This is a genomic window from Micromonospora sp. NPDC005298 (genome assembly GCF_040607375.1).
Classification (GTDB): domain Bacteria; phylum Actinomycetota; class Actinomycetes; order Mycobacteriales; family Micromonosporaceae; genus Micromonospora.
This window is the reverse complement of the sequence record NZ_JBEXGP010000019.1, coordinates 1-57,086: the sequence shown is the minus strand read 5'-3', so window position 1 is coordinate 57,086 and position 57,086 is coordinate 1. Positions and strand designations below refer to the sequence as shown.

The 57,086-nt window shown below is 71.6% G+C and carries 49 protein-coding genes and 1 tRNA gene (1 of these 50 running past the window's edge); 36 read left to right on the top strand and 14 right to left on the bottom strand.

Annotation, left to right across the window (positions count from 1 at the left end; translation table 11 throughout):
- A protein-coding gene (locus ABZS77_RS22890) for an MFS transporter (RefSeq protein ID WP_354826168.1) crosses the window boundary here: on the top strand, positions 1-290 show its end. 1,228 nt of this gene lie to the left of the window's left edge; 290 of the gene's 1,518 nt are visible here — the last part of the coding sequence; its start codon lies beyond the left edge, outside the window; its stop codon occupies positions 288-290.
- Complete coding sequence (locus ABZS77_RS22885) at positions 287-1,246, top strand: ATP-dependent DNA ligase (protein WP_354826166.1); 960 nt, start codon at positions 287-289, stop codon at positions 1,244-1,246. The genes ABZS77_RS22890 and ABZS77_RS22885 overlap by 4 nt, the downstream gene beginning before the upstream one ends.
- A 39-nt stretch (positions 1,247-1,285) precedes the next feature.
- Here ABZS77_RS22885 and ABZS77_RS22880 read toward each other — a convergent pair whose 3' ends face one another.
- Positions 1,286-1,912, bottom strand: coding sequence for a TetR family transcriptional regulator (locus ABZS77_RS22880; protein WP_354826163.1), 627 nt, complete (start codon positions 1,910-1,912; stop codon positions 1,286-1,288).
- A gap of 122 nt (positions 1,913-2,034) precedes the next feature.
- On the opposite strand from ABZS77_RS22880, the gene ABZS77_RS22875 reads away from it, so the two are divergent.
- Positions 2,035-4,179, top strand: coding sequence for an ABC transporter permease (locus tag ABZS77_RS22875; protein ID WP_354826160.1), 2,145 nt, complete (start codon positions 2,035-2,037; stop codon positions 4,177-4,179).
- 52 nt (positions 4,180-4,231) lie between these two features.
- Here ABZS77_RS22875 and ABZS77_RS22870 read toward each other — a convergent pair whose 3' ends face one another.
- Positions 4,232-5,575, bottom strand: coding sequence for a glycosyl hydrolase family 18 protein (locus ABZS77_RS22870; protein ID WP_354826157.1), 1,344 nt, complete (start codon positions 5,573-5,575; stop codon positions 4,232-4,234).
- A gap of 179 nt (positions 5,576-5,754) precedes the next feature.
- Between ABZS77_RS22870 and ABZS77_RS22865 the strand changes: the two genes are divergently transcribed.
- Positions 5,755-6,150 carry a VOC family protein gene (locus tag ABZS77_RS22865; protein WP_354826334.1) on the top strand — a complete coding sequence of 132 codons (396 nt, stop codon included), beginning with the start codon at positions 5,755-5,757 and terminating at the stop codon, positions 6,148-6,150.
- 181 nt (positions 6,151-6,331) lie between these two features.
- Here ABZS77_RS22865 and ABZS77_RS22860 read toward each other — a convergent pair.
- The 4 genes from ABZS77_RS22860 to ABZS77_RS22845 all read right to left on the bottom strand — a co-directional run bounded on the left by ABZS77_RS22860 (position 6,332) and on the right by ABZS77_RS22845 (position 8,861).
- Positions 6,332-6,403, bottom strand: a tRNA-Arg gene (locus tag ABZS77_RS22860).
- Positions 6,404-6,483: 80 nt separating this feature from the next.
- Positions 6,484-7,179, bottom strand: coding sequence for a winged helix-turn-helix domain-containing protein (locus ABZS77_RS22855; RefSeq protein WP_139586631.1), 696 nt, complete (start codon positions 7,177-7,179; stop codon positions 6,484-6,486).
- Between the two features lie 188 nt (positions 7,180-7,367).
- Positions 7,368-8,036: a DUF305 domain-containing protein gene (locus ABZS77_RS22850; RefSeq protein WP_354826154.1), complete on the bottom strand. Its 669-nt coding sequence runs from the start codon at positions 8,034-8,036 to the stop codon at positions 7,368-7,370.
- A gap of 12 nt (positions 8,037-8,048) precedes the next feature.
- Positions 8,049-8,861, bottom strand: a complete 813-nt coding sequence (locus ABZS77_RS22845; RefSeq protein WP_354826151.1) for a DUF3105 domain-containing protein — start codon at positions 8,859-8,861, stop codon at positions 8,049-8,051.
- Positions 8,862-8,959: 98 nt separating this feature from the next.
- Between ABZS77_RS22845 and argS the strand changes: the two genes are divergently transcribed.
- The 10 genes from argS (at position 8,960) to ABZS77_RS22795 (ending at position 27,366) form a co-directional block, all read left to right on the top strand.
- Positions 8,960-10,627: an arginine--tRNA ligase gene (argS, locus tag ABZS77_RS22840; protein WP_354826148.1), complete on the top strand. Its 1,668-nt coding sequence runs from the start codon at positions 8,960-8,962 to the stop codon at positions 10,625-10,627.
- Between the two features lies 1 nt (position 10,628).
- On the top strand, positions 10,629-12,014 hold the full coding sequence (gene lysA, locus ABZS77_RS22835) for a diaminopimelate decarboxylase (RefSeq protein WP_354826145.1): 1,386 nt from the start codon (positions 10,629-10,631) through the stop codon (positions 12,012-12,014).
- An 8-nt stretch (positions 12,015-12,022) separates the two neighbouring features.
- Entirely contained in the window at positions 12,023-13,333 is a 1,311-nt protein-coding gene (locus ABZS77_RS22830) for a homoserine dehydrogenase (protein WP_354826330.1), read from the top strand.
- A 138-nt stretch (positions 13,334-13,471) separates the two neighbouring features.
- The gene (gene thrC / locus ABZS77_RS22825; protein WP_354826142.1) at positions 13,472-14,521 is read left to right on the top strand and encodes a threonine synthase; all 1,050 of its coding nucleotides are present in this window, start codon (positions 13,472-13,474) and stop codon (positions 14,519-14,521) included.
- A gap of 142 nt (positions 14,522-14,663) precedes the next feature.
- On the top strand, positions 14,664-17,969 hold the full coding sequence (locus tag ABZS77_RS22820; RefSeq protein ID WP_354826140.1) for an efflux RND transporter permease subunit: 3,306 nt from the start codon (positions 14,664-14,666) through the stop codon (positions 17,967-17,969).
- A gap of 161 nt (positions 17,970-18,130) precedes the next feature.
- Positions 18,131-18,946 carry a polysaccharide deacetylase family protein gene (locus tag ABZS77_RS22815; protein WP_354826137.1) on the top strand — a complete coding sequence of 272 codons (816 nt, stop codon included), beginning with the start codon at positions 18,131-18,133 and terminating at the stop codon, positions 18,944-18,946.
- 11 nt (positions 18,947-18,957) lie between these two features.
- Complete coding sequence (locus ABZS77_RS22810) at positions 18,958-20,202, top strand: MFS transporter (RefSeq protein WP_354826135.1); 1,245 nt, start codon at positions 18,958-18,960, stop codon at positions 20,200-20,202.
- Between the two features lie 64 nt (positions 20,203-20,266).
- The gene (thrB, locus tag ABZS77_RS22805) at positions 20,267-21,211 is read left to right on the top strand and encodes a homoserine kinase (RefSeq protein ID WP_354826132.1); all 945 of its coding nucleotides are present in this window, start codon (positions 20,267-20,269) and stop codon (positions 21,209-21,211) included.
- A gap of 296 nt (positions 21,212-21,507) precedes the next feature.
- A complete protein-coding gene (gene rho, locus ABZS77_RS22800; protein ID WP_354826129.1) occupies positions 21,508-23,733 on the top strand; it encodes a transcription termination factor Rho in 2,226 nt (741 codons plus the stop codon).
- A gap of 144 nt (positions 23,734-23,877) precedes the next feature.
- Complete coding sequence (locus ABZS77_RS22795; protein WP_354826127.1) at positions 23,878-27,366, top strand: phosphodiester glycosidase family protein; 3,489 nt, start codon at positions 23,878-23,880, stop codon at positions 27,364-27,366.
- Between the two features lie 46 nt (positions 27,367-27,412).
- Here the strand turns inward: ABZS77_RS22795 and ABZS77_RS22790 are convergent, their stop codons facing one another.
- Entirely contained in the window at positions 27,413-28,309 is an 897-nt protein-coding gene (locus tag ABZS77_RS22790; protein ID WP_354826125.1) for an AAA family ATPase, read from the bottom strand.
- Between the two features lie 275 nt (positions 28,310-28,584).
- Here ABZS77_RS22790 and rpmE point away from each other — a divergent pair, with 275 nt between their 5' ends.
- Together rpmE and prfA are read left to right on the top strand one after the other, a co-directional pair.
- Complete coding sequence (rpmE, locus tag ABZS77_RS22785; RefSeq protein ID WP_007464546.1) at positions 28,585-28,809, top strand: 50S ribosomal protein L31; 225 nt, start codon at positions 28,585-28,587, stop codon at positions 28,807-28,809.
- Positions 28,810-28,924: 115 nt separating this feature from the next.
- Entirely contained in the window at positions 28,925-30,013 is a 1,089-nt protein-coding gene (prfA, locus tag ABZS77_RS22780; protein WP_354826122.1) for a peptide chain release factor 1, read from the top strand.
- A 24-nt stretch (positions 30,014-30,037) separates the two neighbouring features.
- Here prfA and ABZS77_RS22775 read toward each other — a convergent pair whose 3' ends face one another.
- Positions 30,038-31,585, bottom strand: coding sequence for a GGDEF domain-containing protein (locus tag ABZS77_RS22775; protein ID WP_354826119.1), 1,548 nt, complete (start codon positions 31,583-31,585; stop codon positions 30,038-30,040).
- Between the two features lie 73 nt (positions 31,586-31,658).
- Here ABZS77_RS22775 and prmC point away from each other — a divergent pair, with 73 nt between their 5' ends.
- From prmC to ABZS77_RS22755, 4 genes are all read left to right on the top strand, one after another.
- Positions 31,659-32,606, top strand: coding sequence for a peptide chain release factor N(5)-glutamine methyltransferase (prmC, locus tag ABZS77_RS22770; RefSeq protein ID WP_354826116.1), 948 nt, complete (start codon positions 31,659-31,661; stop codon positions 32,604-32,606).
- On the top strand, positions 32,606-33,253 hold the full coding sequence (locus ABZS77_RS22765) for an L-threonylcarbamoyladenylate synthase (RefSeq protein WP_354826328.1): 648 nt from the start codon (positions 32,606-32,608) through the stop codon (positions 33,251-33,253). Before prmC ends, ABZS77_RS22765 begins: the two co-directional genes overlap by 1 nt.
- A complete protein-coding gene (locus tag ABZS77_RS22760; protein ID WP_354826114.1) occupies positions 33,254-33,865 on the top strand; it encodes a phosphotyrosine protein phosphatase in 612 nt (203 codons plus the stop codon). It abuts the gene before it with no gap.
- A gap of 106 nt (positions 33,866-33,971) precedes the next feature.
- On the top strand, positions 33,972-36,086 hold the full coding sequence (locus ABZS77_RS22755) for a transglycosylase domain-containing protein (protein WP_354826112.1): 2,115 nt from the start codon (positions 33,972-33,974) through the stop codon (positions 36,084-36,086).
- 13 nt (positions 36,087-36,099) lie between these two features.
- Here the strand turns inward: ABZS77_RS22755 and ABZS77_RS22750 are convergent, their stop codons facing one another.
- A complete protein-coding gene (locus ABZS77_RS22750) occupies positions 36,100-37,563 on the bottom strand; it encodes an SDR family oxidoreductase (RefSeq protein WP_354826110.1) in 1,464 nt (487 codons plus the stop codon).
- Between the two features lie 35 nt (positions 37,564-37,598).
- On the opposite strand from ABZS77_RS22750, the gene glyA reads away from it, so the two are divergent.
- The 13 genes from glyA (at position 37,599) to ABZS77_RS22685 (ending at position 48,573) form a co-directional block, all read left to right on the top strand.
- Complete coding sequence (glyA, locus tag ABZS77_RS22745) at positions 37,599-38,888, top strand: serine hydroxymethyltransferase (RefSeq protein WP_354826108.1); 1,290 nt, start codon at positions 37,599-37,601, stop codon at positions 38,886-38,888.
- On the top strand, positions 38,881-39,306 hold the full coding sequence (locus ABZS77_RS22740; protein WP_354826106.1) for a hypothetical protein: 426 nt from the start codon (positions 38,881-38,883) through the stop codon (positions 39,304-39,306). Before glyA ends, ABZS77_RS22740 begins: the two co-directional genes overlap by 8 nt.
- Positions 39,307-39,498: 192 nt before the next feature.
- Entirely contained in the window at positions 39,499-39,735 is a 237-nt protein-coding gene (locus ABZS77_RS22735; protein ID WP_354826103.1) for a hypothetical protein, read from the top strand.
- Positions 39,736-39,746: 11 nt separating this feature from the next.
- Positions 39,747-40,544: a F0F1 ATP synthase subunit A gene (atpB, locus tag ABZS77_RS22730; protein ID WP_354826100.1), complete on the top strand. Its 798-nt coding sequence runs from the start codon at positions 39,747-39,749 to the stop codon at positions 40,542-40,544.
- 66 nt (positions 40,545-40,610) lie between these two features.
- Positions 40,611-40,844, top strand: coding sequence for an ATP synthase F0 subunit C (locus tag ABZS77_RS22725; protein ID WP_030488047.1), 234 nt, complete (start codon positions 40,611-40,613; stop codon positions 40,842-40,844).
- A 26-nt stretch (positions 40,845-40,870) separates the two neighbouring features.
- On the top strand, positions 40,871-41,410 hold the full coding sequence (locus ABZS77_RS22720) for a F0F1 ATP synthase subunit B (RefSeq protein ID WP_354826098.1): 540 nt from the start codon (positions 40,871-40,873) through the stop codon (positions 41,408-41,410).
- Positions 41,410-42,231, top strand: a complete 822-nt coding sequence (locus ABZS77_RS22715; protein ID WP_354826095.1) for a F0F1 ATP synthase subunit delta — start codon at positions 41,410-41,412, stop codon at positions 42,229-42,231. Before ABZS77_RS22720 ends, ABZS77_RS22715 begins: the two co-directional genes overlap by 1 nt.
- Positions 42,232-42,348: 117 nt before the next feature.
- Positions 42,349-44,001: a F0F1 ATP synthase subunit alpha gene (gene atpA, locus ABZS77_RS22710; RefSeq protein WP_354826092.1), complete on the top strand. Its 1,653-nt coding sequence runs from the start codon at positions 42,349-42,351 to the stop codon at positions 43,999-44,001.
- Positions 44,002-44,005: 4 nt separating this feature from the next.
- The gene (locus ABZS77_RS22705; RefSeq protein ID WP_354826089.1) at positions 44,006-44,935 is read left to right on the top strand and encodes a F0F1 ATP synthase subunit gamma; all 930 of its coding nucleotides are present in this window, start codon (positions 44,006-44,008) and stop codon (positions 44,933-44,935) included.
- A complete protein-coding gene (atpD, locus tag ABZS77_RS22700) occupies positions 44,935-46,371 on the top strand; it encodes a F0F1 ATP synthase subunit beta (RefSeq protein ID WP_139582683.1) in 1,437 nt (478 codons plus the stop codon). Before ABZS77_RS22705 ends, atpD begins: the two co-directional genes overlap by 1 nt.
- A gap of 222 nt (positions 46,372-46,593) precedes the next feature.
- Positions 46,594-47,736, top strand: coding sequence for an LCP family protein (locus tag ABZS77_RS22695; protein ID WP_354826086.1), 1,143 nt, complete (start codon positions 46,594-46,596; stop codon positions 47,734-47,736).
- Between the two features lie 87 nt (positions 47,737-47,823).
- Complete coding sequence (locus ABZS77_RS22690) at positions 47,824-48,105, top strand: F0F1 ATP synthase subunit epsilon (RefSeq protein WP_151491389.1); 282 nt, start codon at positions 47,824-47,826, stop codon at positions 48,103-48,105.
- 12 nt (positions 48,106-48,117) lie between these two features.
- Entirely contained in the window at positions 48,118-48,573 is a 456-nt protein-coding gene (locus ABZS77_RS22685) for a DUF2550 domain-containing protein (RefSeq protein WP_354826083.1), read from the top strand.
- 118 nt (positions 48,574-48,691) lie between these two features.
- Here ABZS77_RS22685 and ABZS77_RS22680 read toward each other — a convergent pair whose 3' ends face one another.
- Both ABZS77_RS22680 and ABZS77_RS22675 read right to left on the bottom strand, forming a co-directional pair.
- Entirely contained in the window at positions 48,692-49,120 is a 429-nt protein-coding gene (locus ABZS77_RS22680) for a VOC family protein (RefSeq protein ID WP_354826080.1), read from the bottom strand.
- Complete coding sequence (locus ABZS77_RS22675) at positions 49,096-49,668, bottom strand: cob(I)yrinic acid a,c-diamide adenosyltransferase (protein ID WP_354826077.1); 573 nt, start codon at positions 49,666-49,668, stop codon at positions 49,096-49,098. The genes ABZS77_RS22680 and ABZS77_RS22675 overlap by 25 nt, the downstream gene beginning before the upstream one ends.
- Here ABZS77_RS22675 and murA point away from each other — a divergent pair.
- Positions 49,667-51,109 (top strand): UDP-N-acetylglucosamine 1-carboxyvinyltransferase, encoded by a 1,443-nt coding sequence (gene murA, locus ABZS77_RS22670; RefSeq protein ID WP_354826074.1) that lies wholly within the window; start codon positions 49,667-49,669, stop codon positions 51,107-51,109. The genes ABZS77_RS22675 and murA overlap by 2 nt on opposite strands.
- 79 nt (positions 51,110-51,188) lie before the next feature.
- Positions 51,189-52,037 (top strand): 3-hydroxyacyl-CoA dehydrogenase family protein, encoded by an 849-nt coding sequence (locus tag ABZS77_RS22665; protein WP_354826071.1) that lies wholly within the window; start codon positions 51,189-51,191, stop codon positions 52,035-52,037.
- A gap of 51 nt (positions 52,038-52,088) precedes the next feature.
- On the opposite strand, the gene ABZS77_RS22660 is transcribed toward ABZS77_RS22665, so the two are convergent.
- Both ABZS77_RS22660 and ABZS77_RS22655 read right to left on the bottom strand, forming a co-directional pair.
- Positions 52,089-52,934, bottom strand: coding sequence for an ABC transporter permease (locus tag ABZS77_RS22660; RefSeq protein WP_354826068.1), 846 nt, complete (start codon positions 52,932-52,934; stop codon positions 52,089-52,091).
- The gene (locus ABZS77_RS22655) at positions 52,931-53,782 is read right to left on the bottom strand and encodes an ABC transporter ATP-binding protein (RefSeq protein ID WP_354826065.1); all 852 of its coding nucleotides are present in this window, start codon (positions 53,780-53,782) and stop codon (positions 52,931-52,933) included. The genes ABZS77_RS22660 and ABZS77_RS22655 overlap by 4 nt, the downstream gene beginning before the upstream one ends.
- Positions 53,783-53,933: 151 nt before the next feature.
- On the opposite strand from ABZS77_RS22655, the gene ABZS77_RS22650 reads away from it, so the two are divergent.
- Positions 53,934-55,940 carry a protein meaA gene (locus ABZS77_RS22650; RefSeq protein ID WP_354826063.1) on the top strand — a complete coding sequence of 669 codons (2,007 nt, stop codon included), beginning with the start codon at positions 53,934-53,936 and terminating at the stop codon, positions 55,938-55,940.
- A 14-nt stretch (positions 55,941-55,954) separates the two neighbouring features.
- Here ABZS77_RS22650 and ABZS77_RS22645 read toward each other — a convergent pair whose 3' ends face one another.
- Entirely contained in the window at positions 55,955-56,251 is a 297-nt protein-coding gene (locus ABZS77_RS22645; RefSeq protein ID WP_354826060.1) for a DUF1540 domain-containing protein, read from the bottom strand.
- Positions 56,252-57,086 lie beyond the last annotated feature (835 nt).

The following is a 57,086-nucleotide window of genomic DNA, read 5'->3' as shown; positions in this document are numbered from 1 at the left end:
GGCTGGCCGCGCTGGCCACCCTGGCCGCCGCCCGCAGCGACGTCCTGCGGGCCGGTGGCTCGGCCGAGACGGCCGCCCTGGCGGCCGGCTACCGGACGGCGTTCGCCGTGGCCGCCGCCCTGGTCGTCGCCGCACTGCTGGTGGCGCTGGGCACGCTGCCGCGACGGCCGGCCGGCCCGCTGACCGACGCCGGCGCGCCGGCCGGCGACGGCGGTCACCGGAAACAATCCGGCTCGGAACGACGCGCCCGGTTGACCGACGACGCCGGGGCCGAAAGGGTGATCGGATGAGCGAGGCTGACGAGACCCGCGACGGGGTGGCCCTGACCAACCTGGACCAGCCCCTGTCCGACGGCGGCGACGCGACCAAGCGCGACCTGGTCGACTACCTGGACGCGGTCGCCGACCGGATCCTGCCCCAGCTGCGGGACCGGCCGCTGTCGGTGATCCGGGTCCGCCCCGGCCAGCCGCCGTTCATGCAGAAGAACCTTCCCCGGTACACCCCCGACTGGGTGCGTCGGGTGCCGATCTGGGCGGAGGCGTCGCACCGGGAGATCTCGTACGCCCTCTGCGACGACCGGCGCACCCTGCTCTGGTTCGCCAACCAGAGGGCTGTGGAATACCACCCGACTCTGAACACCGTCGCGGACCAGCACCGCCCGACCCACCTGGTGCTCGACCTGGACCCACCCGAGGGTGGCGGATTCTCCGCCGCGGTCGGCGCCGCGCTGCTGGTCCGCCAGGCGCTCGCCGACGCCGGCCTCTCCGGGGCGGTCAAGACGAGCGGCGCCAAGGGCGTGCACGTCTTCGTCCCGCTGGCCGGCGACCCCGACGCCGAGGAGGTGGCCGCGGCCACCCGGGCGCTCGCCGTCCGCGCCGAACGGATCGACCCCGCGCTGGCCACCACGGCGTACATCAGGGAGGAGCGCGGCGGCCGGGTCTTCGTGGACGCCACCCGGGCCGGCGGCGCGACGGTGGCGGCCGCCTACAGCCCACGGCTGCGCCCCGGGGTGCCGGTCTCGTTCCCGGTCGACTGGGCCGACCTGAGCGGGGTGACCCCGGCCGACTTCACCATCCGGACCGTGCCGTCGTTGCTGGCCGGCACCGACCCGTGGGCGGCGGCGATGCCGGCGCCGCAGCCGCTCCCCGCCGACCTGGTGGCGGAGGGCCGGACGATCCCGGTGGCCCGTGTGCAGGCCATGCACGAGGGCAAGCGCCGGGCCCGTGCCCGCCGCGAGGCCGGCTGAACGGCGTCGGTGATCTCGTAGGCGGCCAGGGACGTGCGCTCAGCGGTCGGCTCGGCGTGGCCGGCTGACGGGAGCGCTGAGCATGCCGGTGATGGCGTCGACGAGGAAGTCGCCGACCTCGGGCCATCGCGGGTCTTCGCCGTCGCGTTCGGCGCGTGCCTCGACCTCCGCCGTCGCTGTGCTGACGATTCGGGTGATCAGGCGCGCCCGGCCGGCGACCACCTCCGGGTCGAGGTGCCGTAGCCGCCCGGCCAGTGACCCGCGCAGCTGTAGTGCCTGTGGCGTGGTGTCCTGCGCCTCCCGCATGATCGGCTGGGTGGCGGGGTTGTGGAGGACGTGGTCGAGGAACCGGGCCCGCCAGCTCGGGCGCGGTAGCTGGTCGAGGACCCGCATGCTCGGCGCCACGAGACCGCGTATGTCGCCGAGGACGGAGTCGTCGGTGGGGGGCATGCCGACGCGTTGTTGCGCCACCTCGTGCACGTGGCGGGCCATGAGCGCCTTCAGCAGGCCCTCGCGCCCACCGAAGTAGTAGCGCACCGCCGAGTGGTTGGTGTTCCCGGCTGCCTCGGCCACCCGGCGGTCGGAGATCTCCGCGACTCCCGACTCGGCGAACAGCCGCTCTGCCGCGTTCAGCAGCGCGGTGCGGGCCGCCTCGGACCGCCTCATGACCGGCCCCCTCGCTTGTTCGCCGACTGTGACTCAGGTCAACCTAGCCGGATTCCCGGTCCCGGCATTCGCCCCCTACAGTTTGTAAGTCAACTGGCGTACAAACTTGAGCTGGAGCGTGCATGGATACCGAAGCCGTGATCGAGGCTGCCGACGTGGTGGACGGCCGCCCGCCCGGCGCGGAGCGCAAGGAACAGATCATCCGGATGGTCGCCCTGTTCGTGATGCCGTTCCTCATCGTCACGATGATGTTCGCGACCTACATGTCGACCATGCACTCGCCGCACCCCAGGGACATGCCGGTAGCGGTCGTCGGCAGCGGCGCCACGGCACAGGCCGTCGTCGACGGGCTCAACGCCGCTCCGGGTGACAGCACCGAGGCCACGCTGGTGGCGACCCGCGACGACGCGGTCGACCTGCTGCACGACCAGGAAGCCGCCGGCGCGCTCGTGCTGCCCACCGAGGGCGGCGTCGACGCGACGATCCTGACCGCCTCGGCGGCCGGAGCATCGCAGAACGCCACAGTCCAGCAGTTGCTCGCGCCCGTTGCCGTCCAGAACAGCTGGCAGACCACCACCGAGGACGTCGCACCGCTACCCGACGGCGACCGGGCCGGCATCGCGGTCCTGTTCGCCGCCATGGGCATGATGCTCGCCGGCTACGTGCCGCTGAGCATCATGGTGATGGGCGTACCCCACCTGCTGCGGCTGCGACGGTTCCTCCCCGTACTGGCCGGCTGGTCCGCGGTCACCAGCTCGATCATCTGGCTCATCCTCGGGCCGATCGTGGGCGCCGTCGACGGCCACTACCTCACCTTCCTCGGCGTCGGCATGCTCGCCACCGCGGCCGTCGGCCTGGCCCAGCTGCTGCTCTCCAAGCTGGTCGGGCCCCTCGCGGTGCTGCCGGGCATGCTGTTCTGGGTGGTACTCGGCATGCCCGCGTCGAACCTGGCGCTGTCCGTGCACAACATGCCCGGCTTCTTCCAGTTCCTGCACGGCGTGCTCCCGCTCCCGGCGGCCGGTGAGGGGCTGCGCTCGGTCCTGTACTTCGACGGCAACGGTCTGGGCACCCACCTGCTCGTCCTGGCCGCGTGGGCCGTGGCCGCCCTCGCGCTCTGCGTGCTCAAGGAGCGCGGCGCGAGCGGCGCCACCATCCCCGGCGTACCGCCGATCCCCGACCCCGACGCGAAGGCCCCGGCCCTCGCCGGCGGGCCGCCGCGCTCCAAGCGATTCCGGTACGTGGCAGCGGCCGGCTTCCCGCTGGGTATCCTCGTGGCCGTCGTGGGTGCCATGGGCTTCTCCATGCACAAACCGCAACCGCACGACATCCCGGTCGTCGTGGTCGCCGCCGCCCCGGGGCAGGCCCAGCAGACCGCTACCGGTCTCAACGCACAGCTTGACGGCATCCTCGACGTCACTGTCGCCGACACGGTCGAGGAGGCCACCCGGCAGATCCGCGCGCGGGACACCGTGGCGGCCTTCGTCCTGCCGTCGGCACCCGACACCCCGGCGACGCTGTACTCGGCATCCGCCGCCAACGCCAGCCAACAGTCCACGATCCGTTCGATCTTCCAGCCGATCGCCGCGGCCCAGGACCTTCCGCTCACCCTGACCGACGTGCAGCCCCTGAGCGAGACCGACACCGGCGGCAGCAACAGCATGTACGTCGGCATGTCCTGGATCATGGCCGGCTTCCTGTTCCTGGCCGTCCTGCGCGGCGGTGCCCCGCACGTGCGCCGCCTGCCCCAGTTCCTGCCCCTCCTGGGCGGCTGGGCGATCGGCATGTCCGTCTGGTTGTGGTTCCTCTTCGACGTGATCATCGGCGCGATCAGCGGCAACGCCCTGGAGATGATCGGCTACGGCGCCCTGACCATCTTCTCGGTCTCCCTTGCCACCGGCGTGCTCACCCGCACCGTGGGCCTGGCGGGCATCATCCCGATGATGGTGGTGCTGATGATGGCCGGCGTGCCCGCCTCCGGTGGCGGCATGTCCGTGTACCTGGTCCCGGAGGTGTTCCGCCCTCTCCAGGACGTGCTGCCGCTGCCCGCGGCGGTCGACATCGCCCGGTCACTGCGGTACTTCGACGGCGTCGGCGTCGGACAGAACCTGCTCGTCATCGCCGTCTGGGGGGCGGTCGGGCTCGTCCTGAACCTGGTGATCGACAAGTGGCTCGAGCGCCGCGAGCGCCGCTCGGGTGCCGACGGCGGCCCGGATGCCGCGCCGGCACCGGACGCGCCCCTGCGGCTGGTGCCGGCCGACGCGCACTGAGCGGCGTCGAAGCCCACCGCCGATCCTTCCGGGCCGGCGGTGGGCTTCGGGCTCAACGCCCCTGTAGGCGCTTCACGTTGTCGCCGAACGTCCAGCCCTTCGACCCGTCCCAGTTCGCCGACCAGGTCATCAGACCCTTGAGACCGGGTACGGAGTTCCACGCCTGCGTGACAAGCGACGTCGACAGGTAGCCGCCACCCGCGCCGGTCTGCGCGGGCAGACCCGGTACCTGCTTGTCGTACGGCACCCGGATGGTGGTGCCCTGGATGGTCAGGCCGTTGTTCAGGCACTGCGTCTGCACCGTGAAGCCCTGCACGGTGCCGGCGGGGTACGAGTCGCCGGCGCAGCCGTACATGCTGCCGTTGTAGTACTGCATGTTCAGCCACCAGAGCCGGCCGTTGTCCACGTACTTCTTGATGATCGGCAGGTACGACCCCCAGATCGAGCCGTAGACCACGCTGCCGCCGGTGACGTAGGCCGTCTCCGGTGCCATGGTCAGGCCGAAGTTCGAGGGCATCCGGGCCAGCACCCCGTCGATGATCCGGATCAGGTTGGCCTGCGACGTGGACAGGGTGTTGATGTTGCCGCTGCCGGTGAGGCCGGTCTCGATGTCGATGTCGATGCCGTCGAAGTGGTAGGCGGTGAGGATCGGCACGATCGTCGCGACGAACCGGTCGGCGACCGCGCTGGAGCTCAGGTCGATGCCTGCGGCGGCTCCGCCGATCGACATCAGGATGGTGGCGCCGGCCGCCTTGGCCTGGCACATCTCGGCGGGGGTGGCCACCTTGACGCCGGCGTCCATGCCGTTCTCCCAGAGCACCGTGCCGTCCGAGCGGATCACCGGGAAGGCCGCGTTGATCACGTTGTAGCCGTGCTGGCCGAGGCGGCCGTCGGTGATCGGGATCCAGCCCAGGCCGGGGTGTACGCCGTTGGAGGCGCCGTCCCAGTTCTCCCAGTAGCCCTGCAACACCTTGCCTGCGGGTCGGGACTTCACCGCGCAGGTCCCGCCGGTCGGCGGGGGAGTGGTGGGCGGGGGTGTGGTCGGTGGTGGGGTGGTGGGCGGCGGCGTGGTCGGCGGTGGTGGGGTGGTGGGCGGCGGGGTGCCTCCCGAGCACGCGCCCAGGTCACGCCACAGCGACGGGGTCGAGGCCGGGTTCCAGCCGGCGCCGGGGTGGGCGGTGTGGGTGACCAGCGCCTGGTACAGCCGGCCGCCGTAGGTCACCTGGGCACCTGCCGTGTAGGTGTTGCCCTCGGCCCAGCCCGGGGCCGTGCAGGCGACCATCGGGGCGGCGGCCGCCGAGGACACGGCTGCCATGCTGCTGGGGACGAAGGCGACGGCCGCCGCGACGGTCATCGCCGCCCCGGCCACCACTGCGAAGATCCGACGGCTTCTCATGCTGACTCCCCAGGCATCGACGACCCGCGACCTCCACATATTGACGTCCGTGACAGCTGTTAGCAAGGGTTGTTAACAGATTCGGGATGGTGGACGCCCACACGAACAAGGCCCCTGGCGGACTCTGCGCGCGCCGGCCGCGCGGTCGAGGTCCAGTGGGCCACCTTGCGTAGGCTGCCCTGGTGCAGATCGACCTGGTTGCCTTGATCGTCGAGGAGTACGACCCGGCGATCGCGTTCTTCATCGACGTACTTGGCTTCGACCTCGTCGAGGACTCCCCTTCGCTGACGAACGACGGGCGACCCAAGCGGTGGGTCGTCGTGCGGCCCCCGGGTGCCCAGACCGGGATTCTGCTCGCTCGCGCCGACGGGGAACACCAGCGTGCCGCTGTCGGTGACCAGGTAGCCGGCCGGGTCGGGTTCTTCCTCCGCGTCGACGACTTCGACGCCGCTCACCGGCGGATGACCGAGGCCGGTGTCACCTTCGTCCGGGCCCCGCGGACCGAGCCCTATGGTCGGGTCGCGGTATTCCTCGACATCGCCGGCAACCGGTGGGACCTCCTCGGCGGGACCTGACGTCACCGCGCTTGCCGGCCAAATCGCCAAGGTCGCAGACTCTGGTCTGCCGCCGTGCGGCTGCCGGCGATCGGGGTTTCCGGTGACGGCCGGACACGGCCGGACACACGAGTAAGGCCCTCGACCCGGGTTTCCCCTGATCAAGGGCCTTGGCCGCTTGTCACAGCCTTCTTAGCAAGTGTGCCCCCGGCAGGATTCGAACCTGCGCCCCCGCCTCCGGAGGGCGGTGCTCTATCCCCTGAGCTACGGGGGCTCAGCGACTGGAGAAGACTAGCAAACCTCCTCCAGGAACACCGAATCGGTATCGGTGCCCCGATCGTGTCGCTGACCCGGTCAGGCGGCGGCGATGACCCGGCCGCAGCTCGGCAGCGGGTGCAGGACGATCCGGCGCGGAAGCCGGCGCGGCCACTCGTTGCGGGGCCAGGAGCCGTCCACGATCAGGTGCACCGTGCGCTCCTCCTCGCCGCTGAGTCGCAGCACGAAGTCGCGGGGGAGCGGTGGGTCCACCGTCGGCGTGGTGATCATGAAGCGCACCCGGCCCCGCGACGACACGGCGGAGATCACGTCGGCCGCCGGCATGGTCCCGCGCAGTCGTACCCGCCCGATCCAGTAGACCTCGGCGAGGTGTTCCTGGGCGGCCCGGGTGATCGCCGGATATTCGCTGCGTACCCAGCGTTCGACCGCGCTGACGCAGAGCCCGCAGGCCCGCTCGCGGGGCTCGCGCGGACCCAACCCCCAGGCCCGCAGGTACGCCCCGACCGCGCCGGCGTCCAGCGGCAGGTCGAACCGGCGCTGGATGAGCGTGGTGAGGCTCTGCCGCGTCCACAACTCCTCGTCCAGGCCGAACTCGTCGGGGTGGACGCCCCGCAACACGTCGATCAGTTCGAGTTCCTGTTCGCGGCTGAGCATTCCCGGCTCGCCCTGCCGCTGTCCGCGACGGACGGCTGCCACCGCCCCGTCACCGCCGATGGTGTGGCGTCGGCACCAACTGGTGACCGAGCGCCGTGCGTCTCTGAGTGCAACCCCCACGTCTTGGGCAACGAGCCCGAATCGCAACTGGTCACGATATGTGGGGAGAAAACTCTCTAAGCAACGTAATCGCCTGGACCGCGCAAAACGCCCACAGGGGACACGCTGGGCGTTCGGCACCCACATGGCACGGGCCCGCGCCCCGCCGACGTGCGGCGGTGACGCGGGCCCGGTACGCCCGGCTCGGGTCAGCCCTTGGCCTGCGCCTGGAGCTGCCGGAGGTTGTTCAGCTCGCTCTGCTGGGTGGCCTTCATGGTCCGGGCCACCCGCAGCACCTCGTCGTTGTCCGTCTCGCCGAGCGCGGCGTCGATCATGTGGATGCCGCCCAGGTGGTGGTCGTACATCAGGGCGAGGAACTGGCGGTCGACCTCGATGCCCCGGGCGTCGCGCAACGCGGTCATCTGCTGCGGGGTGGCCATCCCGGGCATCAGCCCGTTCTTGACCGTCGCCCCGTCGGACATCCACGCCATCGGCGGCCGGGACGCGGTGGGGCTCAACTCCCACTCGCGCAGCCAGGTCTGCATGGCGCCGATCTCCCCCTGCTGCCCGGTGGCGATGTCGACGGCGATCTGCCGCACCTCGGGCAGCGTCGCCGACCGGTACGCGATGAGGCTCATCTCCACCGCCTGGGCGTGGTGCGTCGTCATGTCCCGCGCGAAGCCGGCCTCGACCGAGGCGTCACCGGGTCGGGTGAGCCGAGGGGTGAGCAGACCCCCGGCGTACCCGAGAAGCAGCCCCACCACCAGCAGGGCGGCGAGCGCGGGCACGCCGTAGCGCCGCGCCGACGCCCGGCCGCCCTCCTCGGGGGTGGCCTCGACCTCGTCGTACTCGCTGTCGGTGGTGGCGGGAGCGGTCATCGCGGTCCTCGGTTACTGGGTCGGCTGCTGCTGCTGGAGTTCGCGGGGGGTGGTGCCGGTCGCGGTGATGCCCGTGTTGCACAGAGCGGTCGGGCCCTCGACCGAGGCGTTCACGCGCAGGTCCTTGATGAAGTCGTCGATCCGCTTGTCGTCGGCGTTGTCGACCTTGAGCTGGTAGCCCCACGCCTGGAGCGAGATCGGCTTGTCCAGGCCCTCGTACGGGCTCATCAGCATCTTCTCGACGCCGCGCACCTTGCCGGCGAGCTTGTCGATCTGGTCCTGCGGCAGACCCGGCCGGTAGGTGATCCAGACGGCGCCGTGCTCCAGGCTGTGCACCGCGTGCTCGTTGGCGATCGGGGCGTCGTAGACGTCGCCCATGCAGTTCTGCCAGGCGGCGTTGTGCACCCCGCCCACCGGCGGCGAGTACTTCCAGGTCAACGGGCCCGACTTGTGCGCCTCGTACTTGAGGCTGTCGGGGTCGGCCTTGCGGATGTTGGTGATGCCGTCGATGGCGTTGGCCCGCTTGTCCCACGGCTTGGAGCCCTGGAACGACGCCCAGGCGCCGTAGCCGATGATGCCGGCGGCGAGCACGCCGACCGCGACGAAGAGCGCGATCGGGCCCCAGGCCCGGCCCTGGCTCACCTTGACCGGGGTGACCGGCTTGCGGGGGCCCTTGCCACCTGCCCGGGGGGTGCCCGCGGGCTTACCCGCCGGCTTGCCGGAAGCAGCCTTGGCGCCGGACGCCGGCCGGCCCGCTGCCGGCTTCTTGCCGGTGCTGACCACGGTCGGGCGGCGCTCAGGGCCACCCGGGGTGCTGATGCTCATCGTGCCTCGTCAAGTCGGTCGGTCAGGGGAGATGGCGGGCCGGTTGACGCGCAGGGTAGCCGCCGAGTGCCCGAGTCTACCCCCGATAACATGGGAGGGTGACTCCTGCAGAACTCGCCTCGGTCGTCCTCGCCGCCGCCCACGCCGTCTTCACCGAGCGTGGCCTGGACCGCGCCGCACTGCCGGCGAGCACGGTGGTGGAGCGACCGCGCAACCCCGAGCACGGCGACTACGCCTCCACGCTCGCCCTGCAGTTGAGCAAGAAGGTGGGCGTCCCGCCGCGTGAGCTGGCCACCGCCCTCGCCGACGAGCTGGGTCGGGCACCGGGCGTCAAATCGGTGGAGATCGCCGGTCCGGGTTTCCTGAACATCCGGCTCGACGCCGCCGCCGCCGGCCAGCTCGCCCGGCTGATCGTCGAGGCCGGCGCCGAGTACGGCCGCAGCGACCGGCTCGCCGGCGAAAAGATCAACCTGGAGTTCGTCTCGGCGAACCCGACCGGCCCGGTGCACATCGGCGGCGTCCGCTGGGCGGCGGTCGGCGACGCGTTGAGCCGGCTGCTGCGAGCCACCGGCGCGCAGGTCGGCACGGAGTACTACTTCAACGACGCCGGTTCGCAGATCGACCGGTTCGCCAGCTCGCTGCTCGCCGCCGCCAAGGGCGAGCCGGCGCCGGAGGACGGGTACGGCGGGGCGTACATCGCCGAGATCGCCGCCGAGGTGCGGGCCCGCCGGCCGGACGTGCTGACCCTGGACGACGCCGCCGCCCGGGAGGTGTTCCGGGTCGAGGGCGTCGCGCTCATGTTCGACGAGATTCGCTCCTCGCTGCGCGACTTCGGGGTGGAGTTCGACACCTACTTCAACGAGAAGGACCTGCACGACCGGGGCGAGTTGGACCTCGCCCTGGCCCGGCTGCGCCAGCAGGGGCACCTCTACGAGTCCGAGGGCGCCACCTGGCTGCGGACCACCGACTTCGGCGACGACAAGGACCGGGTGCTGCGCAAGTCCAACGGCGAGTGGACGTACTTCGCCGCGGACTGCGCCTACTACCTGGACAAGCGCGAGCGCGGCTTCGAGCGGGTCGTGATCATGCTGGGTGCCGACCACCACGGCTACATCGGCCGGATGAAGGCCATGGCCGCCTGCTTCGGCGACGACCCGGAGCGCAACCTGGAGATCCTCATCGGGCAGCTGGTCAACCTGGTGCGCGACGGCGCCCCGCTGCGGATGAGCAAGCGGGCCGGCACCGTGATCACCCTGGAGGACCTGGTCGACGCGATCGGCGTGGACGCCTCCCGGTACGCGCTGGCCCGCTACTCCAGCGACTCCCCGATCGACATCGACATCGAGCTGTGGACCCGGGCGACCCGCGACAACCCCGTCTACTACGTGCAGTACGTCGCCGCCCGGACGGCGGGCGTGGCCCGCAACGCCGCCGAGGTGGGGCTGGTGCCGGGTGACGCCGACGCGTTCCGCCCCGAGCTGCTCGACCACGAGAAGGAGAACGAGCTGCTCAAGGCGCTCGCCGAGTTCCCGGCGGTGGTGGCCACGGCCGCCGAGCTGCGCGAGCCGCACCGGGTGGCCCGCTACCTGGAGGAGAGCGTCGCCGCGTCCTTCCACCGGTTCTACGACAACTGCCGGGTGCTGCCGCTGGGCGACGAGGAGGTCACCGACCTGCACCGCGCCCGGCTCTGGCTCAACAACGCCACCCGCACGGTGATCGCCAACGGCCTGCACCTGCTCGGCGTCTCCGCACCGGAGAGGATGTGACATGAGGGCTCATGAGGCTGGTGCGCTGCACGCGGACATCAGCAATCAGGGGCCGGCCTGGCTGCGTACCCCGGCCGACGTCAACGCCCTCATGCCGGCGCTGTGGCCGCGCAGCGTGACGCGCGGCGCCGACGGCGCGGTCGCCGTCGCGGGCCTGAGCGTCCGCGACATCGCGGCCGAGTTCGGCACCCCGGTGTACGTCCTGGACGAGGCCGACCTGCGTTCGCGCTGCCGCGACTTCCGGGCGGCCTTCCCCACCGAGGACGTCTACTACGCGGGCAAGGCGTTCCTGTGCCGGGCGGTGGTCCGGATGATCGCCGAGGAGGGTCTGCACCTGGACGTGTGCAGCGGCGGCGAGCTGGCCACCGCGCTGTCGGCGGGGATGCCCCCGGAGCGGATCGGCTTCCACGGCAACAACAAGTCGGTCGCCGAGCTGACCCGGGCGCTCGACGCCGGGGTGGGGCGGATCATCGTCGACTCGTTCACCGAGATCGACAGGCTCACCGCGCTGGCCCGCGAGCGGGGGGTGCGGCCCCGGGTGCTGGTCCGGGTCACGGTCGGCGTCGAGGCGCACACCCACGAGTTCATCGCCACCGCCCACGAGGACCAGAAGTTCGGCTTCTCCCTCGCGGGTGGTGCCGCCGCGAACGCCGCCTTCAAGATCCTCGACGAGGGTGTGCTGGAGCTGCGGGGTCTGCACTCGCACATCGGCTCGCAGATCTTCGACGCCAGCGGCTTCGAGGTCTCCGCCCGCCGGGTGCTCGCCCTCCAGGCGCAGATCCGCGACGCGCGCGGCGTGGAGCTGCCCGAGCTGGACCTGGGCGGCGGCTTCGGCATCGCGTACACCTCGCAGGACGACCCGGCCAGCCCGCAGGACCTGGCCAAGCGCCTCCGCAAGATCGTCGACTCGGAGTGCGCGGCGGAGAACCTGGCCGTCCCGCACCTGTCGATCGAGCCGGGCCGGGCCATCGTCGGGCCTGCCGTGTTCACCCTCTACGAGGTCGGCACGGTCAAGGACCTCGACGGCATCCGGACGTACGTCAGCGTGGACGGCGGGATGAGCGACAACATCCGCACGGCCCTGTACGACGCGTCGTACTCGGCCACGCTCGCCTCCCGGGCGTCCGTCGCGCAGCCGTTGCTCGCCCGCGTGGTGGGAAAGCACTGTGAGTCCGGGGACATCGTGGTGAAGGATGAATTCCTGCCCGCCGACGTGCAGCCCGGAGATCTTGTCGCAGTGCCCGGCACCGGCGCGTACTGCCGGAGCATGGCCAGCAACTACAACCACGTACCCCGGCCACCGGTGGTCGCGGTGCGCGACGGCCACGCGCGGCTGATCGTCCGGCGGGAGACCGAAGAGGACCTGCTGGCATTGGATGTTGGATGACGTCACCTGTGCGCTTGGCACTGCTCGGTTGCGGCACGGTCGGCCAGGAGGTGGTCCGGCTGCTGCACGAGCAGGCGACCGACCTGGCCGCCCGCATCGGCGCCCCGCTGGAGATCGCCGGCATCGCCGTCCGCCGGCTCGGCCGGGACCGTGGTGACCTGCCGGTCGACGACGAGCTGTTCACGACCGACGCGCTCGGCCTGATCAAGCGCGACGACGTGGACGTGGTGATCGAGGTCGTCGGCGGGATCGAGCCGGCCCGGAGCTGGCTGGTCGAGGCGCTGCGCGCCGGCAAGAGCGTGGTCACGGCCAACAAGGCGCTGCTCGCCGAGGACGGCGCGGCGCTGCACGACGCGGCGGCCGAGGGCGGCGGCGACCTCTACTACGAGGCGTCCGTGGCCGGGGCCATCCCGTTGCTGCGCCCGCTGCGCGAGTCGCTGCACGGCGACCGGATCACCCGGGTCACCGGCATCGTCAACGGCACCACCAACTTCATCCTCTCCGCGATGGACGCCACCGGCGCCGGCTTCGCCGAGGCCCTCGACGAGGCCACCGAGCTGGGGTACGCGGAGGCGGACCCGACGGCCGACGTGGAGGGCTTCGACGCGGCGGCCAAGGCTGCGATCCTCGCGTCGCTGGCGTTCCACACCCGGGTCGCCGCCGCCGACGTGCACCGGGAGGGCATCACCGAGGTCACCGCCGCGGACGTGGCGAGCGCCCGGGCGATGGGCTGCACCATCAAGCTGCTGTGCATCGCGGCCCGGGGTGTGGACCCGGCCGGCCGGGAGACGGTGAGCGTCCGGGTGCACCCGGCGATGATCCCGCGCAGCCATCCGCTGGCAAGCGTCGGCGACGCGTTCAACGCGGTCTTCGTGGAGGCCGACGCGGCCGGTCAGCTCATGTTCTACGGTCGGGGCGCCGGTGGCGCGCCGACCGCCAGCGCCGTGCTCGGTGACGTGGTCGCGGTGTCCCGCAACCGGCTCGCCGGGGTGCGCGCGGCCAGCGAGAGCGCGTACGCGGACCTGGCGGTCCGGCCGATGGGGGAGGCGCTGACCCGCTACCACGTCAGCCTCGACGTGGCCGACCGTCCCGGTGTGCTGGCCGCGGTGGCGAGCGTGTTCGCCCGGCACGACGTGTCCATCGCGACCGTGCGGCAGGGCTCGGCGAGCGGGTCACCCGGCCGCAGTGGCGACGCCGAGCTGGTCATCGTCACCCACGTGGCACCCGACGCGGCGCTCGCCGCGACCGTGGCCGAGCTGCGTGGCCTGGATATTGTCCGGTCGGTGACGAGCGTGCTGCGGGTCGAGGGCGGCGCGTGAGTCGTTGAACCGTCGGTGGGTCGGTTCGCGCGTCCCGCCAGGTGGGTAACCCGGGGTGTGCCGTCGATGCCGCCGGCAGGGTGGTCCAGGGTGGCCGTGTGCTCGGGTCGAGGCGGCGGTAGAGGCGAGGAGAACGACATGTGGCGGGGTCTGATCGAGGCGTACCGGGATCGGCTGCCGGTCACCGCGGCAACGCCCGTCGTCACGTTGCACGAGGGGAACACGCCGCTGCTGCCGGCACCCGTGCTGTCCGCCCGGATCGGCTGCGACGTGTACCTCAAGGTCGAGGGCGCCAACCCGACCGGCTCCTTCAAGGACCGGGGGATGACCCTCGCGGTCTCCAAGGCGGTCGAGGCCGGCAACAAGGCCATCATCTGCGCGTCCACCGGCAACACCAGCGCCTCCGCCGCCGCGTACGCGGCCCGGGCCGGGCTGACCTGCGCCGTGCTGGTGCCGCAGGGCAAGATCGCGTTGGGCAAGCTCGCCCAGGCGCTCGTGCACGGCGCGAAGCTGCTCCAGGTGAGCGGCAACTTCGACGACTGCCTGGCGCTCGCCGCCAAGCTCGCCCAGGACCACCCGGTCGCCCTCGTCAACTCGGTGAACATCGACCGGTTGCACGGCCAGAAGACCGCCGCCTTCGAGATCGTCGAGGCACTCGGTGACGCGCCCGACATCCACTGCCTGCCGGTCGGCAACGCCGGAAACATCTCCGCCTACTGGATGGGGTACGCGGAGGAGCGCGCCGCCGGCGCCACCACCCGCGCACCCAGGATGTACGGCTTCCAGGCCGCCGGGGCCGCCCCGATCGTCACCGGTCAGGTCGTGCCGGAGCCGTCGACGATCGCCACCGCGATCCGGATCGGCAACCCGGCGAGCTGGACCAAGGCGTTGGACGCGCGGGACACCTCCGGCGGGCTGATCGCGGCGGTGACCGACCGGGAGATCCTCTCGGCGTACCGTCTGCTCGCCCGCGAGGTGGGCGTCTTCGTCGAGTTGGGCAGCGCGGCGAGCGTGGCCGGCCTGCTCCAGCAGGCCGCGGCGGGCATGGTGCCGCCCGGCTCGACGGTGGTCTGCACGGTGACCGGCCACGGCCTGAAGGACCCCGAATGGGCGATTTCCACGGCGCCCGCGCCGCTGACCATCGCGAACGACCCGATGGCTGCGGCCCGCGCCCTCGACCTGGCCTGAGCGCGCCACCGCCTGGTCGGTGACCGGCGGCAGCCGGCCGGTTCGCGGGACGGGCGTGGGGGCGGCGGGGGTTCTGGTGATCGTGTCCGGCACACTTTCACGTATCCCCGCCCGCATTCTCGTTCAGGAGTGAGCCAGGCCGATGTCGCTGCTCGCCAGATTCAGCCTCGCCAACCGGGGGCTCGTCGCCCTCATCGCGGTGGTGATTACGGCGTTCGGAGCGTTCGCCGTGCCATCGCTGAAGCAGCAACTGCTGCCGTCGCTCGAGTTCCCGGCCGCGTTCATCGTGGCTCCCTACCCCGGTGCCGGCCCCGAGATCGTCGAGTCGCAGGTCACCGAGCCGATCGAGAACGCCCTCCAGGGCATCCCGGGGCTGGACAAGGTCACCTCCACGTCCCGCGAGGGCTCGGCCACCGTCCAGGTGATGTACGAGTTTGGCACCGACCTGGACGACGTGGTCAACAAGATGCAGACCGCGTTAAGCCGGATCGACTCCCAGCTGCCGGAGGGCGTCGACCCGCAGGTCATCGCCGGTAGCACCGACGACCTGCCGGCGGTCGTGCTGGCCGCGACCGGCGCGGGGGACGAGCGGGCGCTGGCCGAGAAGCTGCGGACGGCTGTGGTGCCGGAGCTGGAGGGCGTCGAGGGGGTCCGCACGGTCGAGGTGACCGGCACCCGCGACGACGTCGTGCTCGTCACCCCGGACCCGGCGAAGCTGGCCGCGGCGCGGGTCCAGCCGACGGCGATCGGCGCGGCGCTGAAGACGAACGGCGTGGCGGTTCCCGCCGGCGCGGTGACCGACGGCGCGCTGTCCCTTCCGGTGCAGGTCGGCACGCCGATCGCCACCCTGGACGACCTGCGCGGCATCGTGGTCTCCCCGGGCGCGACGCCGGTGCGTCTCGCTGACGTGGCGAGCGTCGAGCAGCAGCTCGCCCCGGCCACCGCGATCACCCGGACCAACGGCAAGGACAGCCTCGGCATCGCTGTCACCGCCGCGCCGGACGGCAACGCGGTGCAGATCTCGCACGACATCCGCGACCGGCTCGACGACCTGAAGGACGCCTCCGGCGCGGAGCTGACAGTGGTCTTCGACCAGGCCCCGTTCGTCGAGAAGTCGATCGAGTCGCTGACCACCGAGGGCCTGCTGGGCCTGGTGATGGCGGTCATCGTCATCCTGGTCTTCCTGCTGTCGGTGCGCTCGACGGTGGTCACCGCCGTCTCCATCCCGCTGTCCGTGCTGGTGGCGCTGATCGCTCTGTGGATCGGCGACTACTCGCTCAACCTGCTCACCCTCGGCGCGCTGACAATCGCGGTCGGCCGGGTGGTCGACGACTCGATCGTGGTGTTGGAGAACATCAAACGACACCTGGAGTACGGCGAGGAGAAGCGGCAGGCCATCGTCACCGGCGTCCGTGAGGTGGCCGGCGCGGTGACCGCGTCCACCCTCACCACGGTGGCGGTGTTCGCGCCGATCGCTCTGGTCGGCGGGTTCGTCGGGCAGCTCTTCGCGCCGTTCGCGATCACCGTGACGGTGGCCCTGCTCGCCTCGCTGCTGGTGTCACTGACGGTGATCCCGGTGCTGGCGTACTGGTTCCTCAAGCCGCGCGGCGGCACCGTCGACGACGAGGCGGTGCGGCGCGGCGCGGAGGAGAAGGAGCTGCGCAGCCCGTTGCAGCGGGCCTACCTGCCGGTGATCGGGTTCGCCACCCGCAAGCGGTCGACCCGCTGGATCACCGTCGGGCTCGGCCTGCTGGTGCTCTTCGGCACCTTCGGCCTCGCGCAGAAGCTGGAGACCAACTTCCTGGACGACTCCGGCCAGGACACCCTCAACATGAGCCAGGAGCTGCCGGCCGGCAGCGGGCTCGCGGCCACCGACGCGGCGGCCAAGCAGGTCGAGTCGGTGCTGTCCCGGACCGAGGGCGTCCAGACGTACCAGGTGACCGCCGGCGGCGGGGACAACCCGTTCGGGGGCGGCGGCAACAACATCGCGACCTGGTCGCTGGCGCTCGACGGCGACACCGACGCGAAGCAGATGCGTGAGGTGCTGCGCGCGGAGTTCGACAAGCTCGGCAGCGGACTGGGCGAGATCAGCTTTGGCGGCGGGCAGCAGGCGTCGACCAGCCAGCTCGAGGTGATCGTCCAGGCCAGCGACCCGCAGGTGCTGGCGCGGGCGGCCGAGGAGGCCCGTACGGCGATGGCCGGCGTGCCGGACGTCGAGGATGTCACCACCAGCCTCGCCGCGCAGGTGCCGCGGGTCGACGTGACAGTCGACCGGGTCGCGGCCGGTCGGGTGGGGCTCACCGAGGCCGCCGTGGGGCAGCTCGTGTCGCAGGCGTTCCGGGGCGCGCCGCTGGGTCAGGTCACGGTCGACGGCCAGCAGCAGAACGTGGTGCTGCGGCTGGGTACGCAGCCGCCGGTGTCGGTGGAGCAGTTGCGGGCGCTGCCGGTGGGTCCGGTCAAGCTGGGCGACATCGCGGAGGTCACGCAGGGCGAGGGGCCGCAGCAGGTCAGCCGGATCGACGGTGAGCGCAGCGTGTCGGTGACCGGCGCCGCGACCGGCTCGAACCTGGGTGCGACGAGCCAGGAGCTGCAGAAGCGGCTGGACGGCATCAACGTACCCGGGGCGACCTTCACCATCGGTGGGGTCAGCGCGGACCAGGCGGACGCGTTCGGTGATCTGGGCCTGGCGGTGCTGGCCGCGATCGCGATCGTGTTCCTGATCATGGTGGCCACGTTCCGCAGCCTCACCCAGGCGCTGATTCTGCTGATCTCCATCCCGTTCGCGGCGACCGGCGCGATCGGCCTGCTGCTGGCCACCGGGACGCCACTCGGCGTGCCGGCGCTGATCGGCGTGCTGATGCTGGTCGGCATCGTGGTGACCAACGCCATCGTGCTGCTCGACCTGATCAACCAGTACCGCGCCCAGGGCATGGGGGTCCGGGAGGCGGTGGTCGAGGGTGGCCGGCGTCGACTGCGTCCGATCCTGATGACCGCCGTGGCGACGATCTTCGCGCTGCTGCCGATGGCGCTCGGGTTGACCGGCGAGGGCGGGTTCATCTCGCAGCCGCTGGCGGTCGTGGTGATCGGTGGTCTGCTCAGCTCGACGCTGCTGACGCTGATCCTGGTGCCGACGCTGTACACGATGGTGGAACACACCAAGGAGTCGCTGCGTGAGCGGCGTCGGCGTCGTCGCTCCGGCGACCCGGCGGTGACCGGGCCGACCGGTCCGGCGGAGGCCGAGCCGGACGGCCCGAACCAGGTGGCGGTGCCGACCGGTGCCCCCGCGTCGACCGGCACGTCCCGCCCGGCCGGGGCCGAGGGCTCCCAGTCGGCGGCGGAGCGTCCGGCCCCGTCGGGCGCGCTGGTGGACGGCACGGACCAGTTCGAGGTGCTGCGGCTGCCCCGTAGCCGCACCTCGCCGCTGCCCCCGTCGGAGCCGACCGAGTAGTCGTCCCGACAGCGCGGAACGCCCCCGGCAGGCTCGACCCGCCGGGGGCGTTTCCCGTCGTCGACCGGGACACACCGACCCACACGACGGAACCTGCACCTTGGGTCACGTCTTGCATACTCCTTGTAGGTGTTGGGGGTGCCGGCGAGTGGGGCGGGTGGATGACCGAGGGCGCGTACGGGTGGTCTCGACGCGATCTGCTGCGTCGGGCCGCGCTTGTCGCCACCGGGGCGGTCGCCGGGGCGGGAGCCTCCGAGGCGTGGTCCACGCGGCGCCGGCTGCCGCTGGCCGGTGGACCGGCGAGCGCCACGAGCGGCAACGGCCAGCAGGACGTCGGCTCCGGCACCCTGCCGGTCGTCTGGTCGGTGTCGACCACGCGGCGGCTGGTCGCGCTCACCTTCGACGACGGACCCGCCCCACAGTGGACGCCGATGGTGCTGGACACCCTGGCCCGGCACCGGGTGCCGGCGACGTTCTTCCTGGTCGGCGCGCAGGTCCGCAAGTACCCGGATGTCGTACGCGGCCGGCTCGCCGAGCACGAGGTGGGCAACCACAGTTGGCGGCACCGGGATCTGGCCCAGCTGGACACCACGGCGGTGTACGACGATCTGCGCCGCAGCCACGACGCGATCGCCGACGTGACCGGGAGTTCGCCCCGGCTGCTCCGCCCGCCGTACGGCCACCTCGGTGGGGCGGTGCTGCACGCGGCGGCACGGCTGGACTACCGGCTGGTGCTCTGGTCGTTGCAGATGGTGGAGCGCGAGTATCCGCACGACCCGGCCGGTCACGCCCGGCGGATCGTCGCCGAGGTCCGACCCGGGGCGATCGTGCTCGGGCATGACGTCGGCGACCAGCGCCGCCTGGTGGCGCTCCGTGGCCTCCCCGACATGATCATCGGCCTGCGGGCACGTGGCTACACCTTCGTCACCGTCTCGGCGCTGCTGGGAGCGGGTGTCACCCCGACCCGGACCGGGTAGGGTCGCGCTCCGTGGCGTCCACCCTCTCGGTCCTTACCGGCAATCGGAGCTTTCGCAATCTCTTCCTCGCCGAGCTGGTGGTCTTCGGCGCGGACTGGTTCGTCATGGTGCCGCTGCTGGTGCTGCTGCCGCAGCTGACCGGCAGCGGCGTGTGGGGCGCGCTGGTGCTCGCCGTGGACACCGGCATCGTGGCGTTGCTGCTGCCGTACACCGGCACGATCGCCGACCGGTTCGACCGCCGCAAGATCATGATCGGCGCGAACGTGGCGGCCCTGGCGGGCGTGCTGCTGCTGCTCGGCGTGCGGAGCCGGGGCACCGCCTGGCTGGCACTGGTGGCGATCGGCGTCGTCGCGGTGGCCAAGGCGTTCTACTCGCCGGCCGCCCAGGCCGCCCTGCCCAACGTCCTGGAGCCGCACGAGCTCGCCGCCGGCAACGCCGTGGCCGGCTCGGCGTGGGGCACCATGACGGTGGTGGGCGCCTCGCTCGGCGGTGTGCTCAGCTCGGCCACCGGCCCGTACGCCTGCTTCTGGGTGGCGGCGGTGGGCCTGGCGATCGCCGCGGGCCTGGCCACGCGGATCCGCCGGCCGTTGCAGGCGCCACGCGACAGCGCCCTCCCGGTCCAGCGGACCTGGGCGGCGGTCCGCGAGGCGCTCGGCTACATCGGCCACCGGCCGCGCGTCCTGGCGCTGGTCACGGTCAAGTCGGCGGTCGGGCTCGGCAACGGGGTGCTGACCGTGTTCCCACTGCTTGCCGGCGTGTACGGGGTCGGTTCGCTGGGCGCGGGCCTGCTCTTCGCGGTACGCGGGGCGGGGGCGCTGGTCGGGCCCATCCTGATGCGTCGGGTGCTGACCAACAGGTCCTGGCTGCTGCCCGGGCTCGCCCTCTCCATGTCGCTCTACGGCGTGTCCTACCTGGGCGCGTCGGTGGTCCGGTGGTTCCCGTTGGTGCTGCTGCTGGTCTTCCTGGCGCACTTCGCGGGCGGCAGCAACTGGGTGATGTCGAACTTCGCCCTCCAGGGCGAGGTGCCGGACCGGTTGCGCGGTCGCGTCTTCGCCACCGACATGATGCTCGCGACGCTGGCCATCTCCGTGAGTCAACTGGCGGTGGCCCTGGTCGTGGACGTCGTGGACGAGCGCGTCGTGCTTGCCGGCTGCGGCCTGGTCACCCTCGTCTACGCGGTGGGCTGGCGGATCGCCACTCGCAAGTTGTCGCTGACCGACCCCAGTACCGAGCCGGTTCCCGACCCGGCCGGCTGAACCGACCGGTCCCACGCAGCGGGCACGGGACGGGATGGTCGGTGCCGACCCCTAGCATGGGCGCGTGCCGACGAACTTCACCGCCGGGCCGGTCCGGGTCCGGGTTCCCGCGACCAGTGCCAACCTGGGCCCGGGCTTCGACGCGCTGGGCCTCGCCCTGGGGCTGTACGACGACCTCGCGGCCGAGGTGACGCCGGCCGGGGTCCGGGTGACGGTGACCGGGCAGGGCGCCGGCGAGCTGCCCGACGACGACCGGCACCTGGTCGTACGAGCCATGCGGGCCGCCTTCGACGTGCTCGGCGAGCAGCCCCCGGGGCTGAGCGTGGAGTGCGTCAACCGGATCCCGCAGGCGCGCGGGCTGGGCTCGTCGTCCGCCGCGATCGTCGCCGGTGTGCTGCTTGCCCGCGCGTTGGTGGTCGACGGCGACCAGCGGCTGGACACCGCCGGTGTGCTCCGGCTGACCGCCGGGATCGAGGGCCACCCGGACAACGTCGCCCCCTGCCTGCTCGGCGGTTTCACGCTCGCCTGGTCCGAGCTGGCCGGCGCCCGGGCGGTGTCTCTGCCGGTCGCCGCCGACGTACAGCCGACAGTTTTCGTGCCGGCCGAGCGTGGATTGACGGCGACCGCGCGTGCCGCGTTGCCGGCCACGGTGCCGCACGGCGACGCTGCGTTGACCGCCGGGCGGGCGGCGCTGCTCGTGCACGCCCTCACCACGGACCCGACGCTGCTGTTCCCGGCCACCGTCGACCGACTCCACCAGGACTATCGCGCACCCGGGATGCCGGCCACATCGGCCCTGGTCAACGCGTTGCGAGAGGTTGGTGTGGCGGCCGTGGTCAGTGGGGCCGGGCCGACCGTGCTGGCCCTCACCGACCCACCTGAGGGGTACACGCCGGGAACAGACTGGCAGATCTGGCAGTTACCGATAGACGTCAGCGGCGCCCGGGTCGCCCGGGGTAGACTTGGACACGCCGAGCGGGACCCTGTTGCCGCAGGTCGGAAGAGTTGATTACGCTCTAGGCCTAGCACAGCCGCGAAGCACGCGATCTCCTGCGGGGCGGCGCACCCCCGAAGCTCTCGGCGGTCAGCCCGTCACCCCTGCCAAAGGCCCACGCCGCGCCGCAGTTTCCACAGGTCGCCGCAGACGGCGAGACCTGCTCACCGACCCTTGGTGAGTCGGGATACCGCCCGGCTGCTGTGTCACAGACTCCCGCGACGCGTCCTTGCGAGGCGGGTGCACCGAGGCCGCCCGGCCACCTGAGCTCCGACTCCGGGCAGTCCCGGCCTATCGAGGGAAGGAATCCATTGAGCGACACCACCGACGTGACGTCGGATGTTTCCAACGTCGCTGGCGATGCCACCACCGCTGCTCCCGCCCGTCGTCGGCGTAGCGGCACCGGTCTGTCGGCGATGCTGCTGCCAGAGCTGCAGAGCCTGGCCGCGTCGCTCGGCATCTCCGGCACGGCTCGCATGCGCAAGGGCGAGCTGATCGCCGCGATCTCCGAGCGGCAGGGCGGCAACGCCGCCGGGACCCCTCGACCGCGGGCCGAGGTCGCGGCTGCGGCCGCTCCGACCCGTGAGGGGGTACGCGCCGACGTGCGGGAGACCGCCGACCGGCCGGCAGCCGAAGGACGCAGCGCCGACCAGGCGCCCGCCGAGCCGGCCGCCGAGACCGAGAGCCGGGGTCGTACCCGCCGCAGCCGCACCGCCACGGCGGAGGCTCGCACCACTGAGGCGCGTGGCACGGAGGCTCGCGGCTCCGAGACGCGCAGCTCCGAGGCTCGTGGCGCTGAGGCGCGCAGCTCCGAGGGGCGTGGCTCCGAGGGGCGTGGCGCTGAGGCGCGCAGCTCTGAGGGGCGTGGCTCTGAGGGGCGTGGCTCTGAGGGGCGCAGCTCCGAGGCTCGTACCGATGAGGCCGAGAGCGGCGAGCGGACCGACCGGGGCGAGAACCGCCGGGATCGGGCCGAGCGTGCCGACCGTGGCGAGCGCAACAACGAGCGGGGCGAGCGGGGCGAGCGTTCCGACCGCAACGACCGTGGCGACCGTGCCGACCGGGGTGAGCGCAACGACCGTGGCGACCGTGCCGAGCGTTCCGACCGTGGTGAGCGCAACGACCGTGGTGAGCGGGCCGAGCGTTCCGACCGGGGCGACCGTAACGACCGGGGCGACCGCAACGACCGGGGCGACCGTAACGACCGGGGCGACCGGGGCGACCGGGGCGACCGCAACGATCGTGGCCAGCGTGCCGAGCGCGACAACGACGACGACGACGAGGGCGGCGGTCGGCGTGGCCGGCGCAGCCGTTTCCGGGACCGTCGCCGTGGGCGTGGCGAGCGCGCCGAGACCGGTGGCGACACCGGTGGGCGTGAGCCCCAGGTCGGCGAGGACGACGTGCTCGTCCCGGTGGCCGGCATCATCGACGTGCTCGACAACTACGCCTTCGTGCGGACCACCGGCTACCTGGCCGGCCCGAACGACGTGTACGTCTCGATGTCCCAGATCAAGAAGTACGGCCTGCGCCGTGGTGACGCGATCACCGGTGCGGTGCGCGCGGCCCGCGAGGGCGGCAACAGTGGCGACCAGCGGCGGGACAAGTACAACCCGCTGATGCGGTTGGACACGATCAACGGGATGGAGCCGGAGGAGGCGCGGCGCCGGCCCGAGTTCTACAAGCTCACGCCGCTCTACCCGCAGGAGCGTCTGCGGTTGGAGACCGAGCCGCACATCCTGACCACCCGGGTCATCGACCTGGTCATGCCGATCGGCAAGGGCCAGCGGGCGCTCATCCAGTCGCCGCCCAAGGCGGGTAAGACGATGGTGCTCCAGGCGATCGCGAACGCGATCACCCGCAACAACCCGGAGTGCCACCTGATGGTGGTGCTGGTGGACGAGCGGCCCGAAGAGGTCACCGACATGCAGCGGTCGATCAAGGGCGAGGTCATCGCGGCCACGTTCGACCGTCCGCCGCAGGACCACACCACGGTCGCCGAGCTGGCGATCGAGCGGGCGAAGCGCCTGGTCGAGCTGGGGCACGACGTGGTCGTACTGCTCGACTCGGTGACGCGGCTCGGTCGGTCGTACAACCTGGCGGCGCCGGCCAGCGGCCGGATCATGTCGGGTGGTATCGACTCCACCGCGCTCTACCCGCCGAAGCGCTTCCTCGGAGCGGCCCGCAACATCGAGAACGGCGGTTCGCTGACCATCATCGCCACGGCGCTGGTGGAGACCGGGTCCATGGCGGACACGGTCATCTTCGAGGAGTTCAAGGGCACCGGTAACGCGGAGCTGAAGCTGGACCGGAAGATCGCCGACAAGCGGACCTTCCCGGCCATCGACATCAACCCGTCCGGTACGCGTAAGGAAGAGGTCCTGCTCGCACCCGAGGAGCTGGCCATCATCCACAAGCTCCGCAAGGTGCTGCACTCGCTGGACTCGCAGGCGGCCATGGACCTCCTGCTGGACCGGCTCAAGCAGTCCCGTACCAACATCGAGTTCCTGATGCAGATCGCGAAGTCGACGCCGGGGGAGTGACCATCCCCGGGTGACCGACGACGAAGGGGCACGGCCGACGAGGCCGTGCCCCTTCGTCATGCCCGCCCACCGCGGCTGGAATTTTCCTTCGGTTTGCTCGACAGGTCTTGAAACTTCTATTCATAGCCGGGTTGACTGTCGTCCATGCGTACCCGCAGACGATCCGCCCGCCGCACCGGCGTCCTGCTGTTGACGCCGCTGCTCGCCCTGGCCGTGTCACCGCCGGCCACCGCCGCACCCGCGACCCGGCCCGCCGCCCTGGCCACGGTCGGCTCGCCCACCGTCGCGGAGGACGCGCCGCCCGCGTCGTCACGCACGGGCGGCGCGGTCAGCCTGGCCGCCGACCCGACCGCCGCGACCGCGCCGGCCACCACCGCCGGCGGTCTGGAGCCGGCCGGCGGCCTGGAAACCACGAAGGCCACCCGGCCGGTCGCGCCGGGCGTGCAGCTCACCTCCTTCGACAGGTACGACGCCGACGGCTGGCTGCGCGCCGACGCGCTCACCACCGACCTCGCCGGTGGCTCCACGGTCGACTACGTCAACTCCGGTGCGGTCAGCCGGGCTGAGCCGCTGCGTACGGCGGTGGACGGCTCGCGCGCGGTCGCCGCCGTCAACGGCGACTTCTTCGACATCAACAACTCGGGTGCCGCCCAGGGGGTGGGTGTCCGCGACGGCGAGCTGATCCAGTCGGCGGTCAGCGGTCACCGCAACGCGGTGGCGATCACGGTGAACGGGCTCGGCCGGGTGATCGAGGTGAACTTCGACGGCACCGCGACCCTGCCCACCGGGCCGGTCTCGCTGACCCAGTTCAACAACCTGGTGCAGGCCGACGGCGTCGGCGCGTTCACCGAGCTGTGGGGGACGTACTCCCGGCAGCGTGCCGTCGAGGGCGCGGCCCGGGTGGTCGAGGTCACGGTGACCGGCGGTCGGGTGGCGGCGGTGGCGGACGCGGCCGGCAGCGGCCCGATCGTCGCCGGCAGCACGGTGCTGCTCGGCCGCGACGCCGGCGCGGACGCGCTCGCCGGCCTGCGCCCCGGTGACCCGGTGGCGGTGGCGTGGCGGCCGAAGCCGTCCGACGGCGGCGACCTGCACGCGGCGGTCGGTGGCGGGAACGTCCTGGTCCGCGACGGCGTCGTGCAGAGCATCGCCGACCCGACGCTGGCACCGCGCACCTCGGTCGGGTTCAGCGCCGACGGTCGCAAAATGATCATGTTGACGGTGGACGGTCGTCAGGTCGACAGCCGAGGCGTCACCCAGACCGAGATGGGCCGGATGATGGCCGAGCTGGGTGCCCACCACGCGCTCAACCTGGACGGTGGCGGCTCGTCCACCCTGCTGGCCCGTGAACCGGGCGCGCCGGCCGTGCAGGTGGAGAACGGCCCCTCCGACGGCAGCGAACGCGCCGTGCCGAACGGCCTGGCGATCTACGCGCCGAAGGGCAGCGGCCGGCTCACCGGCTACTGGGTCGAGACGGCAAGCGACCCCACCGCCGCCCCGGGCGTCTCGCCGGTGCGCGGTGGCCGGCCCGACCGGGTCTTCCCCGGACTGACCCGGACCCTCACCGCGGCCGGCTACGACGAGACGTACGGCCCGGCGGCCGGCACGCCCACCTGGCGGGCCACCCCGGCGGTACGCGGCCTGGTCGACCGCCACGGCGTGTTCCACGCCGGCGCGCCGGGGGCCAGCACGGTCACCGCCGCGCGGGGCCGGGTCACCGGCTCGCTCAACCTCACCGTGCTCGGCCCACTGGCCCGGGTCGGCACCACAGTGCCCCGCGTGGGCCTGACCGGGCAGGACGGCAACGCCCTGGTGGGAGTGGTCGGGTACGACGCCGAGGGCAACACCGCCCCGATCGAGCCGGCCGACGTGACCCTCGACTACGACCGGGACCTGCTGCGGATCACCCCCACCCGCGACGGCAACCTGACCGTCACCGCGCTGCGGGCCACCGGCTCGGCCCTGCTGACCGTCCACGTCGGACGGAAGAGCACCGTCCTGCCGGTCACCGTCGGGTTGACCGACGTACCGGTCGCCGGCTTCGACGACGCCGCCTCCTGGCGGTTCAGCCAGGCCCGGGCCAGCGGGTCGGTCGCGCCGGCCCCCGGGCACACCGGCACCGGCCTGCGGATGTCGTACGACTTCAGCCAGTCCACCGGCACCCGGGCCGCGTACGCCGACCCGCCCGCCTGGATCGAGGTGCCCGGCCAGCCGCAGGCGTTCGGCATGTGGATCCACGGCAACGGCACCGGGGAGTGGCCCAGCCTGCACCTGCACGACGCGCAGGACACCCAGCACGTGCTGCGCGGCCCGCTGATCACCTGGACCGGCTGGCGGTACGTGGAGTTCGCGGTGCCCGCCGGTGTGCAGTACCCGGTGCGGGTGCGCCGCTTCTACGTGGCCGAGACGAACGCCGCCGCGCAGTACACCAGCGAGGTGATCATCGACGACCTGGTGGCGAAGGTGCCCCCGACTGTCGAGGTGCCGGAGGTGGCCCCGCGTACCGATCGGGTGGTGGTCCGGGACGGCACGGTGGACGGCGCGCCGTGGCGGTTCGCGGTGCTCTCCGACGCCCAGTTCGTGGCCGCCGACCCGGACAGCGACCTGGTCGCCCAGGCCCGGCGGACGCTGCGCGAGGTGAAGGCCGCCTGGCCGGACTTCCTGCTGATCAACGGGGACTTCGTGGACACCGCCTACCCGGCCGACTTCGCGCTGGCCAGGCGGATCCTCGACGAGGAGTTGGGTGACGCGCTGCCCTGGTACTACGTGCCCGGCAACCACGAGATCATGGGCGCCCCGATCAGCAACTTCCAGGCGGCGTTCGGTGCCACCTCGCGGGTGTTCGACCACAACGGCACCCGCTTCGTCACGCTGAACTCGTCCACCGGCACGCTGCGCGGCGGCGGCTTCGACCAGGTGCGGATGCTGCGCGAGACGCTCGACGTGGCGGCCACCGACCGGCGTGTCGGCTCCGTCGTCGTCCTGCACCACCACCCGGCCCGTGACCCCAGCCCCGCGCAGGCCAGCCAGCTCACCGACCGCAAGGAGGCGGCGCTGCTGGAGCAGTGGCTCGCCGACTTCCAGCACCGCACCGGCAAGGGCGCGCTGTTCGTGGGCGGGCACGTCGGCACGTTCCACGCCGACCGGGTGGACGGCGTGCCGTACGTGATCAACGGCAACTCGGGCAAGACCCCGTCCACCCCCGCCGAAGAGGGCGGCTTCACCGGCTGGACGGAGTTCGGCGTGGACCCGGTCACCCCGGCCGAGGCCGACCGGGCCCGCCGAAACCCGCTCGCCGAGGGGCCGCCCTGGGTGGACGCGGAGTTCCACGCCCACGTGGACCGGCTCGCGCTGAACGCCCCGGCCAGCGTGGCGGTCGGCACCCCGGCCACGGTCACCGCCACGCTCACCCAACCCGGCGGGCGTACGGTCCCGGTGGCCGCACCGGTCAGCGCCGACTGGTCCGCCTCCCCGCAGGTGCACATCGGCGGCGTGGCCGGGGTACGTCCCTGGCACACGGCCCGCTTCGACCCGCTCACCGGCACGCTGACGGCACTGCGGCCCGGCGGCCCGGTACGTCTCACCGTGGCCGTCAACGGCGTCCTCGCCCAGGCCACCGTCGCCGTCACCAGGTGAACCGTCCGGACGGGTCCCGCGCGTCGTGGGCCCGTCCGGACGTACCTCAGAAGTCGCCCTCGGCCACCTGGAACACGGTCAGGCCGAGCTCCCGCCACATCCGCACCACCTGGACACGGTCGTCGAACACACCGACCACCCGGTAACGGTCCCGGATCTCCCGGTCGTAGATCTCCCGCTTGACGATCCAGTCCTTGCGGGAGTCGCCGACGGCCCGCAGGTGCAGGCCGAGGTGGGGGACCCGGACGTGCCGGGCCAGCCACGCCTCGGTGGCCGCCCGCGCGGAGGCGTCCCGACCGGAGCAGAAGACCACCCCGTACCCGGCCGCGTGCATGGCCCGGACCGCCGCGATCACCGCCGGATTCGGCCGGTCCTCGCCCACCCGGGTCATGTCGTACGGGCTGCGTGACACGGCCAGCGCGACGGTGCCGTCGATGTCCACCAGGACGATCTCCGGCGGCTGGGTCGACGGCGGGTGCACGGCGGCGGGCCGGCCGGTGCGGGCCTGCGGGACCGGCAACGGCAGGGTCCGCCCCGCCAGGTACCGGTCGTGCAGCCGACGGATGGCGTCCGCGCCGACCTGCTCGGCCTCCGGGCGGGCGGCGTCGCGGCGCAGGCACTCGTCGAGGGGTACGTCGGTGAAGTCGTGCACCTCGAACTCCGCGCCGTGCCGGGCGGCCAGGTCGGCCCACTCCCGCAGTGTCCGGGCCCGCAGGTTGGTGTCGTCCACGCACACGTCCGCCCGGGCCCGCAACAGCGCCTCGACCTGGGCCCGCTGCACGACCGTCACCTGCGCCTCGGCCCACTGGGTGAACAGCCGCTCGCCGTGCAGCATCCGGCGCAGGTCGTCCCGGTTGACCCGGACCACCGACGGCTGGAGCGTCCGGGCGAAGGTGGTCTTGCCCGAGGCGGGCAGTCCCCGGGTGGCGATCAGGCGGGTCATCGGCGCGCCTCCGGCTCGATCCGGGTACCCCCGGCGGGGCACGCGACGGCGGTTCGTCGGACGCGCGAATGCCCCGCTGGGCGGCGGGAATGCGGACGGGTAGGCACGTGTTGACGATGCCGGACGAGGTGTGCGGCCCGATTACCGGGTCGGCTCAGGCCCATGGCACACTGGTCAATCGGCCACCGGTTCCGGTTCACGCCCGAGCCCGTCGCGTACGGCGCGACGAGCGGTGACGGCGACCCGGCGACCACCAACGAGAGGACCGAGGCGAGATGAAGGCAAACATCCACCCGGAGTACGTGACCACCGAGGTCAGCTGCTCCTGTGGCAACACGTTCACGACCCGCAGCACCGCCAAGGGCGGGGCGATCCACGTCGAGACCTGCAGCGCCTGCCACCCGTTCTACACCGGTAAGCAGCGCGTTCTCGACACCGCCGGCCGGGTCGCGAAGTTCCAGCAGAAGTACGCCAAGGTTCAGGCCAAGAAGGCCAAGTAACTCCACGTTCGGCGCCCGCGTCCGGTTTCGCACCGGATGCGGGCGCCGTCCGCGTTCCACCCGGTCTTTCGCCTGGCCCGGCCGGCGCCCGCACCCTCGAAGGAGCATCCGCAGCATGAGCAGCGAGCGTCTGGCCGGTCTCCTCGACGAGTACGCCGAGTTGGAGAAGCGGCTGGCCGACCCGGCGATCCACGCCGACCAGGGCACCGCCCGCCGCGTCGGACGCCGGTACGCCGAGCTGGTGCCGCTGCACAAGGCCGCCGACGAGCTTGAGCAGGCGCGCGCCGACCTCGTCGCCGCCCGTGAGCTGGCCGCCGAGGACCCGTCCTTCGCGGGTGAGGCGGAGTCCATCGCGGCCACCCTGCCGGCGCTTGAGGAACGCCTCGCCGAACTGCTCATCCCCCGGGACCCGCACGACGCCAAGGACGTGATCGTCGAGATCAAGGCCGGTGAGGGCGGCGAGGAGTCGGCGCTGTTCGCCGGTGACCTGCTGCGGATGTACACCCGGTACGCGGAGCGCCACGGCTGGGTCACCGAGGTGATCGACGCGCAGGACTCGGACCTCGGCGGGGTCAAGGACGTGTCCCTGTCGATCCGGACCAAGGGTGTGCCCGAGGGCGGCAACGGCGTCTGGTCGCGGCTCAAGTGGGAGGGCGGCGTGCACCGGGTGCAGCGCGTCCCGGTCACCGAGTCGCAGGGCCGGATCCACACCAGCGCCGCCGGCGTGCTGGTGCTGCCCGAGGCCGAGGACGTCGACGTCACCATCGACCAGAACGACCTTCGGATCGACGTGTTCCGCTCGTCCGGGCCGGGCGGCCAGTCGGTGAACACCACCGACTCGGCGGTGCGGATCACCCACGTGCCCACCGGCATCGTCGTGTCCTGCCAGAACGAGAAGTCCCAGTTGCAGAACCGGGAGCAGGCCATGCGGATCCTGCGGGCACGGCTGCTCGCCGCCGCCCAGGAGCAGGCCGACGCCGCCGCCTCGGACGCCCGCAAGGCGCAGGTGCGCACGGTGGACCGCTCGGAGCGGATCCGCACCTACAACTTCCCGCAGAACCGGATCACCGACCACCGGATCGGCTACACCGCGTACAACCTGGACCTGGCGCTCGCCGGTGAGCTGGACGGCGTCCTGAACGCCCTGGCCGAAGCCGACCGAGCCGCCCGCCTGGCCGGCGACACCGAACTGACCCGCCGCTGAGCCTCCCGGCCCAGCCCCTGGTGGTCAGCTCGCCCGAGGGCGGGACTTGGCGCGCAGCATCTCCCGGTCGGCCACCTCGAAGGCGACGCTGAGCGCGTCGCGGAGCCCACCGCCGCCGGAGACCTCGGCGAAGCCGATGCTCACCCCGACCGGGGTGCCCGGCACCAGCGACTCCCAGTCCTCCGCGCGCACCGCCGCCTCGATCCGCCGGGCCACCTCGGCGGCCTCGGCCATGCCGGTGTCCGGAAGCACCACCACGAACTCGTCACCGCCGTAGCGGGCCACGAAGTCGCCCCGGCGCATCACCCTGTTGATCACCCCGGCGATGCGTTGCAGGACCAGGTCGCCGGAGTGGTGGCCGTGCCTGGTGTTGACCGCCTTGAACCCGTCCAGGTCGCAGACGCCGATCACCACCCGCTCGCCCCGGGTGACCACGGCGGTGATGTACCGCTCGAGCCGGCGGCGGTTGGGCAGGCCGGTGAGCGGGTCGGTCAGTGCCTCACCCTCGAACCGGGCCGCCTCGCGGCGCATCTCCTCGTGGTCGATCCGCGCGGCGATGCCGTCGATGTAGACGTCCCGCAGCCGGTCGTTGCGCTGCGCGGCCAGCCGGAACGCCAGCCGGTCGGCCCGGTGCGCGGCCACGTGGTCCCCGGCGCGGGCGAGCGCGATGCTGCGCAGGCGGGCCGGTTCCGCCGTGCCGAGGGTCTCGGTGGAGACCCGGATGGTGTCCAGCCGGGCCACCGCCTCGATCGGCCGGCCGGCGGCGACGGCCAGGCAGACCTGCCCGAGGTGCCGCATGTCCCGGGCCCGGGCACTGTCGCCGCCGTTCTGGAGCAGGTGCGACGGGTCGGTGTCCACCGTCGGCTCGACCCGGTCGCCGAGCGCGGCCTGCCGGGCCGCCGCGTACCCGTACGCGGCGAGGCTGCTCGGGCGTAGCTGGTCGGCGCGCCCGCTGTGCACGAACCGGGTCAGGTCGGCGGCGACGTCGCGCAGCACCCGCAGGCAGCCGTCGCTGTCGCCGTTGTGGTCGAGTGCCACGGCGTTGCGCAGCCGGATGCCCGGCGCGGCGAACGTCTCCTCGGGGATTCCGGCGGTCAGGCCGAGCTGCCGGGCGCGTTCGATCGCGCCCAGGGCGTACCCGTGGAAGCTGAGGTAGCTGTACGCCATCGCGAGGTCGTGCCAGCCCCAGGCGGTGTCCCGGTCCGGGTCCTCCACGGCGCTCAGCGCCCGGGCGGCCTTCACCAGGTGGGTGACGCAGCGGTCCAGTGCGCCCTGGTGGTGGGCGGCGAGCGCGGCCAGCGCGTTGAGGTGCCCGTGCAGGTAGGGCTCGGCGAGATCCCGGACCGCCGCCGACGCCTCCTCGATGGCCCTGGTGAACTCCGCCGTCCGACCGAGATTGATCAGCGCGGACAGCCGCTGCACCATGGCGTCCGCCCGCGCCGCCGGGTCGCTGGTGGTGCGGATCACCCGCTCCAGCAGGGCGTACGACTCCGCCGAGCGGCTGGCCTCCTGCAATGCCCGGGCACGCGTGAGGGCGTCAACCTGGTCATCGACCCGGTCGAGCCAGCCCACCCGCAAACCTCCCGTCGTGTGCGTCTCGACGCACGCGTTCGTCACGTAGCCCGCGACGCATCATGATTATCGCGTGACCACTCTGCCGCAACACCCCCCCGAAGGGACAGGACGGCTCCGTCCGTCCGCCGCGGTGGCCCGCGCGGCACGGGCGCTCGACGCCGCCGGGGTGGGTCCGGCGCGCGTGGAGGCGGAACTGCTGACGGCGTACGTGCTGGGGGTGCCCCGTGGCCGGCTGGCGCTCGCCGACGACCTGGGCGCCGACGACCTGGCGCGGCTCGACGAGCTGGTCCGCCGGCGCGCCGGGCGGGAGCCGTTGCAGCACCTGACCGGCCGGGCCGCGTTCCGGCACCTGGAGCTGGCGGTCGGCCCGGGCGTCTTCGTGCCCCGTCCGGAGACCGAGTTGCTGGCCGGCTGGGGTGTCGAGCAGGCACAGGGCCGGCCCGACCCGCTGGTGGTGGACCTGTGCAGCGGCTCCGGCGCCATCGCGCTGGCGGTGGCGCAGGAACTGCCGGGGGCCCGCGTGGTGGCGGTGGAGCGGTCGCCGGCGGCGCTGGCGTGGTTGCGGCGCAACGCGGCGGAGCGGGCCGCGGCGGGGGACCGCCCGATCGAGGTGGTCGAGGCCGACGTCACCGCCCCGGACCTGCTGGCGGAGCTGGTCGGTCGGGTGGACGTGCTGCTCTGCAACCCGCCGTACGTGCCGGTCGAGGTGGTGGTGCCGCCCGAGGTCGCCGCGCACGACCCGGCGGAGGCGGTCTTCGGCGGGTCGGACGGCCTGGCGGTGATCCGTCCGGTGATCACCCGGGCGGCGGCGCTGCTGCGCGCGGGCGGGGTGGTGGGCGTCGAGCACGACGACACGCACGGCGCGGCGGTGCCCGACCTGCTCGTCGGGGACGGCCGGTTCGCCGCCGTCGCGGAGCATCGGGACCTCACCGGCCGGCCCCGGTACGCCACCGCGTCCCGACGGGCGGACGGCCAGCACGCCCCGGGCGCGGCGGCGTGGCAGACTGACTCCTCGTGATGCTCTACGACTGCCGGTCGCCCGCCGATCGGGACCGCGGCATCGCTGCGGCCATCGAGGCGGTCAAGAACGGCGAACTGGTCGTCCTACCGACGGACACCGTCTACGGGATCGGCGCGGACGCGTTCACCCCGTACGCGGTCAAGGCGCTGCTGGACGCGAAGGGCCGGGGGCGGCAGATGCCGCCGCCGGTGCTGATCGGGTCCCGGCACACCCTGGACGGGTTGGTCTTCTCGCTGCCCACGGCCGCGCGTGACCTGGTGGAGGCGTTCTGGCCGGGTGCGTTGACGATCGTCGTCGAACACTCGCCGAGCCTCCAGTGGGACCTGGGCGACAAGACGGGCACGGTGGCGGTGCGGATGCCGCTGCACCCGGTGGCCCTGGAGGTGCTGCGGGAGACCGGCCCGATGGCGGTGTCGTCGGCCAACAAGACGGGTCAGCCCGCGGCGGTGACCGCCGAGGAGGCGCGCGACCAGCTCAGCTACTCGGTGCGGGCGTACCTGGAGGCCGGGCCCTGCCCGGACCCGGTGCCCAGCACGATCGTGGACCTGACCGGTGAGGTGCCGCAGCTGCTGCGGGCCGGCGCGATCCCGCTGGAGAAGCTGCGCGACGTGGTTCCGGATCTCGTCGACGGCCAGGGGGCCTGAGTGCCCCCGTTCACCGTGCTGCACGTCTGCATGGGCAACATCTGCCGGTCGCCGATGGCCGAGCGGCTGCTCGCCCTCGCCGTGCGGGAGCGGTTGGCCCGGCGTGAGCAGGACCCGGCGCGGGCGGAGGAGCTGCTGTTCAGCCACAGTGCCGGCACCGGCGGTTGGCATGCGGGCGAGGAGATGAACCCGCCGGCGGCGCGGCAGGTCGTCGGGCGTGGCGGGGACGTCGAGGGCTTCGCGGCGCGCAAGCTGCGGTCGGACCACATCGACGCCGCCGACCTGGTGCTGACCGCGACCGCCGACCAGCAGGAGTACGTGGTGGCGCTGCGGCCGGACGCGGCGGCCCGCACCTTCGTGCTCGGCGAGTTCGGTCGGCTGCTCGCGGCGGTGGACGTCGGCGCGCTGCCGCCGGCCGAGGCGACCCCGGAGGCGGTGTACGCCCGGGGCGTGGCGCTGGTGGCCGCGGCGCAGGACGCCCGGCTGGGTGTCTCGGCGTTGCCGACGGACGATCTCGACGACCCGTGGGGTCGTGGCGACCAGTGCTTCAGCCGGGTCGCCGACGAGATCGAGGAGACGGTCCACCCGCTGGCCGGCGCGCTGCTGCCCTGAGCGCCGTGCGAGTTTCCTCCGGGTTTGGGGAAAACCCGGGGCGAAAGGGGTGTTCCGGGTCATTCTGAACGGGTCCTAGCGTGACCGGCTCCTGCGGGGAGAGCTGATGATCCGGGCCCATCTCGACAAACTGCTGACCGTGGTGATCGCCGGCGTACTGGCCGGGCTGGTGCTGGCCGTGGCCGCCCTACCCGCGGCCCTGGTCTTCGGGATCGGCTTCAGCGCCCTGTCCACGCCCTACTCGGAGCTGCCGAACACCCTGCGGACGCCGCCCACCGCCCAGCGCTCCAACCTCTACGCCAACGACGGCACCACCCTGATCACCTCCTTCTACCAGGAGGACCGGTGGGACGTGCCGCTGCGGGAGGTGGCACCGGTGATGCGCCAGGCGATCGTGGCCGCCGAGGACGTCCGGTTCTACCAGCACAGCGGGGTGGACCTGCGTGGAGTGGCGCGCGCGTTCACCGTCAACAAGCGCGACGGCCAGACCCGGCAGGGCGCCTCCACGCTGACCATGCAGTACGTCCGCAACGTCCTGAGCAGCGACCCCCGGCTGACCGAGCGGCAGCGCCACGCGGCCACCGAGGTCACCACCGCCCGCAAGCTCCAGGAGATGCGGTACGCCCTGGCGATGGAACGGGAGCTGAACAAGGAGGAGATCCTCACCCGCTACCTGAACATCGCCTACTTCGGCGCCGGCGCGTACGGCATCGCGGCGGCCAGCAAGCGCTACTTCTCCCGCAGCCCCGCCGACCTCACCCTGGCCCAGGCCGCGCTGCTGGCCGGCCTGGTCCGGTCCCCGGACAGCGACGACCCGATCAACGGCGACGCCGACAGCGCGCTGAACCGGCGCACGTACGTGCTGGAGCAGCTGGTGGAGACCGGCCAGGTGTCGGCGGAGGCGGCGGCCGCCGCCCGGGCCGAGCCGTTGCAGCTGCGGCCCAGCGAAACCCCGAACGACTGCACGGCCGTGCCGGACGGACACAACGACTGGGGATTCTTCTGCGACTGGTTCACCAGATGGTGGAGCGACCAGCCCGCGTTCGGGTCGACCGCCGACGAGCGGCAACGCACGCTGCGCCGGGGCGGGTTCTCCATCGTCTCCTCGCTGGACCCGGGGGTGCAGCGGGCCACCACCGAGCAGGTGCTGGGGATCTACCGGCCGACCGAGGCGCGGGCCGTGCCGACCGTGGTCGTACAGCCCGGCACCGGGCGGGTGCTGGCGATGTCGGTGAACCGCAACTACAGCGTCGAGGACAACCCGGTCGGGCAGAAGAACCACCCGAACACGGTCAACCAGCTGGTCGCCGGCGGTGGCGCGATCGAGGGGTACCAGGGCGGTTCGACGTTCAAACTCTTCGCCCTGCTCGCCGCCCTGGAGTCCGGGATGCCGCTGTCGACGGACTTCGTCGCGCCCACCCAGTTGCTCACCCGTTTCCCGGTCACCGGACCGGGCAGTTGCGACGGCCGCTGGTGTCCGGCGAACGCCAGCCCCTCGTCGATGGACGGCCCGCGCACCATGTGGACGGCGTTCGGCCGCTCGGTGAACACCTACTTCGCGTGGCTCACCGAGCGGGTCGGCGCCGACCGGGTGGTCGAGATGGCCGAGCGGCTGGGCATCGTGCTGCGTGCCGACTCCGACGCCCGGCTCGCCCGGTACGGCGCGAAGGACTGGGGTCCGTTCACCCTGGGCGTGGCCGCGACGACCCCGCTGGACCTGGCCACGGCGTACGCCACGGTGGCCGCCGAGGGGACCTGGTGCGCGCCGCTGCCGGTCGTCTCGATCTCCGACTCGGGTGGCCGGCCGGTCGACGCCGCGAAACCGGACTGCCGGCAGGTGCTCGACGCCGACGTGGCCCGGGCGGCCACCGACGCGGCCCGCTGCCCGGTCGGCGACCAGTCGATGTACGGGCGCTGCGACGGGGCCACCGCGCCCGGTCTGCGTGCCCGGCTCGGCCGGCCGGTCGCCGGTAAGACCGGCAGTTCGGAGCGGTACGAGACGGAGACGGTGGTGGCGTTCACGCCGCAGCTCGCGGTCGCCTCGATGGCGGCGAACCCGGACGATCCCCGCGACGCGGTCGGTCAGGCGGTGCAGTCGCGGATGGTGGACGCGGTCGGCGAGGTCCTCTCCGTGGCCCTGCGCGACCAACCGGTCCGCGACTTCGTCCCGCCGAGCGAACGAACCGCCTTCCAGCAGACCCAACCCCGCGCCGGCAACTAACCCCCCCCGGGGGTCAGGGGGTCTGTTCGGCGTTGCGGGCTATGTTGCGGGCCATTCCGCCGAAGACCACCGCGTGGAACGGGGCCACCGAGCCCCAGTAGGCGTGGCCGGCGAGGCCTCGGGGCAGGAAGACGGCGCGCTGCTGGTAGCGGCTGCGGCCGTCGTCGGACGGTAGGGCCCGCATCTCCAGCCAGGCCCGGCCGGGCAGCCGCATCTCGGCGCGCAGCCGCAGCAGCTCACCGGGGACGATCTCCTCGACCCGCCAGAAGTCCAGCGCCTCGCCGACCTGGAGGCGGTGCGGGTCGCGGCGGCCCCGGCGCAGTCCGACGCCGCCGACGAGCCGGTCCAGCCAGCCGCGGATCGACCAGGCGAGGGGGAACGAGTACCAGCCGTGTTCGCCGCCGACGCCCTCGATGACCCGCCACAGCGCCGCCGGCGACGCGTCCACCGCCCGCTCACGAACGTCGGTGTACGCGGTGCCACCGGACCACTCCGGGTCGCTGGGCAGCGGCTCGGCGGGCGCGTCCGGGCCGCTCGCGGTCGACCAGCGGGTCTCCACCTGCGCGTCGCGTACCTTGGCCAGCGCCAGCGCCACCGCGTCGTCGAAGCCGGTCAGCCCGCCGGGCGGGTCCGGCACGTACCGGGCGATGTCGTGTTCGTGTGCGACGGCCTCGTGGATGAGGCTCTCCACCAGCGGGCGGGCGATGGCGTTCGGCACCGGCGTGATGAGACCGACCCAGTGCGAGGAGAGCGACGGGGTGAGCGGCCGGACCGGCACGATGATCCGCCGCCGCAGCCCGGCCACCCGGGCGTAGCGCTGCATCATGTCGAGGAACGTGAGCACGTCCGGGCCGCCGATGTCGAAGCCTCGGTTGACCTCCGGCGGGAGCGCGGCGCAGCCGGCCAGGTAGCGCAGCACGTCGCGGACGGCGATCGGCTGGATCCGGTTCCGCACCCAGCGGGGGGTGACCATGGCGGGCAGACGCTCGGTGAGGTAGCGCAGCATCTCGAACGACGCCGAGCCGGACCCGATGATCACCGCGGCGCGCAGCACCGCCGTGGGGACCCCGCTGTCCAGCAGGATCCGGCCCACCTCGGCCCGGGACCGCAGGTGCGGGGAGGGGACCTCCGCGTCGGCTGCCGGCTCCGGGCCCCCCAGGTAGACGATCCGGCGTACGCCGGCCGCGCGGGCCGCCCGCGCGAAGTTGGTCGCGGCGGTGCGGTCGGCGGCCTCGAAGTCGGGCCGGCCCAGGGAGTGCACCAGGAAGTACGCGACGTCCACGTCGGCGAACGCGGCGTCCAGCGTCTCCGGCCGACTGAGGTCGCCCTCGACGATCTCGGCGGCGGAGGCCCATGGCACGTCGCGCAGCCGCACCGCCTTGCGGGCGAGGCAGCGCACGGTGTGTCCGTCGGCGAGCAGCAGTGGCGTCAGTCGCCCGCCGATGTATCCGGTGGCTCCGGTGACGAGGCATCTCACGGCTCCCAGTGTGCGGCCCCCTAGACTCGTTCGCTGTGGAGACCGAGACGAGCACCTTCTGGGGGCCGGATTTCGCCCAGCTCAGGGCCACCGACCCGGAGATCGCCGAGGTGGTTCTTGGCGAGCTGGACCGGTTGCGGGGTGGCCTCCAGCTGATCGCCAGCGAGAACCTGACCTCGCCGGCGGTGCTGGCCGCGCTCGGTTCGACGTTGACCAACAAGTACGCCGAGGGCTATCCGGGTCGGCGCTACTACGGCGGCTGCGCCGAGGTGGACCGGGCCGAGGAGATCGGCATCGCCCGGGCCAGGGAACTCTTCGGGGCCGAGCACGCCAACCTCCAGCCGCACTCCGGGGCGAGCGCCAACCTGGCCGCGTACGCCGCGCTGGTGCAGCCGGGGGACACGGTGCTGGCGATGGACCTGCCGCACGGTGGGCACCTCACCCACGGCAGCCGGGTGAACTTCTCCGGCAAGTGGTTCCACCCGGTCGGTTACACGGTCCGCCCGGACACCGAGCTGATCGACTACGACGAGGTACGGGACCTGGCCCGCGCCCACCGCCCCAAGATGATCATCTGTGGTGCCACGGCGTACGCCCGGCTGATCGACTTCGCCCGGTTCCGGGAGATCGCCGACGAGGTCGGCGCGTACCTGATGGTGGACGCCGCGCACTTCATCGGCCTGGTCGCCGGGCGCGCGATCCCGTCTCCGGTGCCGTACGCCGACGTCGTCTGCGCCACGACCCACAAGGTGCTGCGCGGCCCGCGCGGCGGCATGATCCTGTGCCGGGAGTCGCTGGCCCAGCGGATCGACAAGGCGGTCTTCCCGTTCACCCAGGGCGGCCCGCTGATGCACGCGGTCGCCGCGAAGGCCGTCGCGCTGCGCGAGGCGGCGCAACCGGAGTTCCAGACGTACGCCGGTCAGGTGGTCCGCAACGCCCAGGCGCTCGCCGCCGGGTTGGCCGCCGAGGGGATGCGCCCGGTGTCCGGCGGCACGGACACCCACCTGGCCCTGATCGACCTGCGGGAGCTGGGCGTGACGGGCGCCGAGGCGGAGAACCGCTGCGGCGCCGCGTCGATCACGCTCAACAAGAACGCCATCCCGTACGACCCGCGACCGCCGCTGGTGGCCTCGGGCATCCGGGTGGGCACGCCCAGCGTCACCACGCAGGGGATGCGCGAGGGGGAGCTGCGGCAGGTGGCCACCCTGATCGCCCGTGCGGTGCGTACCGATCCGGGTGCCCCGGGTGGCGCCGACGACCTGGCCCGCGTGGGTGCCGAGGTGGCCGAGCTGGTCGCCGCGTTCCCGGCGTACCCCCGTGGCTGAGCCCGGGGTGGTCGAGCCCGACGCCGACCGGCGGTGGCGGTTGCGGCACCTGCCGGTGCTGCTCGTCGCGTCGGTGGCGCTGGCCGCTGTCGCCGCGGTGGTGGGTGGGGCGACCGGCGGTGTGACCGCCGCGTTCGGCGCGGCGGCCGGCGTTGGTGTCACGGTGCTCAGCTACACCCTCACGACCGTGGTGCTGGCCTGGGCCGACCAGATCAACCCGCAGTTGCTGCTGCCGCTCGGGCTGGGCCTGTACGCGCTGAAGTTCACCCTCCTGGGTGTGGTCATGGTGGCGGTGGCGTCGACCGGTTGGCCCGGGTTGGTCCCGCTCTGCCTCGGCATCGTCGCCGGGGTGGCAGTGTGGACGGCGGTGCACATCTGGTGGCTGACCAGCGTGCATGCCCGCCGACCGCGGAGCTGACCCGGCGATCGGCGGGGCGTCGTCCCAGCTTTCGGACGCGCGGCAATGTGTCGGCCTCCGGTCATTCTCCGACGGGCGGAAGGGGAGTAGCGTGCCCACAGACGACGCGAGCCCAGAGATGCCCACACAACGACGGTTGTGCGGGGGGTGAGGCACAGCCTCGTCTTCCCGGCTGATATCGTTCGCCCCGTCATGGCTGGTGACCAAACCCCCCGTCCCGCCGGTGAATCGGACGACATTCCGTCCGGCGCCGGTCAGGGTTGGACCGCGCTCAGCTACCTCATCGGAGGCATGCTCGTGTGGGGTTTCATCGGCTGGCTGGTCGACCAGTGGCTCGACACCGGTGGCGTCGCCACCGGGATCGGCGTCGTGCTCGGCATGGCCGGGGGAATCATCCTGGTCGTCCGCCGACTCGGCACGCCTACTTAGGAAGGGACGCGGTGTTCGGACAGGCGAATGTCCTGGCGGCGGGCCAGGCGAATTTCCCACCCACGGTGGAGGACTTCTACCTGCCCAGCATCCTGCCCTGGGGTGCGCACGACTCGTACTGGTTCACCAAGATCACGGCGATGGTCTGGATCGCGGTCGGCGTCCTGATCATCTTCTTCCTGGCGACCTACCGGAACCCGCAGCTGGTCCCGACCAAGAAGCAGTGGTTCGCCGAGTCGATCTACGGCTTCGTGCGCAACAACATCGCGGTCGACATGATCGGCCACGCGGGTGTGCGGTTCGCCCCCTACTTCACGACGCTGTTCTGCTTCGTGCTGCTGACGAACGCGTTCGCGATCATCCCGTTCTTCCAGATCTCGCCGAACTCGCACATCGCCTTCCCGGCGATCCTCGCGATCATCAGCTACGTGCTGTTCAACTACATCGGCATCAAGCACCACGGCTTCGTCAAGTACTTCAAGAACTCGCTGATCCCGCCGGCACCCTGGTACATCCTGCCGCTGCTGATCCCGATCGAGCTCTTCTCGACCTTCATCGTCCGGCCGTTCTCGCTCGCGGTTCGTCTCTTCGCGAACATGTTCGCCGGTCACATGCTCCTGCTGGTCTTCACGCTCGGCGGTTTCGCCATGCTGAGCGCCAACGCCTGGCTGGCTCCGGTCTCGGTGCTCTCCTGGGTGATGACCATCGCGCTCACCTTCCTCGAGTTCCTGGTGATCTGCCTGCAGGCATACGTCTTCACCGTCCTCACCGCCAGCTACGTGCAGGGCGCGCTCGCCGACGAGCACTGATCCACCGCACCAACCGTTGTCGTCCCGCGTGAGAGTCACGCGTGATAACCAGGAGGAACCACACCAATGGACGCTAGCGTTCTCGCCGCGGTAGAGGGCAGCACCGCCGCCATCGGCTACGGCCTCGCGGCCATCGGCCCGGGCATCGGCGTCGGCCTGGTCTTCGCCGCCTACATCCAGTCGACCGCCCGCCAGCCGGAGTCGTCCCGGATGACTCTGCCGTACGTCTGGATCGGCTTCGCCGTCATCGAGGCGCTGGCGCTGCTGGGCATCGCCTTCGGCTTCATCTGGGCCGGCTGATCCCGCCCATAGACCGGGAGGTAACCATGTACTTCCTCGCCGCTGAGGGTGGTGAGTCGACCCACAACCCGATCATCCCGCTCTGGCAGGAGATCGTGGTCGGTTCGGTCGCCTTCGCCGTGCTCTGCTTCGTGCTGATGAAGTTCGTCTTCCCCCGCATGGAGCAGACGTTCCAGGCTCGGGTCGACGCGATCGAGGGCGGCATCAAGCGCGCCGAGGCCGCCCAGGCCGAGGCGAACCAGCTGCTCGAGCAGTACCGGGCCCAGCTCGCCGAGGCCCGGACCGACGCCGCCAAGATCCGTGACGACGCGCGGGCCGACGCCGAGGGCATCCGGCAGGACATCCTCGCCAAGGCGCGGGAAGAGTCCGACCGGGTCATCCAGGCCGGCAAGGACCAGCTCGCCGCCGAGCGGGCCACCATCGTGCGTGAGCTGCGTGCCGAGGTCGGCACCATCGCGGTGGACCTGGCCAGCAGGATCGTCGGCGAGTCGCTTGCCGACGAGGCGCGGCGCAAGGGCACCGTCGACCGGTTCCTGAGCGGTCTCGAGAGCACGGGGGCCCGCTGATGCAGGCCGCCAGCCGGGAGTCGTACAAGGTCGCGGCCGAGCGCCTCGACGCGTACGTCCGCGGCAATGACGCGGTCGCGGTGGCACACACCGCGAACGACCTGCTCGCTGTCGGCGGGCTGCTGCGACGGGAGCCCCGGCTGCGCCGGGCGCTCTCGGACCCGGCCCGGTCCGGCGCGGATCGCGCCGAACTGCTCGGCGGGATGCTGCGCGGCAAGGTCGGCGAGGGTGCGCTCGAGCTGCTCGCCGCGCTGGTGTCCGGCCGTTGGTCGGCACCGTCGGAGTTGCTCGACGCCGTCGAGCGACTCGGCGTGGAAGCGGTGCTCGCCAGCACCGAGGCCTCCGGTGACCTCGGCGAGGTCGAGGACGAGCTGTTCCGATTCGGGCAGGTCGTCGCCGGCGAGCCCCAGCTCGCGGCGGTGCTGTCCAACTCGGCGGCCCCGGTGGAGCAGCGCGGGGTCCTGGTCGGCCAGCTGCTGGCCGGCAAGACCCGTCTGGCCACCGTTCGCCTCATCGAGGTGGCGCTGTCCGGCTTCGGGGGGCGCTCCTTCAGCGGATCGCTCACCCGGCTCGTGGAACTCGCCGCCGAACGGCGGGACCGTCAGGTGGCGTACGTCACCGTGGCGGCCCCGTTGAGTGACGACGAGGAGCGCCGGCTGGGTGCGAGCCTCGCTGGGATATACGGTCGAGAGGTCTCCGTCAAGCAGACGGTCGACCCCAACGTCCTGGGTGGCGTGAGCGTGCGGGTCGGTTCCGACCTGTACGACGGCACCATTCTTCGCCGCCTCAACGAGACCCGCAACGCGCTCGCGAAGCGCTGAGCGGCTCCGCCGCCCGATGCAAGGGCGGCACCGCCGCGCAGCGCCCGGATTGACAGACGCCATTCGGACCGGTCGGTACTAGGTATCCCGGGCCCCTGAATTTTAAGGAAGCAGAGGATGGCCGAGCTGACCATCTCGACGGAGGAGATCCGCGGCGCCCTGGAGCGCTACGTCTCCTCCTACTCGTCCGACGTCTCCCGCGAGGAGGTCGGCACCGTCGCCGACACCGGCGACGGTATCGCCCACGTCGAGGGCCTGCCCTCGACCATGACCAACGAGCTCCTGGAGTTCGAGGACGGCACGCTCGGCGTGGCGTTGAACCTCGACGTTCGGGAGATCGGCGTCGTCGTTCTCGGTGACTCCGCCAAGCTGGAGGAGGGGCAGCGCGTCAAGCGCACCGAGCGGGTTCTCTCCGTTCCGGTCGGCGACGCCTTCCTCGGCCGCGTGGTCGACGCCCTCGGCCAGCCGATCGACGGCCTCGGTGACATCGCCAACGAGGGCTTCCGCGAGCTGGAGCTGCAGGCTCCGAACGTGATGTCCCGGCAGTCGGTGTTCGAGCCGCTGCAGACCGGCATCAAGGCGATCGACGCGATGACCCCGATCGGTCGGGGCCAGCGGCAGCTGATCATCGGTGACCGGAAGACCGGCAAGACCACTGTCGCCCTGGACGCCATCCTCAACCAGCGGGACAACTGGCGCACCGGCGACCCGAAGAAGCAGGTCCGCTGCATCTACGTCGCCATCGGCCAGAAGGCCTCCACCATCGCCTCGATCAAGGGGCAGCTGGAGGAGGCGGGCGCGATGGAGTACACGACCATCGTCGCCTCGCCGGCGTCCGACCCGGCCGGCTTCAAGTACCTCGCCCCGTACACCGGCTCGTCCATCGGGCAGCACTGGATGTACGGCGGCAAGCACGTTCTGATCGTCTTCGACGACCTGAGCAAGCAGGCCGAGGCGTACCGCGCCGTGTCGCTGCTGCTGCGTCGCCCGCCGGGCCGTGAGGCGTACCCGGGTGACGTCTTCTACCTGCACTCCCGCCTGCTGGAGCGTTGCGCGAAGCTCTCCGACGAGCTGGGTGGCGGCTCGATGACCGGTCTGCCGATCATCGAGACGAAGGCCAACGACATCTCGGCCTTCATCCCGACCAACGTCATCTCGATCACCGACGGCCAGATCTTCCTGGAGACGGACCTGTTCAACCAGGGCGTCCGCCCGGCGATCAACGTCGGTACCTCGGTCTCCCGGGTCGGTGGCGCCGCGCAGGTGAAGCCGATGCGTAAGGTCGCCGGTTCGCTGCGGCTCAACCTGGCCCAGTACCGCGAGCTGGAGGCGTTCGCCGCCTTCGCCTCCGACCTGGACCGGGCCTCGCGGGCCCAGCTCGACCGCGGTGTGCGCCTCGTCGAGCTGCTCAAGCAGCCGAACTACTCGCCGTTCCCGGTCGAGCAGGAGGTCGTCTCGGTCTGGGCCGGCGTCGAGGGCAAGCTTGACGACATCCCGGTGGGTGAGGTCCGGCGCTTCGAGGCGGAGTTCCTCCAGTACCTGCGGCACAAGCACGAGGGTGTGCTGGCCGGGATCGCCGACAACCAGTGGAACGATGACATCATCGGCTCCCTGGAGGCGGCGATCGCCGAGTTCAAGCAGGTCTTCCTCGGCAAGGAGGACGAGCGCAAGGTCAACGACGCGCCGGCCACGCCGCTCGAGGGCGAGCAGAACCGCGAGACGGTGACCCGCTTCCGCGACGGCGCGACCGACCGCCCGGCCGAGAGCTGATCCCATGGCGGCCCAGGTACGCGTTCTTCGTCAACGGATCCGCTCGGCGAAGTCGATGAAGAAGATCACCAAGGCGATGGAGCTCGTGGCGACGAGCCGGATCGCCAAGGCCCAGGCCCGGGTGCAGGCGTCCCTGCCGTACGCCCAGGCCATCACCGGTGTGCTCACGGCGCTGGCGTCCAACGCGCGGATCGACCACCCGCTGCTCACCCCGCGCGAGCGGGTGCGGCGGGCGGGCGTCCTGTTGGTCACCAGCGACCGTGGCCTGGCCGGCGGTTACAGCTCCAACGCGATCAGGATGGCCGAGTCGCTGATCGCGCGCCTCAGGTCGGACGGCAAGGAGCCGGTGCTCTACGTCATCGGGCGCAAGGGTGTCGGGTACTACCGGTTCCGTGACCGGCCGATCGAGGAGAACTGGACCGGGTTCAGCGAGCAGCCGTCGTTCGAGGACGCCCGTACCGTCGGTGAGACGTTGATCAAGGCGTTCACGGCTGGTGCGGACGACGTCGACGGTGGCGCCGGTGCGGACGGGGTGCTGGGTGTCGACGAGTTGCACATCGTCTACACCGAGTTCCACTCGCTGATGACGCAGACCCCGGTCACCAAGGTCATCGGTCCGATGCAGGTGGAGGACCGGCCGCGCTCCGAGGGGCTGCTGCCGGCGTACGAGTTCGAGCCGGAGGCGGAGGCGCTGCTCGACGCGCTCCTGCCGAGGTACATCAACACGCGGATCTACGCGGCGTTGATCGAGTCGGCGGCGAGTGAGTCGGCGTCGCGTCGGCGGGCGATGAAGAGTGCCACCGACAACGCCGAAGAGATGATCGACAAGTACACGCGTGAGATGAACTCGGCCCGGCAGGCCGGGATCACCCAGGAGATCAGCGAGATCGTCGGCGGCGCCAACGCGCTGGCCGCGTCGGGAAGTGAAGTGTGATGACTGCCCCAGTAGAGACCAAGACGGCCACGGGTCGCGTGGTCCGGGTCATCGGCCCGGTCGTCGACGCCGAGTTCCCGCGCGACGCCATGCCGGCCCTGTTCAACGCCCTCAACGTGAAGGTGAACCTGTCCGGCGGTGAGAAGACGCTGACCCTGGAGGTCGCCCAGCACCTGGGTGACAACCTGGTCCGCGCCATCTCGATGCAGCCGACGGACGGTCTGGTCCGTGGCGCGGAGGTGCAGGACCGCGGCGAGCCGATCACCGTTCCGGTGGGCGACGCGGTCAAGGGCCACGTGTTCAACGCGATCGGTGAGTGCCTCAACCTCACCGAGGGTGAGACCATCCAGGCCGACGACCGGTGGGGCATCCACCGCAAGGCCCCGGCCTTCGCCGACCTGGAGCCGAAGACGGAGATGCTGGAGACCGGCATCAAGGTCATCGACCTGCTCGCCCCGTACGTCAAGGGCGGCAAGATCGGCCTGTTCGGCGGCGCGGGTGTGGGCAAGACGGTGCTCATCCAGGAGATGATCACCCGTGTCGCCCGTAACTTCGGTGGTACGTCGGTGTTCGCCGGCGTGGGTGAGCGGACCCGTGAGGGCAACGACCTCATCGCCGAGATGACCGAGTCCGGCGTCATCGACAAGACCGCGCTGGTCTACGGCCAGATGGACGAGCCGCCGGGCACCCGTCTGCGGGTGGCGCTCTCCGCGCTGACCATGGCGGAGTACTTCCGGGACGTGAAGAAGCAGGAGGTGCTGCTCTTCATCGACAACATCTTCCGCTTCACCCAGGCGGGCTCGGAGGTCTCCACCCTGCTCGGTCGTATGCCGAGCGCGGTGGGCTACCAGCCGACCCTGGCCGACGAGATGGGCGAGCTCCAGGAGCGGATCACGTCCGTCCGGGGTCAGGCCATCACCTCGATGCAGGCGATCTACGTGCCGGCGGACGACTACACCGACCCCGCCCCGGCCACCACGTTCGCCCACCTCGACGCGACCACCAACCTGGAGCGGTCGATCTCCGACAAGGGCATCTACCCGGCCGTGGACCCGCTGGCGTCCTCGTCCCGGATCCTCGCCCCGGAGTTCGTCGGCCAGGAGCACTTCCAGGTCGCCACCGAGGTGAAGCGGATCCTGCAGCGCTACCGCGACCTGCAGGACATCATCGCCATCCTCGGTATCGAGGAGCTCTCCGAGGAAGACAAGATCACCGTGCAGCGCGCGCGGCGGATCGAGCGTTTCCTCTCGCAGAACACGTACGCCGCGGAGCAGTTCACCGGCGTGCCGGGCTCGACGGTCCCGATCAAGGAGACCATCGAGGCGTTCCGCAAGATCAGCGAGGGCGAGTACGACCACTTCCCCGAGCAGGCGTTCTTCATGTGCGGCGGTCTCGAGGACCTGGAGCGCAAGGCTGAGGAGCTGATGAAGGGCTGACCAGCCCCATCGGATTCGTCACCAAAAGACTGCCCCGGCAATGCCGGGGCAGTCTTTTGTTCATCTTCGCGCCCTATCATCGTCGCGGTCCGTTCCTCGCGGTCGTCGCTCGCGCGCCGGCCGAGCTACGGTCGTTCCGCGCGCTCACGTGAACGAGCGTTCATCTTGGCAACCTTTCGGCGACGTGCGCCCGTCTTCCCCACGTGGGCGTAACGAACGGAGATGCTCGTGGCTAAGGCCGGCAAGAGTGGCCGCAGGAAGTCCGTGTGGCGGGGCGTGCCACGCTGGGCCAGGATCTGCACGGTGTTCGGCGCCGTGCTGACCATGCTCAGTGGTACGGCACTGGTCGGCACCGAGATGCTGATGGCCCGCTACGAGGGCGCGGTCGGTAAGGCCGACCTCTTCGGCGACCAGGCGGCGGGCGCCAAGGAGAAGAAGAGCGACATCAAGGGCCCGCTCAACATCCTGCTGGTGGGCATCGACCCCCGTACGCCCACGGCGGCGCCGCTTGCCGACTCGATCATGATTCTGCACGTGCCGGCGTCGATGGACCGGGCGTATCTCTTCTCGCTGCCACGTGACCTCTACGTCGACATCCCCGCCTTCAAGAAGGCCAACTTCCACGGCGAGAAGACGAAGATCAACGCCGCGATGTCGTTCGGCAGCCGGGTGCCGGGGGCGAACCCCGACGCGGCCCGCGGCTTCGAGTTGCTGGCCACGACGGTGCAGAACGTGACAGGCATCAAGCGGTTCGACGCCGGCGCGATCATCAACTTCACCGGCTTCCAGAAGATCGTCGACGCCATGGGCGGCGTCGACATGTACGTCGAGCGCGAGGTGCGGTCCGAGCACAAGCAGCCGGACGGCAAGCCGCGCCCCGGCAACACCCGCGGCGAGGGCTACGTCGGGCCGCAGGCGGTCTACCCGAAGGGCACCCACCACCTCAAGGGGTGGCAGGCGCTGGACTACGTCCGGCAGCGTTACCCGAAGAACGGCGTCCCGGACGCCGACTACGGTCGGCAGCGCCACCAGCAGCAGTTCGTCAAGGCCATGGTGGGTCAGGCGTTCAGCGCCGACGTGGTCGCCAACCCGATCAAGCTCGACAAGGTGCTCCGCGCGGCCGGACAGTCGTTGATCTTCAACGGTCGGGGTAACAGTGTCGTCGACTTCGGCATCGCACTGAAGGACATCCGCCCCAACACCATCCAGATGATCAAGCTGCCCGGTGGGGGAGTGTTCGACGGTAAGAAGTACCTGGGTGAGCAGTTCCAGGACGGCGTACCCGACTTCTTCACGGCACTGCACAACGAGCAGCTCGACCCGTTCCTCCTGGAGCATCCGGAATTCCAGAACAAGACCAAGTAGCCGGTCGCTCTTTTCCCACCCGGCTGGGGAGTGCGCCGGAGTCACGGCTAGACTTTCGGCAATCCGCCGCCGCAGCAAGGAGACAGCGTGGCACAGCAGCTTCACGTCGAGCTCGTCGCCGTCGAGGAGAAGGTCTGGTCCGGTGACGCCGAGATGGTCGTCGCCCGCACGACCGAGGGTGAGCTCGGTGTCCTGCCGGGGCACGCTCCGCTGCTCGGCCAGCTCGCCGAGCCCGGCCAGGTCCGCATCAAGCTGGCCGGCGGTGAGCAGGTCGCCTACGAGGTGGCCGGTGGCTTCCTCTCGGTGAGCGCCGACGGCGTCACCGTGCTGGCCGAGAGCGCGACCCCGGTTTCCGCACCGAGCCGCTGAGCCATACCGGGGATGCAGATCGTCGAAGGGATCGGGATCGGCGTCGCCGTCATCCTCGTCGCACTCCTCGTCCTCTTCGTCAGGCGGGCCGTGGTCACCCGCAGCGGTGGCATCATCCGGCTCAGCGTCCGGGTCACCACAGTGCTCGACGGCCGTGGCTGGTCGCCCGGCTTTGGCCGGTTCGCCGGTGACGAACTGCGCTGGTATCGAATGTTCAGCTTCGCGCTGCGCCCCAAGCGGGTCCTCTCCCGCAAGGACCTCGCGGTCGAGCGCCGCCGTCTGCCCGAAGGGCAGGAACGGCTCTCCATGCCGGCCGACTGGGTGATCCTTCGCTGTACGAGTCACCACGCACCGGTGGAGATCGCCATGGCGCGGTCGACAGTGACCGGATTCCTATCCTGGCTCGAGGCCGCCCCTCCGGGGGCGGTCTCGCCGCGTATGGCCTCCCAGGACTGGCCGGCTGCCTGATCCGCCGTTCTCTGGTCGATGGTGGGGTTTGCGGGGGAGCCCGCCGGTGGTCTGTGGTTGCTCCTGGGGTTCCCCCGGAAACCCGTCTCGGGCGCGGTGCGTCGGTCTGGCGTTCTCTTTATCTTCCGCTGTTGTCGTCGGCGACCAGTTCTGCCTCGTAGCCCTGGTTGTCGGTGAGGTAGGCGGCGTAGGTGTCCGGGCCGCCGGCGTGTGGATGGCGGTCCGGGAAGAGCAGGCTCCAGCCGTACGCCGGGGCGGCCGCCACCAGCCGGTCCACGGCGGCCGGCGGGCCAGCGTGGAAGGCCAGGTGGTTCAGCCCCGGGGCGAGCCGGTCGTGGACCGCGCCGGAGAGCGCTGGCGACTGCTCCAGCACCAGGTAGGTCCCGCCCAGGCGCCAGGATCGGCCGGCCGGCCAGTCCTGGTGGGGTGTCCAGCCCAATTCGCCGAGGAGCCAGCCCCAACTACGCGTGGCCGCGCTGAGATCGGGAACCCACACCTCCACGTGGTGCAGGCCGCCGACGGTCAGCGCGTACCGCCCGGGACCCATAGCACATCTCCCGCCGGATTTGCCGTTCTTGACAGGATAAAGAGCAGATCGGAGAGCCGGTTGAGATACTTTGCCGGGAGCGGGCTGGTCCGGTCCGGATCGTGGCTGACCAGCGCCCACGCCGCTCGTTCCGCACGCCGGGCAGTGGTACGCGCCACGTGCAGCAGTGCCGCACCAGCGGTGCCGCCGGGGAGGATGAAGGAGTCGAGCTTGCTCAGGCGTGCGTTGTACTCGTCGCACCAGCCCTCCAGGCGCTCGACGTACTCCTCGGTGACCCGCAGTGGCGGGTACTTCGGGTCCGGCTCGACCGGGGTGGACAGGTCGGCGCCGACGTCGAACAGGTCGTTCTGCACCGACCCCAGCACGCCCCGCAGTTCCTCGTCGAGTTGCCCCAGGGCGATTGCGACACCGATCGCCGCGTTGCACTCGTCGACGTCGGCGTACGCGGCGATCCGCGGATCGGTCTTCGGTACCTGCTCGTTGTTGCTCAGCCTGGTCATGCCGGCGTCGCCGGCCTTGGTGTAGATGCGCGTGAGGTGGACGGCCATGACGCACAGCCTACGGATACCGGACCTGACGATCCCGGCGCGCCCGGACGCCACGACCGCCTGGCCGGCGGTGGTGGGTCCCGGCGATGCCGGCGATCCGGCGGTCAGCGACGTCGACGTCATCCGGGTACGGGGTGACGCGCGGCTGACCGGCACCGTGCACGTGGTCGGTGCCAAGAACTCGGCGTTGAAGTTGATGGCCGCCGCGCTGCTCGCTCCTGGTCGCAGCGTCATCACCAACGTTCCCCGGATCACCGACATCGCGATCATGGGTGAGGTGCTGCGCCGGCTGGGCTGCGAGGTCGAGTTCGACGCCGACGACCCGATCGACCCGATGGTCGCCCGAGGGGGCGTCGCCAGGTCCCGTTCGGTGACCATCGACGTGCCCGAGCAGCCGGGAGCGGACGCGGACTACGACCTGGTCCGCCGGCTGCGCGCGTCGATCTGCGTGCTCGGTCCCCTGCTGGCCCGCCGGGGGTTCGTGCGGGTGGCGCATCCGGGCGGTGACGCGATCGGCTCGCGTGGACTGGACATGCACATCTCCGGGCTGACCCGGATGGGGGCGGAGATCTCCGGTGAGCACGGGTTCGTCATCGCGTCCGCGCCGCACGGGCTGCGCGGGGCCGACATCGTGCTTGACTTCCCGAGCGTGGGCGCGACCGAGAACCTGGTGATGGCGGCGGTCCTCGCCCAGGGCACCACGATGATCGACAACGCGGCCCGGGAGCCGGAGATCGTCGACATCTGCACCATGCTCAACCAGATGGGCGCGCGGATCTCCGGCGCCGGCACGTCCACCCTGCGGATCACCGGTGTCGCCGGGCTGCGCCCGGTGCGCCACGCCACGGTGGGGGACCGGATCGTCGCCGGCACCTGGGCGTTCGGTGCGGCGATGACGCGGGGGGACGTCACGGTGACCGGTCTGGACCCGGCCTTCCTGGAGGTCGCGTTGGACAAGGTCGTCGCGGCCGGCGGCCTGGTGGAGACCCGCGGGGACGGCTTCCGGGTACGGATGGACGACCGGCCCCGCGCGGTGGACGTCGTGACGCTGCCGTACCCCGGCTTCGCCACCGACCTGCTGCCGATGGCGATCGGGCTGGCCGCGGTCAGCGACGGCGCCTCGCTGATCACCGAGAACATCTTCGATGGCCGGTTCATGTTCGCCAACGAGATGATGCGCCTCGGCGCGGACATCAAGACCGACGGGCACCACGCGGTGGTCCGGGGCCGGGACCGGTTGTCCGGCGCGCCGGTGCGGGCCACCGACATCCGCGCCGGCGCCGGGCTGATCATCGCCGGTCTCTGCGCGGACGGGGTCACCGAGGTCTCCCACGTGCACCACGTCGACCGGGGTTACCCGGACTTCGTGGCCGATCTGCGGGCGTTGGGGGTGGCGGTGGAGCGGGGCACCGCGCCGGAGGAACCGTCGGTGGAGATCTGACGCCGCAGCCACTTAGTCATCGTTCAGGCTCGCCGGCTAGGGTGCAGGAAGGCACTCATTCGCAGCGAGGGAGAAGTAGATGGCGGGTCGACTCGCGGTCGTCGGGGCCGGGCTGATGGGCTCCGGCATCGCCCAGGTGGCGGCGCAGGCGGGCTGGCAGGTGACGCTGCGCGACCTGGACGACGCGGCCACCACCCGGGGGCTCGGCGGCATCCGGAAGTCGCTCGAGAAGTTCGCCGAGAAGGGCAGGATCGAGGCGTCCGAGGTCGAGGCGACACTCGCCCGGATCACCTCGACCACCGACCTGGAGGCGGCGGCGGACGCGGACATCGTGGTCGAGGCGGTCTTCGAGCGGCTGGAGATCAAGCACGAGGTGTTCCGCGCGCTGGACAAGATCTGCAAGTCCGACGCGGTGCTCGCCACCAACACGTCGGCCATCCCGGTCACCCAGATCGCCGCGGTCACCGAGCGGCCCGAGGCCGTCGTCGGCACCCACTTCTTCTCCCCGGTGCCGATGATGCAGCTCTGCGAGCTGGTGCGCGGCTACAAGACCAGCGACGCCACGCTGGCCACCGTGCGGGCCTTCGCCGAGGAGATCGGCAAGACGGTCGTGGTGGTCAACCGGGACATCGCCGGCTTCGTCACCACCCGGCTGATCTCCGCCCTGGTGGTGGAGGCGGTCAAGCTCGTCGAGTCCGGCGTGGTGTCGGCCGAGGACCTGGACACGGCCTGCCGGCTGGGCTTCGGGCACGCCATGGGCCCGCTGGCCACCACCGACCTGACCGGCGTGGACGTGCTGCTGCACGCCTCGAAGAACATCTACACCGACACCGCCGACGAGAAGTTCTTCCCGCCGGAGCTGCTCCAGCGCATGGTCACGGCAGGCGACCTGGGCCGCAAGACCGGCAAGGGCTTCTACACGTACTGAGCGGGACATGGAAAGGGGGCGGGCGCACAGCGCCCGCCCCCTTTCTCCGTGTCAGCCGTCGCGCTTGGTGGTCCAGCGGAACGTGGTCAGGCAGACCACCAGGCCGATCACGCACCACAGGCCGAGCACCAGCGCCACCCGGCCCAGCTCGAACGAGCCGCCCGGCTCCTGGGCGCCGAAGCTCTCCGGCAGGAAGACCGCCCGCAGCCCCTGGCACATCCACTTGAGCGGGAACAGCGCCGCCACCTGCTGCATCCAGGTGGGCAGGTCGGTGAAGACGAAGAACACCCCGGAGATGAACTGGAGCACCAGGGCGACCGGGGTGACCACCGCCGAGCCGCTGCGGGCGCTGCGGGCCACCGACGAGATGGCGATGCCGCAGAGGGTGCACGCGGTCACGCCGAGCAGGGACACCCAACCGAAGGTGATCCACTTCCCGGCGGCGCCGGGCAGGTCGAGGTCGAACAGCGCCACCGCGAAGGCCAGCAGCAGTGCCGTCTCGGCGATGCCGATGACCACCACCATGATCACCTTGCCGGCGAACCAGACCCACTTCGGCATCGGCGTGCCCCGGTAGCGCTTGAGCACGCCCCGGTCCCGCTCGACCGGGATCCAGATGCCCAGGTTCTGGAAGCTCACAGTCATCAGGCCGGTCGCGATCATGCCGGTGATGAAGTACTGGGTGAACTTCACCCCGCCGCCGATCTCGCCATGGAAGATCGACGCGAAGATCAGGATCATGATGATGGGGAAGCCCATGGTGAAGACCACGGACTCCCGGCTGCGCAGGAACTGGGTGATCTCCAGCCGGCCCTGGCGCAGGGCGAGCGAGCCGGCACCCGGCCGTCGACCGCGGGGGGTGCTGACCGGCGTCGCCGGCTTCGTCGTGGTCGTCATCGCGCGTGTCCGATCATCGTGAGGTAGACGTCCTCCAGGGTCGGCCGGGTCACCGTGAGCCCGGGGACCTCGCCGCCGAAACGCGCGGCCAGGTCGGCCACCAGGGCCGCCGGCGTCGCGCTCTGCGCGCTCTCCCACGTCCCTTCCGGGGTACGCCAGGAGACCGTCGCGAGGGCCGCCTGCCGATTGCCCAGCAGGTTCGGGGCAGCGACCTCGACCAGCCGGCCGCCCGCGATCACACCGACCCGGTCGGCGAGGGTCTCGGCCTCGTCCAGATAGTGGGTGGTGAGCAAGATGGTGGTGCCGGCCGCGGCGAGGTCGCGGATCAACTCCCAGAACTCGCGGCGGGCCTCCGGGTCGAAACCGGTGGTCGGCTCGTCTAGGAAGAGCAGCTCGGGGCGGCCGATGATGCCCAGCGCCACGTCCAGGCGACGCTTCTGCCCGCCGGAGAGGGTGTGCGTCCGGGCCTTCGCCTTGCTGGCCAGCCCGACCCGCTCGATCACCTTGTCCGGGTCATCGGCAGGGGGATAGAAGCCGGCGAAGTGCCGAACCACCTCGGCAACGGTCAGCTCCTCGAACTCGCCGGTGCCCTGCAGCACGATGCCCACCCGGGACCGCCACCCCGCGTCGGCATGGGCCGGGTCCGTGCCGAGCACGCTGACCTCGCCCGCGTCGCGCCGGCGGTAGCCCTCCAGGATCTCCACCGTGGTGGTCTTGCCGGCGCCGTTGGGGCCGAGCAATGCGAACACCTCACCGCGCCGCACGTCGAGATCCACGCCCGCCACGGCCACGTTGTCGCCGTACGCCTTGCGCAGCCCTCGGACGGAGATGGCCAGCTCGTCATCCATGCCGTCCAGTGTGCGTCCTGGCAGCAACAGGCGGGTGCCCGGGGTGTGGCGGTCAGCGCCACCACGGGCACTTCGGACCAGGTCGTCCGCGACATGGGCCTGTGTGGTTTTCCACAACCCGTTTTACTGAACGGTAACTTAGACTCCGGCCATGGATGAGACGGCATACCCGGGGCGGCTGCCCGAGCGGGACCGCCCGTGGGTGATGCGCACCTACGCCGGTCACTCCTCGGCCACCGCGACCAACGCCCTCTTCCGCCGCAACCTGGCGAAGGGGCAGACCGGCCTCTCGGTCGCCTTCGACCTGCCCACCCAGACCGGGTACGACCCGGACCACGAACTGGCCACCGGCGAGGTCGGCCGGGTCGGCGTGCCGGTGGCGCACCTCGGCGACATGCGGGCGCTCTTCGACGGCCTCCCGCTCGCCGACACGAACACCTCGATGACCATCAACGCCCCGGCGATGTGGCTGCTCGCCCTCTACGGCACCGTGGCGGCGGAGCAGGGCGCCGACCTGGCCCGCTGCGCCGGCACCACGCAGAACGACATCATCAAGGAGTACCTGTCCCGGGGGACGTACATCTTCCCGCCGGCCGCGTCCCTGCGACTGACCGCCGACGTGGTCGCGTACACGCTGCGCGAGATGCCCCGGTGGAACCCGGTCAACATCTGCTCGTACCACCTCCAGGAGGCAGGCGCGACGCCCGTGCAGGAGGTCGGCTTCGCGCTGGCCACCGCCGTCGCCGTCCTCGACGCGGTCCGCGACTCCGGCCAGGTCCCCGCCGACCGGATGGGCGACGTGGTGCAGCGGATCTCGTTCTTCGTCAACTCCGGGGTGCGTTTCGTCGAGGAGATCGCCAAGATGCGCGCGTTCGGCGCGCTCTGGGACGAGATCACCCGGGACCGGTACGGCGTCACCGAGGCCCGGCAGCGCCGCTTCCGCTACGGCGTGCAGGTCAATTCGCTCGGCCTGACCGAGGCGCAGCCGGAGAACAACATCCAGCGCATCGTGCTGGAGATGCTCGGCGTGACGATGTCCCGCGACGCCCGCGCCCGCGCGGTGCAACTGCCCGCCTGGAACGAGGCGCTCGGCCTGCCCCGCCCCTGGGACCAGCAGTGGTCGCTGCGGATGCAGCAGGTCCTGGCGTACGAGTCTGACCTGCTCGAATATCCCGACCTCTTCGCCGGCTCGCACGTGATGACCGCGCTCGTCGACGAGATCGTCACCGGAGCCCGCGTCGAGCTGGACAAGGTGCTGGAGTTGGGCGGCGTGGTCGCCGCCGTGGAGACCGGCTACCTCAAGAGCGCGCTCGTCGCCTCGCTGGCCGAGCGCCGCCGCCGGATGGAGTCCGGCGCTGATGTGGTGGTCGGGGTCAACCGCTTCGCCGAGACCGAGCCGTCCCCGTTGACCGCGGCCGGCGCGGAGGCGGTCGAGCAGGTCGACCCGGCGGTCGAGGCCTCCGCCACGGACGCCGTACACCGGTGGCGTGCCGAACGGGACACCGCCGCGGTCGACGCGGCACTGACCCGACTCCGCGCGGACGCCGCGACCAGCACCAACCTGATGCCGGCCACCCTGGAGTGCGTGCGGGCCGGGGTGACCACCGGCGAGTGGGCCGGCGCGCTGCGCCAGGTCTTCGGCGAGTACCGGGCACCCACCGGCCTGGCCGGCGCCACCGGGACCGGCGGAGATCCGGGCCTCGCGGCGGTCCGTGAGCGGGTCACCGCCACCGCCCGGGAACTGGGCAGCGGGCGACTGCGGCTGCTGGTCGGCAAGCCCGGCCTGGACGGGCACTCGAACGGCGCCGAGCAGATCGCGGTACGCGCCCGCGACGCCGGCTTCGAGGTCGTCTACCAGGGCATCCGGCTGACCGCCGGGCAGATCGTGGCCGCCGCCGTCGAGGAGGACGTCGACCTGGTCGGGCTCTCCGTGCTGTCCGGCTCGCACCTCGCGGCCGTGCCGGCGGTGCTCGACGGTCTACGCGCCGCCGGCCGGGGAGACCTGCCGGTCGTGGTCGGCGGCATCATCCCCGCCGGCGACGCCGACACGCTGCGGGCCGCCGGAGTGGCCCGCGTCTTCACGCCGAAGGACTTCGCGCTCACCGGCATCATCGACGACCTGGTGACGGTCATCCGGCGGGCCAACGACCTGCCCTGAACCCGCTTCGCGGGTCAGCGACCGGAGTACGTCATGCAGTCGGCCATGTCGTTGTCCGGGCCGACCTTGATGGACGACGCGTGGCACTCCAACTGCTCGTTGTGCCGACAGTCGGAACGCTGGCAGGCGCCCACCTGGGCGATCAGGCTGTCCACCCCGCCCCGGACCGGCGACTCGACGAAGGTGTGGCAGTGCGCGTGATCCATGCTGCCGATCGTGATGGCGAAGGCGTGGCAGTCACCCGACTGGTTGTACGCACACGCCGCGACCACGCACTCCTGGACCCGGGGCATCTCCATCGCTGTCGTCATGCCGACCTCCTCTAGGCTCCTGTCTGATCCTAGGCATTTGTCGGTCTTACCTGCCGCGATATGTCCACCCGCCGATCGGCGGTACCCCGCCCGATCCGATGACCGTTGGCGTCGGGCCCAACGCGATTGCCCCGCTTCCACGCGCCTGGGATTCTGGGTCGTTCCGCCGCGCCAATGGCGTTTTCCCCTCCCCGGCCTCCGTGCGCCCGATCGGCGGGCACGCCTCGACACGACATGGCCGGTGTGGTTGGCGTCCCGGACGGCGCGATATCGGCGGTCTGGAGCGGATCTCCGCCTGGGCGCCTGGGGGGACCCGCCCCGCTCGTATCCTGCGGGGATTTGTCCGGTCTTGGGGTGTCTGGGCTGTGACCGGGCGCATCCGTGCGGCGGAATCATGGCGGGCCGGGGGTCGTTACATACCCTGACGATCGCAGGACCACGGCCGCTCGGCCCACCCTGCACGGGTGGGAATGGGAAGCCCGGCCCGGTCGTTGCAGACCCCCCAGGCGCCGCCTCGATGCGGGTGCCGCCGGCCCCGGAATGACCCCGGCCCGCCGGTCGTTACACACAGACCCCGGCACCGCCTCGATGCGGGTGCCGCCGGCCCGGAATCATCCCGGCCCCCGGGTCGTTACACACGGACCCGGCGCCGTGAGCCCCCCGGCTCGCAGGCCGCCGACCCCCTGATGACTTTTGTGCAGCGCCGGACGAGGTGCTCACACCCGCGCCGATCTTTTCCCCCGATGGTGTGGGTGTTTCCTACCCCCGAAGGAGCTACCCCCATGACCACGATCATCCGTAAGAGTGTGCTGTCCGTTGCTGGTCTGGCCTTCGC

What these genes read in the sequence shown, in the direction of transcription:
- ABZS77_RS22875 (WP_354826160.1), top strand. Translation starts at nt 2,035, where the DNA reads ATGGATACCGAAGCCGTGATCGAGGCTGCCGACGTGGTGGACGGCCGC.
- ABZS77_RS22680 (WP_354826080.1), bottom strand. Translation starts at nt 49,120, where the DNA reads ATGGGTCCCGGGCGGTACGCGCTGACCGTCGGCGGCCTGCACCACGTG.
- ABZS77_RS22885 (WP_354826166.1), top strand. Translation starts at nt 287, where the DNA reads ATGAGCGAGGCTGACGAGACCCGCGACGGGGTGGCCCTGACCAACCTG.
- thrC (WP_354826142.1), top strand. Translation starts at nt 13,472, where the DNA reads ATGTGGCGGGGTCTGATCGAGGCGTACCGGGATCGGCTGCCGGTCACC.
- ABZS77_RS22845 (WP_354826151.1), bottom strand. Translation starts at nt 8,861, where the DNA reads ATGAGCATCAGCACCCCGGGTGGCCCTGAGCGCCGCCCGACCGTGGTC.
- ABZS77_RS22725 (WP_030488047.1), top strand. Translation starts at nt 40,611, where the DNA reads ATGGACGCTAGCGTTCTCGCCGCGGTAGAGGGCAGCACCGCCGCCATC.
- ABZS77_RS22870 (WP_354826157.1), bottom strand. Translation starts at nt 5,575, where the DNA reads ATGAGAAGCCGTCGGATCTTCGCAGTGGTGGCCGGGGCGGCGATGACC.
- ABZS77_RS22685 (WP_354826083.1), top strand. Translation starts at nt 48,118, where the DNA reads ATGCAGATCGTCGAAGGGATCGGGATCGGCGTCGCCGTCATCCTCGTC.
- murA (WP_354826074.1), top strand. Translation starts at nt 49,667, where the DNA reads ATGACGCACAGCCTACGGATACCGGACCTGACGATCCCGGCGCGCCCG.
- ABZS77_RS22660 (WP_354826068.1), bottom strand. Translation starts at nt 52,934, where the DNA reads ATGACGACCACGACGAAGCCGGCGACGCCGGTCAGCACCCCCCGCGGT.
- ABZS77_RS22675 (WP_354826077.1), bottom strand. Translation starts at nt 49,668, where the DNA reads ATGGCCGTCCACCTCACGCGCATCTACACCAAGGCCGGCGACGCCGGC.
- ABZS77_RS22820 (WP_354826140.1), top strand. Translation starts at nt 14,664, where the DNA reads ATGTCGCTGCTCGCCAGATTCAGCCTCGCCAACCGGGGGCTCGTCGCC.
- ABZS77_RS22735 (WP_354826103.1), top strand. Translation starts at nt 39,499, where the DNA reads ATGGCTGGTGACCAAACCCCCCGTCCCGCCGGTGAATCGGACGACATT.
- prfA (WP_354826122.1), top strand. Translation starts at nt 28,925, where the DNA reads ATGAGCAGCGAGCGTCTGGCCGGTCTCCTCGACGAGTACGCCGAGTTG.
- ABZS77_RS22695 (WP_354826086.1), top strand. Translation starts at nt 46,594, where the DNA reads ATGCTCGTGGCTAAGGCCGGCAAGAGTGGCCGCAGGAAGTCCGTGTGG.
- ABZS77_RS22645 (WP_354826060.1), bottom strand. Translation starts at nt 56,251, where the DNA reads ATGACGACAGCGATGGAGATGCCCCGGGTCCAGGAGTGCGTGGTCGCG.
- ABZS77_RS22795 (WP_354826127.1), top strand. Translation starts at nt 23,878, where the DNA reads ATGCGTACCCGCAGACGATCCGCCCGCCGCACCGGCGTCCTGCTGTTG.
- atpA (WP_354826092.1), top strand. Translation starts at nt 42,349, where the DNA reads ATGGCCGAGCTGACCATCTCGACGGAGGAGATCCGCGGCGCCCTGGAG.
- ABZS77_RS22665 (WP_354826071.1), top strand. Translation starts at nt 51,189, where the DNA reads ATGGCGGGTCGACTCGCGGTCGTCGGGGCCGGGCTGATGGGCTCCGGC.
- ABZS77_RS22850 (WP_354826154.1), bottom strand. Translation starts at nt 8,036, where the DNA reads ATGACCGCTCCCGCCACCACCGACAGCGAGTACGACGAGGTCGAGGCC.
- ABZS77_RS22755 (WP_354826112.1), top strand. Translation starts at nt 33,972, where the DNA reads ATGATCCGGGCCCATCTCGACAAACTGCTGACCGTGGTGATCGCCGGC.
- ABZS77_RS22815 (WP_354826137.1), top strand. Translation starts at nt 18,131, where the DNA reads ATGACCGAGGGCGCGTACGGGTGGTCTCGACGCGATCTGCTGCGTCGG.
- ABZS77_RS22705 (WP_354826089.1), top strand. Translation starts at nt 44,006, where the DNA reads ATGGCGGCCCAGGTACGCGTTCTTCGTCAACGGATCCGCTCGGCGAAG.
- ABZS77_RS22720 (WP_354826098.1), top strand. Translation starts at nt 40,871, where the DNA reads ATGTACTTCCTCGCCGCTGAGGGTGGTGAGTCGACCCACAACCCGATC.
- ABZS77_RS22765 (WP_354826328.1), top strand. Translation starts at nt 32,606, where the DNA reads ATGCTCTACGACTGCCGGTCGCCCGCCGATCGGGACCGCGGCATCGCT.
- ABZS77_RS22650 (WP_354826063.1), top strand. Translation starts at nt 53,934, where the DNA reads ATGGATGAGACGGCATACCCGGGGCGGCTGCCCGAGCGGGACCGCCCG.
- ABZS77_RS22715 (WP_354826095.1), top strand. Translation starts at nt 41,410, where the DNA reads ATGCAGGCCGCCAGCCGGGAGTCGTACAAGGTCGCGGCCGAGCGCCTC.
- ABZS77_RS22880 (WP_354826163.1), bottom strand. Translation starts at nt 1,912, where the DNA reads ATGAGGCGGTCCGAGGCGGCCCGCACCGCGCTGCTGAACGCGGCAGAG.
- rpmE (WP_007464546.1), top strand. Translation starts at nt 28,585, where the DNA reads ATGAAGGCAAACATCCACCCGGAGTACGTGACCACCGAGGTCAGCTGC.
- atpD (WP_139582683.1), top strand. Translation starts at nt 44,935, where the DNA reads ATGACTGCCCCAGTAGAGACCAAGACGGCCACGGGTCGCGTGGTCCGG.
- ABZS77_RS22790 (WP_354826125.1), bottom strand. Translation starts at nt 28,309, where the DNA reads ATGACCCGCCTGATCGCCACCCGGGGACTGCCCGCCTCGGGCAAGACC.
- lysA (WP_354826145.1), top strand. Translation starts at nt 10,629, where the DNA reads ATGAGGGCTCATGAGGCTGGTGCGCTGCACGCGGACATCAGCAATCAG.
- ABZS77_RS22655 (WP_354826065.1), bottom strand. Translation starts at nt 53,782, where the DNA reads ATGGATGACGAGCTGGCCATCTCCGTCCGAGGGCTGCGCAAGGCGTAC.